The sequence below is a fragment of the Prosthecobacter sp. genome, assembly GCF_049294395.1.
Lineage (GTDB): Bacteria > Verrucomicrobiota > Verrucomicrobiia > Verrucomicrobiales > Verrucomicrobiaceae > Prosthecobacter.
In genome coordinates this window covers 1-42,117 of the sequence record NZ_JBAQCR010000339.1, presented here as the reverse complement: position 1 = coordinate 42,117, position 42,117 = coordinate 1, and the positions used below count along the sequence as shown (strand labels likewise).

The following is a 42,117-nucleotide window of genomic DNA, read 5'->3' as shown; positions in this document are numbered from 1 at the left end:
CTCCTAGCGTGTTCTTTGAGAACGCGTCCTCTTGACCATCTGCCCCAGCGGCGGAGCATGCACGGCCCGCATGAATCCGCCGCCAACCATCGCCTGCCTCGGTCCCGAGGGGAGTTTTTCGCATCTGATCACGCAGATGCGTTTTCCCGGCCTGGCGGTCAGCCTGCGCGACAATGTGGGAGATGTGTTCGAGTTCCTTGCCACGAATCCAGACGCCCTGGGCATCGTCCCCATCGAAAACTCCTCCGGCGGTTTCATCATCGACACCGTGGACCGTCTGGTGGACACCCGCAGCACTTTGTCCATTCTCGAAGAACTCACGCTGGATGTGAAGCTCGCGCTGCTCGGCAGGGCAGGGGAGCCCATCACCTCCATCCATTCCCACGCGATGCCCTTTTATCACGGCGATGACTGGCTCAAGGCCAACTATCCCGACGTAAAGCGCGTCGTGGAGCCCAGCACGGCGAAAGCCGCCGAAAAAGCCGTCGCCACACCGGGAGCCGCCGCCATCGGCCCACGCCAAAACGCAGAGCGCCATGGCCTGCAGATCCTGCACTTCCCCATTGCAGGCGAGGTGCCAAACATCACGCAGTTCTATCTCATCGGGCACGCGGCCAACACACCCGGGCTCGAGCACAACCGCACCGCCCTCATCGTCGAGCTCCCGGACCGCCCCGGCAGCCTGTGCCGTTTCCTCACGCCCTTGAGTGAAAACGACATCAACATGAAGCGTCTCGAATCACGCCCCATCCGTGGCCAGCCGAACAAGTACCGCTTCTACATCGAGATCGAAGGCTCCACCGCCGATCCCCGCGTGCAGAAGGCCCTCAATCAAACACGTGCCGATGGCGCGACGATCCGCAGCGTGGGCTCCTACTCCGCCGACCTCCGCTTCGAATCCTGAAGTAACCGGGCCATTCCTGGCCCGTCTGGAGTCACAGCCACCCACCAACCTTATGAAACACATCCTCCCCTGCCTGCTGGCCTTGTCCGTCAGCCTCAATGCCGCACCCACCATCTCCAAACGCGCCAGCGAAATCGACCCGCGCGCCAAGGAGCATCCGGAAATCGATTTCGTTTTCACCGACAAAAAGGGCAAGCCTCAGGACCTCCAAAACGCGAGTGTCGATGTGAAGGTCAAGCCCCAGGGCAAGCTCGTCATCTGGCTCATGGGCCACAGCGCTCCCTTGTTTGAGCGCCTCAACAGCTACGGCCTCCACGCCATCCAGGTGCATTACGCCAACAAATGGTTCGGTCTCATCCCTCCGGCCCGCCTGAATGACGGCAAGACCCTGGGCGACATCCGTCTCGAAGCCTCCACCGGAGAGGATCACAGCGACCTCGTCAGCATCCCGCAGCCGGACGGCATGATGGAGCGCTCGTTTCAATTCGTGAAGTGGCTCGCCAAGGAACATCCCGAAGGCAAGTGGGGTCAGTTCATCAGCGAGGACGGCAAAGGCCTGCGTTGGGAGAAAGTGATCGTCTCCGGTGCCTCACACGGCGCCACCACTTCCGCCCGCTTCGCCAAGCATCAGAAGGTGGATCGCGTGGTTTGCTTCTGCGGTCCGCGTGACAACTACGAGAGCTGGCAGTCTTTGCCCTCCGCGACGCCCGCCAACCGCATCTTCGGCTTCAGCCACGTCCTCGATGGTGGCTGGTCTGCCGACCACTACTGTCGCTCCTGGGAGATGATGGGACTGAATCAGTTCGGACCCATTGTGGATGTCGATATCAGCGCCCCACCGTTTCAAAACACCCGCCGCCTCATCACCAACGCCGATGTGAAAGGCGACGACAAACGCGCTCACAGCTCCGTGATGCCCGGTGGCGCGGCGGTGAAAGACAAGGATGGCAAATTCATCCACGAAGCCGTCTGGCAGTATCTCTTCAATCACCCGGTCGATAAAACCGGCACCCCAACACCCGCCGATCCTGACTGTGTGAAGGATCAGCGCAAATAATCCCGTTCATTCACGCCCCACTCAATCCTCCAACCCGCTCTCATATGCTGCTCTCGCTTCGCCCCCTCACCATCGCCGCCGTGTTCAGTCTCGGCACTCTTTTGCATGCCGCTGACAATCCCTTCATCGGCCGCTGGGCGCTCACCATCCCTGGCGGTGCCGCAGGCTGGCTCGGCGTGGAGTCCAAAGACGGCGCTCTCAGCTCCAGCGTGCTCTGGGGCGGCGGCAGCGTGGTGCCCACCGCCAGCACCAAGGTCGAGGGCGACACCTTGATCGTGACCCGCGAGCAGAAGAACAAGGAAGGCAAGCTGGCTGCCATCGAAACAATCACGGCCAAGGCCGAAGGCGAAGTTTTAAAGCTCACCACCTCCAAGAAAAATGCGGAAGGCAAGGAGATCGGCAAGGCCCAGGAATTCGCCGGCAAGCGCATCGCTGACGTGCCACCGGCACCTGATCTCTCCAAGGTGAAATATGGCGCCCCCATCCAGCTCCTGAACGGCAAGGACCTCACCGGCTGGCGTCTGCTCAAGGAAGGCGTCGACAATGGCTGGAGCGTCGTCGATGGCATCCTGCGAAACCGCGTGGTGAAGGCCAAGGACAAGCACTTCGGCAATCTGCGCACCGACGCTGAATTCGAAGACTTCAATCTCAAGACCGAAGTGCGCACCCAGGAAGGCAGCAACAGCGGCATCTACCTCCGCGGCATCTATGAAGTGCAGGTCATGGAAAGCTTTGGCCAGCCTCTGGATTCACACCACATGGGCGCTCTCTACAGCCGCATCACCCCAAGCGTCGCCGCTGAGAAGCCCATTGGCGAATGGCAGACCCTCGACATCACCCTCGTGGACCGCCACCTCACCGTGATCCTCAATGGCAAGACCATCATCGACAACGCTCCCGTGCTCGGCTGCACCGGCGGCGCCATGACCAGCGATGAATTCAAGCCCGGCCCGATCTACCTCCAGGGAGATCACACCAACGTGGACTACCGCAACATGGTCCTAACCCCGGTGGTGAAGTAACTCGATTGCCCGCTTTCGTGGGTGTGGGACGGATCAAGAAATTCGTTTCACACCCCCAGGCGCTCTTTCACGGTCTTGATGGCCTTGTGCCGGTTGTCCACGGCCAGCTTTTTGAAGATGTGCTCGTTGTGTCGGTTCACCGTGTGCAGCGTCACATCGAGAATCTGCGCGATTTCAGGGTTGTTCTTGCCCTCGCACACCCAGTGCATCACTTCAGCCTCACGCTCCGTCAGGCCGAGGCTCTGCAGCCGTTCGATGGAAACCTGCAGGGATTCCACACGGCCCAGCAGATAAAAACGGTTGTCCTTGCAACGTGCCAGCGAGAGCACGATGCGGTGCCCCTCCTGCTCCATTTCCAGCGGAGGAAAGATGTTCTCACTTTCGTCGGCCAGCTGCTGCAGCCATTGGCGGACGGTTGGAGGCAGAAAATAATGTGGGGCGCCAGGGGCCCGCTCCAAAGATTTGCCAAAGAACCAGTGGGCCGCTTTGTCACCTTCCAAGATTTCTCCCTGTTCCGTGACGATCAGGAGTTCGCATGCAGCGGAGGAGAGCGGCGCATCGCTCATGGTCTGAGGCGCAAGCTCCGTGGTCTTGCCCATGATGGAACTGTGGTGCGGCGCAGGCTGTGACGAGTTGGAGAAGATGAGCCGTTGGTTGGCGATGCGGATTTCATCTCCGTTCTTGAGCCGGCGCGCACAGCTGATGCGCAGTCCGTTGACGATGACGCCATTGCGGCTGCCCAGGTCATTGATCCACCAGTCGTCATTCAAATTCATCAGCACTGCGTGGCGTCGTGAAGCCTGCACATTGCTGATGGGAATGTCGTTGTCCGAACGACGGCCAATGAAGCAGGGCCCTTGGAGTGTGTATACGCCTCCACTCCATTTCAATAAGGCTGGTTGATCCTTCATCCCGGCATTCACTGGCATGCAGGATTTTGCGCAGGAGCGTGCGATGTGCAACGCGGGTGAAAAAAAGTTACGTATTGGCAGGTCTGCCAATAGCGCGTTTTTCGGTTCAGTTCGATTCGTGTGCTCGCTCACCCCCGCACTCATGAAAACCGATGTTTTGGAACCCATCAAGACACGCTCGTCGAGAGCGTGTTCTGCATCTGACAGTGCTGCCAAAAGAATCCCCTGCGCTTCCAGCGTGACCAGCACGCAGCGTCCGTTTTGCATGCTCTGCGTCCATTGCCCGAAGTGTCTGGAGAATCCACACACGGTCAGTTGTGACCTCTGCGCCGGATGCCGCGCATGCTCCATGCATGGCCGGGGTTGTTGAGTTTGGGAGAGTTTGTGTCAGAATTCAGGTGGGAGGTTCGTTTTAAATAACAACCATCAAACCTATGAACACGATCCCTGCACCTCAACGAGGACAGGCGGCCTCGTTTCAGCAAGCCGCCACCGCTCACAACGCCGAAGCGCGTTTCGTCACCCGCAATCTCCACCGCGTCTGGCAGCTCCGGCGCATGAAGGCCACCGTCCTGCGGCCCTTCCGTCAGGCCCTGCGCCCTCTGCTCGTCTGGCTCCGTCAGGAGCACATTTTTGTGGAAAGCGGCCAGCAGGGCTCCGCTCCCGTCGGGCTTCATCTGAAGCAGTTCGGCTGGGAAACCATCGCGCTGAGCCTCATCCTCGGCCCGCTCGCCTTCATCATGCTGCTTCCCCTGCTGATCCTCATCTTCCCCGTTGTCGTGCTCGTCGGCTGCGGTGCTGTCGCGGCATCTGCACTGCAAGCCGACGCTGAGGATGCAGAACATCACACCCTGAGCTGGCACGCCATGCATTGAGCCTGCCTCAGCCGTTCGTCTTCTGCTTCTTCATCACTCGATACACCAGCCATGCGGCGATGTTGATCACCGCCATGGCAGCGAGGAGTTGTGTGAGCGTCGTCGCGAGGTCGCCTTTGCCCAATCCGCTGCCCACGAGGCTGAAAGCCACATTCAGCGGCAGATAGCCCAGCAGCGTGCCCAGCAGAAAACGCGTGTGCTTCACCGGCGTCATGCCCAGCAGCACGTTCAAGACCAGCCCCGGCACCATGAGCTGCCGCACCCAGAACACCCGCAGCACAGAAGGCTTTTTCAGCAATTTTTTGAGCCACGGCCATTTTTCCGCCCGCGATTCAACCGCTCTGCGGAACCCATGACGTGATAAGACAAAGGCTCCATATGAGCCCAAAGTCGATGCGACCAACGAAAGCGCGAGTCCTTCACCAAAGCCAAACACCAGCCCGGCGGCGGCACACAGTGGCAGGCGCGGCACACCCAGCATCACCGTTCCGGCACACGCGATCATGAAGATCGCATGCGCCCCCCAGCCAAACTGGCGCACCATCTCCTTCCAGGTCTGCACATTCGTGATCCACGACTTCAGACCAGTGAAATGCGCCAGCGCCATGAACGCCGCCACCAGCAGCACCGCAAACAGCACCTGGCGCGTTTCCTTCCCCAGCGCACGCGATGTCTCCTGCTCCACCTCGCTTGTGATGGAGACATCCAGCTCTTCAGGCTCTTCGGCAGACTCGTCCTTGGTCGCCATTATTGCAGCTTCCAAAGTTTCGCATCACTGCGCACGTAGATCGCCCCGCCGGAAACCGCAGGCGTCGTCAGCACAGTTTCCTTCAGCTCAATCTCCTTCAAGACCTTGCCTTCAGGTGCCTCGGGATCAATCACCTGAAAAATACCGCGCTCGTTCACGATGTAGATGCGCTTGCCCGCCGCCACAGGAGAGCCGCTGAAAGGCCCCTTCATGCGCAGCTTCCAAGCTTCATCGCCATTCTTGACGCTCGCCTTGATCAGTACGCCTGCGCCATTCACCACATAGATGGAGTCGCCCAGCACCAGCGGACTCGCCGTGCCGGGATTCAGCTTCTCATTGCGCCACAGCTGCGTCACCGAGCCTTTCTCCGGCGCCAGCGCCGTGATGCCATGAGACACCGCATAAATCGTTTCGCCTGAGCCCACGCTCGAAGGAATCGTGCTCGCCCCGTCGCTGTAATCCCACACCGTCTTTCCCGTCGCCGGTTCCACCGCCAGGATGCCCTTGCTCGACTGCAGGGCCACCGTGTTCTTCCACACTGTCGCGCTCGTCCAGTTCGCCGCCTTCGGGCGCTCCAGCTTCCATTTGTTGCGCCCCGTCGCCACATCCAGGCCCGCCGCGAAGGACTCGCTGTCATTCTCGCTCTGCACCACCAGCGTCCCATCCATCACCACCGGACTCTGCGACATCCCCAGGCTGTTGCTCGCATTGGCATAATCAAACGTCAGCCCGCGCAGCCACAGCAGATTCCCATCAAGATCAAAGGCAAACAGGTCGTTCGAGGAAAACAGCGCAAACACCCGGTCCCCGTCACTGCACGGCGTGTTCGCCGCCACGCAGGTCTTGTTGTGCGTCATCGTGCGTCCTGTCGAGCGCATCGCACGCTCCCAGCGCTTCGTCCCATCCGCCGCGTTGAAGCAAAACACATGCAGCGTCTCCTGCCCCGGCCCGCTCGAGCACGTCACAAACACCCGGTCTCCCACCACGATCGGTGCTGACAGCCCGCGCCCCGGCAGATCCGCCGCCCACGCCACCTTCAGCTCATCCCCCGGTGCCTTGGCCTCGGTGGAAACCGCCGTCGCATTCGGCCCGCGAAACTGCAGCCAGTCCGCACGCACCACGCCCGTTGCCAGGCACATCATCAAACACATCGAAATCGTCTTCATGGTCATTATCGAGGTTAAAAATCACTTCGCAGCCAGGATCGCCGTGCCCGTCGCATCACACACCCGCAGCTGGAATTCCCACTCCACCGTCCACTGCTCCGTCTGCTCGTTCTGGCAGCACTTCACCAGGATCGTGTTCTTCCCCTTCTTCAGCTGGCACGGCAGCTTGTACTGATCCAGCTTCGCGCCGCGGTGATACTCATCACGTGCAAACAACAGCTCGCCGTTCAGCCACACCTTCCAGCCGTCCTTGCAGCCGATGCGGATCTCCGCCGGCCGGTCCTCCGTGCTGAAAAAATCCGTCGCCGCATAGCCCACCACACTCTTCTCCATCCCGAAAGGCTTGTTGAAGTCGATCTTGCCGTACTCATCCGCGCTCGTGAAGTCCACCCACTTCGCCTCCTTCGTCTTGCCTTCATAGACCGCATCAAACTTCAGCTCCTTCTCCGGCGGATACACCGTGTCGAACCCGGCGCGATCCGCATTGCTGAACGGCGCGATCATCTTCCAGCTCATCAAAAATCCAAAATGCTTCGGCAGGTCCACCTTCTGGTCCAGGCCGCGCAGCTTCTTCGCCAGCACCTTGATCTGGTCCTCATCCCGCGCTCCGCCCAATCCCTTGCCATAGGCCACGATCGCCGCTGCGTTGTCCTTCTTCTCCAGCGCCGCATCACCCGCCTCGATCAGCTTCGCCACCGGATGCCGCCGCAGGTCCGAGCTCGGATCCTCCAGCAGCGTCGGCGTCAGCTCCTCCGCCAGCTTCTCATCTGCCCGGTGGATCAGATCAAACGCCACCACCCGCGCTCCCGGGCTGTTTTGCGTGTTCTTCAAAAATGCCACCAGCGCCGGTACCGGCAGCTTCTTCGCCTTCAGCGCCTCATCCGCGATCACGCCCACCGCCGCCCGCAGCCAGTTTTCCGCCAGCGGATTCGCCCCGTTCATGCCCTTCAGCACCTCCGGCAGCGTCGCCGCATCCGCCTTCACGATCTCCCGCCACGCCTTCCCCGCCGCCTCATTGCCCTGGCCTTCTTTTCCCACCGCGCGCAGAGCTTCGATGGGTTTCGACAGATCCTCCGCCGCCTGCAAAGACACAGCGGAGAGGGCAAACAACGAGATGAGGCTCAATTTCATAGGCAGACGACCAAGCTTTCACAAAGTACGCCCCACGCCAAGCCGGAGTTTCGCTCCCAATGGCAAAGAGTTCGTTGCTTTGCCTTGAAACACCCCTGCCGTTGGGAGTCTCAGGGGCGGTCGCCCCCCCTCCGCCCTCGACACTGGCCATTTCATCGCCACAGTGCGCGCCCCCTTTCCCTCATGCTCTCCGTTTCCAATGTCAGCAAAACCTACGCCGGCCGCACTTTGTTCAGCCAGGTGTCGTTTCACATCAACCGTGGCGAAAAAATCGGCCTGATCGGCCCCAATGGCGCCGGCAAATCGACTCTCTTCTCCCTGCTGCTGCGTGACACCGTCCCGGACGATGGCCAGGTCGTCATGGAGCGCGGCATCACCTTCGGCTTCCTCCCGCAGGAAAGCGCCCCCATTGAAGACGTCACCGTTTTGGAGCTCGCCACCGGGCATGTGGATGAACATCAGCGCTGGGAAATCGAGCCCAAGGCTAAGCGCATCCTCAGCGGCCTCGCCTTTCGTGAATCCGACTTCGAGCGCAATGCCCGCACCCTCAGCGGCGGCTGGGTCATGCGCGCCCACCTTGCCCGTCTTCTCGTGCAGGAGCCCGATCTCCTCCTGCTCGACGAACCGACGAACCATCTCGACCTCGAATCCCTCATCTGGTTCCAAAACTACCTCCAGAGCTATCCGGGTGCCATCCTCATGATTTCGCATGACCGCGAATTCCTCAATGCCCTCTGCGACAGCATCCTCGAAGTCGCCCACAGCAAAATCACCCGCTACACCGGCAACTACGACGACTACACCCGCGAAAAAGCCGCCCGCATGGAGCAGCTCCAGGGCGCCTACGACAATCAGCAGCGCGAGCTCGCCAAGATGCAGGCCTGGGTCGACAAGTTCAAAGCCAAGGCCAACTTCGCCTCCCGCGCTCAGGACAAGGCCAAGATGATCGACCGCATCGAAAAAGTCGATGCACCCGTGGCCGATGCCAAGACCGTCAAGTTCCGCTTCCCGCAGCCACTGCGCAGCGGCCAGCGCGTCATCCGCATCAAGGATGTCGATTTCGCCTACGGCACCCAGCCCGTTTACACCGGTCTCGATCTCGAGATCGAGCGCGGCCAGCGCACCGTGCTCGTCGGCCCCAACGGCGCCGGCAAATCCACGCTTCTCAAACTTCTTGCCGGAGCCCTCAAGCCTCAGGCCGGAACCTACGAGCTCGGCCACAACGTCAAACTCGGCTACTTCGCCCAGTATCGCGGCGACGTCCTCAACATGCGCCACACCGTGCTGCAGTCCGCCATGGACCTGCCAAGCCGCCCCGGAGAAAACATGTGCCGCACCCTCCTCGGCTCCTTCCTCTTTCACGGAGACGATGTCTTCAAGCCCGTCGGCGTTCTCAGCGGGGGTGAAAAATCACGCCTCGTGCTCGTGCGCCTCCTGCTCGATCCACCAAACTTCCTCCTCATGGACGAGCCCACCACCCATCTCGACATGGGCAGCATCGACGCCCTCATCGGCGCGCTCGATCAATACGAAGGCACCCTCGTCTTCATCAGCCATGACGTGCACTTCATCCGTCAGATGGCCAAGCACGTCCTCCACGTCAGCGCCGGCGTCATCACCCCCTACGCCGGCGACTACCAGTACTACCTCGACAAGTCCAAGGCCGGCTCCGCCCGCGAGGCCCTCACTGCCACCCTGCACAACGCCCAGCCCACTTCTTACAACAGCGCTCCCGCTCCGAAAGAGGCCAAGAGCAAGCAGCAGCGCCGTGCCGAGGCCGATGCCCGCAATGCCTACAGCAAGGCCAAGAAGGAGCTCGATCTGCGCATCTTCAAAATCGAGCAGGAGCTCGCCACCCTCGACAAGCGCAAGCACGAGATCGTCAACCTTCTCCAGGAAGAAGCCACCTATGCCGATGCCGCCCAGTTCCGCGTCCTCAGCGCCGAACTCGAAGCCGTCGAAACCAAGATCCCCAAATTCACCACCGAGTGGGAAAAAGCCACGGAGGAGCTGGAGAAACTGGTGCCAGTGGACGCAAAGTAGTCGGCAGTCCTGTGAAAACGGTTGCGCGTAGAGGGTGGCTGTGTTTACCCGGCAGGGTGAACTCACCATCTCATGAACATTGCTTGCGTCGTGGTGCCGTGTGCTGCTGCTGGTGTCTGTCAGCCTGATGTCTTGCTCAAATGAAGTCGAAGTACGCCATCCGATTCCCGGCACGGGCGCCTTCTGGATTGAAAAAGTCCCGGTGTACAAGAGACCACGTGCACCCCGAGTAAACAAGACTCCGCAACTGCAAGCCCCAAGGCATGATGAAGGCGAGTGGCACGGCGACTCCATGAGTGGCTCTCCGAGCATGCTGATCCGTCTGGGCGAGCAGAAAATCTACTTTTACAAAGGTGGCCAGCTTGCCGGCGTCTCGCCGATTTCCTCGGGGCGGGAAGGCATGGCCACCAGGGCTGGCAGTTTCTCCGTCATGGAAAAAGACATCGATCACGCCTCCTCCTTGTTCGGAGACTACGTCAGCAAGGACGGCACCGTCCTGAAGCGCGAGATCGATGTGCGCAAAGATTCGCGCCCGCCCGGCGCATTGTTTGACCCTGCCAGAATGCCTTACTTCATGCGCATCACCGGTGCCATCGGCATGCATGAAGGCTACCTGCCGGGCTATCCCGCCTCCCACGGCTGCATCCGCCTCCCGCAGCGCATGGCGGAGATCTTCTACCGTCATTCCTCCGTGGGCACACCCGTGAAGGTCGTGCCCTGAAGTCCGGCGGCAAAGCTCAGATCGCGGTGCTGATCTGCGCGTCCTTGCTCAGCAAGGCCAGTCTCTCAAAGTCCACCTGGTGCGCCTGATCTTCGACATTCTTCCGCATCACCTCCAGTCCCGCCTTGAACGACTCGCTCAACGCGGGCACATCCAGAGTCCGGTGGTAGTGAATGTAGATCACTGCTTCACGCAAAAGGAAGAAGTGCTTGAGCTCGAATGCGTCAACGGCTGCCAGCGGGCCTGTCCTTGAGTACCCCTTCCACAGCCCCGCCCACAGCGGCGCGATGCGGTCATTCAGCCCCTCATCAGCAAACTGGTTGAGAACCCTGCAGTAGATCGAATCGTACAATATCGTCGCAAAATCCTGCACAAAGTGCCCGTGCTCGCAGTTGTCGAAGTCGAAGATCCACAGTTGGTCACCATCCAAAAAACAGTTTCCCAGGCAGGCGTCAGCATGAACGAGTCCAAAGGAGCCGGGAGCCGCCGGCAGTTTCCGCAGCTTCTGCATCAGATCCTTGAGGCTCTTCAGAAATCCCGGTGAAACGCGCCCCCGCAGCTCTGCCACATCCTCATTCAGCAGGCGTGACTCATGCCATTGCGCTCTCGTCTCTGCGGCATGGCCTTCAGGCAGCTTCAGTGCATGAGAATGCAGCTGGGCCAGCAGTCCGCCGAGCTTCTCATAGATCGGCGGTGCGATGTCAGACGGCATGATCTTGCGTCCTGGAGCATGCTCAAAGCATGTCACGATGTAAACCGTGCCCTCGGCGCTCAGAGTCACACAGGTTTCGCCATTCAGAGCTGGGATCGGCCTGCACACCCGGACGCTCTGCGCCGCAAGAAATTCGATCCAGGCCAGCTCGGCCTCCACTTGGGCGCTGCTCCGGTGCCTTCCTGTGGAGATGCGCAGAATGCACCTTCTGTCATCACGTCGGCACAGATACACATGGTTCTGGTTGCTTCGCACAAACTCCAGGTCATCGGCCGCCATTCCATAGGGTCGTGCCAGCATTGCCAGATGTTCGTATTTAATCATGCTGCGGAGGCAGGGCACTCGGTGATGGCCATTCTTTGTCAAGCTCCGCAAAGGCAGGCTGATCGGTCCGTGGGCCATCCTGCGATGCAAAACATCGTCTGATTTTGCAATGGCCCGTCCCCTCCGCCCGGGGTTAAATCCCGGCAAATGAAACCCTTTGCCGAACATGAACAAGCCTTTCGCAGCTCCGAGGAGTTCGACAGAGGCATGCATGCCTACGTCGCGGCGAAAAAGCGGTTCATCGTGCGTGGCCTCCTGCTGTCCATCTCAGTCATGGGGATTTCCATCTTGCTGCACTGGCTGTGGCCGGGTTCTGCGTGGAATGTTTCAGGAAACCTGGCCTGTACGGGACTGGGCATTTTCTTTGTGACCTGCCTCGCCGCATTCCATATGAAGCGGGTACGATGCCCCTTGTGTGGCGGGAAAACGGAACTCCGGGTCCGGTACACAGGCCAGGGAGGCGATCAGGAGGTCATCACCATCTGCCAGTCTTGCGAAGTTCAGTGTCCCACCGGCATGGTCTTTTCGGGCTGAGCTAAGCCCCCTCCGTGATCACCGCCTCGATCCGATACCCATCCGGATCCATCACAAACGCCGCAAAGTAATCCGGCCCATATTCCGCGTGCAGTCCCGCGCCGCCGTTATCCCTGCCGCCATGCACCAGCGCAGCCTCGTAAAACGCACTCACTGCCTCCCGCGTTGGTGCGGCAAAGGCCACATGAAATCCATCCCCCGGCACGCCCGCATTTTGCGGACGAAGCTTCAGGGCAAACACATCCTTCCCCGGCTCCGTCCCATAGCCCACATAGGTCTCATCCTCCCACACCCGCCCATACCCCAGCGGTGCCAGCGCGGCATCATAGAAGGCCCCGGAGCGTGCGGCAAGATGACCTTCTCGCCATCACGCCGGCCCAGGTAAACATGGTTCTGGCTGCTGCGCAGAAACTCAAGGTCGTCGGGCACAAATCCATAGGGCCGCGCCAGCAGCGCAAGGTGTGCATCTTGGATCATCGTCGTCATGCTGGGCTTTATTGAGCTGCCCGCATATCACGGTGGCGTTCCAGCGCCTGAGGTTTTGCGCCAGAGCAAAGCAGTTGTTTCAAGGTCTCGACATTCTCCGCCAGCGTATGCGTGAACGTGTTCACCACGGCATCGTAGTCCCCATACCGGTGCACCCATTCTAGCTGCATCTTAGCGAACCCAATCTGCCGGTCCCCGCGCGCGCTCTCCCTTCGTTCCAGCTCCTCCACGGGACATTCCACCTTCACAAAGTACACATCGAATCCCCGCAGCGCCTCTGCGATCTCATCCATCCAGTCACAGCGCTCGATTACATGGTCGATGATCATTGGAAAACCACAGCCCGCAATAAGCGGCAGCGAACGATGAAACGCAGACAGCAGAGGCATCAAAACTTTGGGCCGCGCCGCATCATCCTTCAGCACATGCTCCGGCGTCATAAAGATGAAATTGTCATTCGATACATACAACACCGGCTCCGGCATCGCCCGTTGCAAGGCAGTGGCGAGAGTCGTTTTGCCAGAACTGGACGTTCCATTGAGAAGGATGGCCGGGGCACGGTTCATGAGGAAGGAAAGATCGTAAACAGATCTGCACACCAGACTACTCTCCAACGAGCGCTGCCTCAATCCGATACCCATCCGGATCCATCACAAACGCTGCAAAGTAATCCGGCCCATATTCCGCGTGCAGTCCCGCGCCGCCGTTATCCCTGCCGCCATGCGCCAGCGCAGCCTCATAAAACGCACTCACCGCTTCCCGCGTTGGCGCGGCAAAGGCCACATGAAACCCATCCCCCGGCACGCCCGCATTCTCAGGCCTCAGCTTCAGCGCAAACACATCCTTCCCCGGCTCCGTCCCATACCCCACAAACGTCCCATCCTCCCATACCCGGCCATAGCCCAGCGGTGCCAGCACGGCATCATAGAAGGCCCCGGAGCGCGCAATGTCCGTGACGGCGAAGGAGAGATGATGGAGCATGGCTTGAGATGATTGATTGTCGATCTTGTGGGTCAACGGTCGATCTCAAACATCCGCCGTCACCGACCATGTCGGGATCATCAGGACAGGCTTTCAGTCAATCGGGTTGATCACTTTCGGGAAAGGGATGTCCGTGAAGTCTTTTTCATTGCGGGTGTAAAAAGTCTTCACGCCATGTTTGAGGAGCGTCATCCCCAAAACCGAATCGTGGGTGCGCTGATATGGAAAGCGAGGCTTTTCCAGCAGGGAGAGAACCTCGTTGAAAAAACCTGTTTCATAGCTGCAGCAGACCACACCGCTCTTCTCCCTGATGAACCGCACCTGTGCCGCCGCCTGCGCGGAAGTTCGCGGCTTTTGCAAAATTTTGGGATGGCGTAGCGCTTTGTAAAATTCCCACAAGACCTGGTCTGAGAGAATCCATTCACTTGGATTCGCGAGCATCAGGTTCACCACGGCAAGCGCCTTTGCATGCTCCGGCGCATCACTATTGGCCGCATAGATCAGGATGTTGGTGTCCAGGCTGTTCATGGCATTTCATCACCATGGATCAGCGCTTTCATCTCGGAAGCTTTTGCCAGCACCCTGCCTCCGCCGAAAGTGGGAAAAGCTGGCGGGCGCGCCCCGGCATTCGAACGTTTCAGCATCCCCGCACGTTGTTCCAGGTCACGGTCCACGGCACGCCTGACAATTTCACTTACCGGTCGGTCTTCAGCTCGCGCCAGATTTCGAAGCATTTCCATGAGCGGATCAGGAAAAAGAATTTGGATCTTTTGCATGGATCCATGCATCGCATGGATGTTGGGCAAATTCAAGTCGGTAAAGGCCGCTGAAACTCAAGCCAGCCCGTTCACCCCACCGTGCAGATCTGCACCCCCTGCTTCAGCGAGGCCAGCTTGTCCGCCCGCTTCGGAATGAACTCCTGCCCCAAATACCCCGCATACCCCGTCTCCTGGATCGCCTTGATGATCGCGGGGTAGTTCAGCTCCTGCGTCTCATCAATCTCCGCCCGCCCAGGCACCCCGCCCGTGTGATAATGCGCAAAGTACTCATGATCCCGCCGGATCGTCGCAATCACATCACCCTCCATGATCTGCATATGATAGATGTCATAGAGCAGCTTGAAGTGAGGCGATCCGATCTTCTTGCACAAGGCCACGCCCCAAGCGCTGTGGTCGCACATATAGTCCGGGTGGTTCACCTTGCTGTTTAAGAGTTCCATCACCAGCGTCACCCCCAGCTTCTCACACAGCGGCATCAGACGCTGCAGGCCCTTCGCGCAGTTCTCCAGTCCCTGCTCGTCGCTCATGCCATCACGGTTCCCGCTGAAGCAGATCACCTGCTTAAATCCCGCTTCCGCGCTCGTCTGCAGCAGCGGCTCATACGCCTGCACCAGCAGATCATGATGCTCCACCCGGTTCCACCCCTTCGGGATCGGCCCCAGCTTCACGCCGCCCGGAGCTTCAATCGTCGGATAGCTCACCATCGCGCAGTGCAGACCGTGCTTCTTCACCGTCACAAAATCCTCCGGATTCAGCAGCTCCACCGACTCCAGCCCGATCTCCTTCGCCGCCACACAGAAATCCTCCAGCGGGATCTGCTTGTAGCACCACTTGCACACCGAGTGCCTCACCTTGCCTGCACCAGCCGCTGCCTTGTCAGCCGCTTCAATCTGCGTCCGCAGCATCGCCGCGATGGCACTGACACTGGCAAGAGTTCCGAACTGACGACGGGAAAGGTGGTTTGGAGTCATTCCCAAATCCTACACGGATGCCGTGCAGGATTCCAAGCACAGAATGCCTCAAAACATCAGCGCACCAGACTCCAGGCGATCGAGTTGCATCATCTGGTTCATCAACTCAGCGAGATCCTCAGCTTTGAAACCATAAGTGTCGGGCAGAGCAGCTTCCCAGCCAGTCAAAGCAGTCGCCGTACGCCTGCTGCGAATTTGTTCGGAAAACTCCGGCACATAGTTCCAGCCGACCATTTTTGTGCCGCCTGTTTTCAGCACGCCAAAGCACTCCACATCATCCCAACGAACCTCGTGAGAGCGAAAGAGACTGCAAAAGAGAAAGCCATTCTTCTTGAGGGTGAGGTAGCTCGCACGCGGATGCAATTGAACGCAGAAGACCACCAGACTGAGTGCGCAAAGTGAGGTGAAACCTGCCATGATGTAATGAGTCAAATCGCGCTTCTCCATCCCAATCCAAATGCCTGCTACGACGAAGAGTGAGCTGACCGCAATCAGTAGAAGCAACTTCAGCTTCGGTATTTTGTATGTAGCCGTACAATCAGACCTGGCCCAAGGAATAGGAGCCTTGGGATTAGGGATTTGAGAAAGTCGTGGCATACGCAAATCCTACACGGAGGTCTCTCGGGATTCCAAGCAGAGAATCGTGAGGCGCACGAATCGACAGGCAGGACTGTCTATCTTACATTCACAGCCTCACCGGCACCCCGCGCTCACCAAGATACTTCTTCACATCCCCCACGGTGTACTCACCAAAGTGGAAAATGCTCGCCGCCAGCACCGCATCCGCTTTTCCATCTCTCAAGACATCCACCATGTGGTCAATGTTCCCTGCGCCACCGCTGGCGATCACCGGAATCGTCACCGCCTCGCTCACCGCTTTGGTCAGCCCGATGTCATAGCCATTCTTCGTGCCATCCGAGTCCATGCTCGTCAGCAAAATCTCACCGGCACCGCGTCGGCACACTTCTGCCGCCCACTCCACCGCGTCCAGCTCCGTCGCATTGCGACCGCCATGCGTGTAAACCGTCCATGAGCCATGGGCATTGCGCTTCGCATCAATCGCTACCACCAGGCACTGACAGCCAAACGCATTGGCCGCCTCATCAATCACCTGCGGCGTCTTCACCGCCGCCGTGTTGATCCCCACCTTGTCCGCACCCGCCAGCAGCATCTCGCGCATGTCCGCCACGGTGCGGATGCCACCACCCACGGTCAGCGGCATGAAGCAGCTCGCCGCCGTTCGTGCCACGACATCCACCATCGTTTTGCGCTCCTCATGGCTCGCGGTGATGTCCAGAAACACCAGCTCATCCGCCCCCTGCGCATTGTACACCTGTGCGCACTCCACCGGATCGCCGGCATCACGCAGTTGCAGGAACTTCGTGCCTTTGACGACACGGCCTTCCTTCACGTCCAGACAGGGGATGATGCGCTTGGTCAGCATAATGAAAATGGGATACGCCGAAGAAATCAAAAAGGGAAAAAATCAGAGAACTTCTTCTCCGATTTTTTCTCCTCGTTCCCTTCTTTCGGCTCAGTCTCAGCCCAAAGCCGAGGAAACCATCGTTTCCAGTTTCACGATGTCCTTCGCGAAGTTGCGGATGCCCTCGGCGGTCTTTTCAGTCGCCATGGCGTCTTCGTTGAACAGCCAGCGGAAAGTCTTCTCGTCGCTGCCGATCTTTTCGATCTTCAGGGACTTCGCGTTCGCAGCATTGAGCTTCGGTGTGATGGCCTCTTCGCTTGCCGCCAGTTCACCCAGCAGGCCCGGGCTGATGGTCAGCAGGTCGCAGCCGGTGAGTTCAGTGATTTCACCCTTGTTGCGGAAGCTCGCTCCCATCACCTCGGTCTTGTAGCCGAAATGCTTGTAGTAATTGTAGATCTGCGTCACGGACTGCACGCCCGGATCTTCCGCTCCTGCGAAGTCCTTGCCCGTGCTCTTCTTGTGCCAGTCAAGGATGCGGCCCACGAAAGGGGAGATCAGCTTGATGCCGCCCTCGGCGCAAACCACCGCCTGCGCCAGGCTGAAAAGCAGCGTCAGGTTGCAGTTGATGCCTTCCTTCTGCAGCACTTCCGCAGCCTTGATGCCTTCCCAGGTGGAGGCGATCTTGATCAGGATGCGCTCACGGCCGATGCCAGCCTTCTCATACATGCTGATCAAATGACGCGCCTTGTCGATGTTGGCCTGCGTGTCGAACGACAGGCGGGCGTCCACTTCCGTCGAAACACGACCCGGGACGATCTTCAGAATTTCAAGACCAAAGGCCACCACCAGGTTGTCCATCACAGCGTCCACGCCGCCGGATTTGCCATCAGCCACAGCTTTGTCGAACAGCGACTTGTACTCAGCCTTCTGCGAAGCCTGGAGGATGAGGGAAGGATTCGTCGTGGCGTCCTGGGGCTTGTAGGCCTTCATGGCTTCGAAGTCGCCGGTGTCGGCCACTACCACGGTGTGCTGCTTGAGCTGATCGAGCTGGGTCATAGTCTGGGTTTTTTTGGGGGGTATGAGAGTAAAGGCAGTGGCAGGTTAATCAAGCGCAAGGAACCGCACGCAGATGCTCCCCGGGACGTTCACCTTCGTGCCGGTGAAGGTGAGCTTGCCGCTGTCCTGGTCCACCTTGAAAAGCGCCGCCGTGGCGCTGTCCTGATGCGCGGCGATCAGCCACTTCCCAGTCGGGTCCAGGCAGATGTTCCGGGGGATCTTGCCTTCCACAGGCACGTTTTGCAGCAGCGTCAGCTTCCCGGTGGCAGGGTCACAGGCAAACACGGCGATGGTGTCGTGCGTGCGGTTGGAAACATACACCACGCGCCCATTCGGATGCGCCACCGACTCAGCCGTGCTCAGGCCCTTCATGCCACGGTCCGCTTCCGGCAGCGTGGAAACGGTTTCCACCTCGGTCAGCGCTCCCTTTTCCGCATCATAGGCAAACACCGTCTCGGACATCCCCATCTCGTTGTTCACAAACACAAACTTCCCGCTCGGGTGAAACGCCAGGTGGCGCGGCCCGCCGCCAGCCGGTGTTTTGGCAAAGGGCGGGTCATTCGGCGTCAGCTTACCGCTGGCCGTGTCCACCTTGTAGATCAGCACCTTGTCCAGCCCCAGGTCGCAGGCGAAGGCGAAGCGATTGTCCGGGCTGAAGTTCACCGAATGCGCATGCGGTCCTGCCTGCCGCTTCGGGTCGGCGCCTGAGCCCTCATGCTGAAAGAAGCTCACTTCCGGAGAGACCGAGCCGTCTTCCTTGATCGCATAGGAGCTGATGCTCCCGCTGCCGTAGTTCGCGATCGTCGCCACCTTTCCTGTCTTGTCCACGCTCACATGGCATGGGCCCGCTCCCGCCGTCGCAGCCTGATTGATCAGCGTCAGCTTCCCGCTTTTTGAGTCGATCCCAAACGCGCTGATCCCCCCCGCCTTCTTGCCATCGGCCTTCGTCACGTCCCCGCAGGCATACAGATACTTCTTCGACGGGTGGATCGCCAGGAAGCCCGGGTTGCCTGCCTCCACAGCGAGCTGGGGTTCCGTCAGTTCTCCAGTCGCGGTGTTAAACCGGGAGACGTAAACCCCCTTGCTCCCATTCTTGGCATTGGTGCTGGTACCAAAGTACACCAGGAAGTTTTCCCCGGCGATGGCGGTGGTGGTGAGGGCGGCAAAGGCAAAGGCGATGGAGGCTCGGGTCATGGTGCCCCGATGCTGACGGCGTGTGGCTGCCCGGTCAAGCCCTCACTGCGCCTGCTGCATGAACGGATTTCATCCCGTCAATTTGTTAGCTTGCTCCTTCATGATGACCGCGCATCTTCCGTGCCATGAAACCTTCCCTGTTTCTTCTCGCCGCCCTTTTGCTGATGCTCCCTGGCTGCAGCGGCTTCCAGCCCATCAAGTTGGAGCACGATACGGATAAAGAGAAGCCTCTCGACTACCGCGAAGGCGATTGGATTCCGAAGAACACCTAAAGTAGCCATTTCGCTCCGCGAGATGAACCGAGGGCTGCTTCAAGAGCCCGGGTTCTCGCTTTGAAGCGCCGGCCTCGGAGCGCGGAATTTATTCCGCAGCACTCCGCCACATGCCGAACCCCGCATTTCATGCTCCCTGCGCATCCGGGATAAGCATGACTACGCGAAGCTTTCCCTGCTCTTGCCCTCCCTCACCTCTCCGCTCGCGGGATCCTAAACCGCTCAATGCCCATAGGTCACCGCACCTCCGGCCAATTTAAAATTCTCAGTTTTCAGTTCCCAGTTTGCAATTCCCACACGCGCTGGCCACGCTCTCCGCTGCCTTGAACTAAGCGTCATTCGCATTACGCCCGCATTTGACCGCGCCCGCCGTCCTCGCCACGGTGTGCCCACCTATGCAACCCGCCTGGTTCCACGTCGAAAACGAAGCTGACATCCCATCGCCTGCGCTCCTCTTCTACCGCAAGCGCATTGAGCACAATCTGGCCCTCATGCTCCAGATCGCAGGCAATCCCAAACGCCTGCGCCCTCATGTGAAGACCCACAAGACGGCCGAGGTCATCGCCATGCAGATCCGTCTTGGCATCACCCAGTTCAAGACCTCCACCATCGCCGAGGCGGAAATGTGCGCCGCCGTGGGCGCCACGGACGTCCTCCTCGCCATGCCCTGCGTGGGCATCAATGCCCAGCGCCTCGGCGATCTCGCCGTCAAGTTCCCCGACACCCAGTTCTCCAGCATCGCCGACTCCGAAGAGGTCATCACCTTCCTCGCCTCCGCCGCCCAGCAGCACAATGTCACCCTCGGTGTTTACATCGAAATCGACTGCGGCATGGGCCGCACCGGCATCGTTCCCGGCGACGCGGCGGCCATTCTCGCCCATGTCATCAAAGACACCCCTCGTCTCCAGTTCCGCGGCATCCATTGCTATGACGGCCACATCCACGACGACAGCCTCGACGTCCGCCGCGAGCGCTGCAATGCCGCCTTTGAGTCCGTCCTCCAGTTCCGCTGCCGCCTCCAGGGGGAGGGCATCATCGTCAAAGAACTCGTCGCCGGCGGCTCCCCCACCTTCGGCATCCACGCCGGCTATGAAGACCGCACCCTCAGCCCCGGCACCACCGTCCTCTGGGACTTCGGCTACGGAGACAAATACCCCGCCGATCTCCCCTTCCTGCCCGCCGCCGTCCTTCTCGCCCGCGTCATCAGCAAGCCCGGTGTGAACCGCCTCACTCTCGACCTCGGCCACAAATCCGTCGCCCCCGAGAATCCCCACCCCCGCGTCCGCTTCGAAGAACTCCCCGACGCCGTCGCAGTCATGCAGAGCGAGGAGCACCTCGTCCTCGAAACCGAGCGCGCCCACGAATTCACCATCGGCCAGGCCCTCCACGGCATCCCCCGCCACGTCTGCCCCACCGTCTCCATGCACGGCGAAGCCTACGTCATCGACGGCTTCAAAACCACCGAACGCTGGCCCATCACCGCCCGCAACCGGCTGATCACTGTGTGAGCAGAACTCCCCAGCTCGAGTTCTACTGATCCAAACAATTTGTCGCTGTCTGCGCGTCGGTTGTCCCCATTTTGTTCTACGCGTGCTCTATAGAGACTTGCGCATAGAATGGCAATTCTGTCGCCCCACACATCAAGTTGTGTGAGCTCGGTTCTTGAAGGCCAACGGCCTTCCGTATTTCAGCCCAGGGATGCCGAGCTTTAGCGAGTGCTTCCCTGGGTTCACACACACCAACCCTTTTGTTAAAGCGCGAACCGCAACGCGGTTCCGTCACGAACGGCGGCGGGCTTCACCTCTGGCGTGAGCTTTGGATAGATCGCGCGTCCAGGATCAATTCAAAAATATATCGAAGACGCACTTGTTTCATGTGTCGGTTTCGACCTACCGTTTCTTGTGAAAATAAAGCCTCAACACGTCACGGATTGGTTGCGCACCGTCATTCCGTGGCTCCCTCGGACCATATATGCTCTAGCCTTCCTCATCTTGGCGTGGCGCATTCCCGACTCTGCTCTTACACTCAGTGGTTTCGTAGCAGCTGCTCGACATTGGATCGAACCACTGACCAGCTCCCATTGATCGGGCCATCTCTAACTTGCCTTTCCCTTTCCGTGTATTCCGTGTATTCCGTGGTTCAATTCCCATGCACCACTGGCTCCTCAAATCCGAACCCGACGTCTTCTCCTTCGACCACCTGAAGCAGCGCCCGAAGAAGACCGAGCCCTGGAACGGCGTGCGCAATTACCAGGTCCGCAACATGATGCGCGACCAGATGAACGTGGGAGACCTCGGCTTCTTCTACCACTCCAGCTGCGACGTCCCCGGCATCACCGGCATCGTGAAAATCGTCAAGGAAGCCTACCCCGATCACATCCAGTTTGACCCCTCCTCCGAATACTTCGACAAGGGCAGCAAACGCGAGGCCCCCCGCTGGCTCATGGTCGATGTGAAATGGGAGGCCGACTTCAAAACCTTCGTCACCCTCGACATGCTCCGCGCCGATCCCAAGCTCACCGACATGCTCATCCTCCGCCGCGGCAACCGCCTCTCCATCACCCCCGTGGAAACCAAACACTGGGACCGTATCTGCAAACTCGGCGGCCTGTAGATCCTGGCCCCGCAGGTTGGGCGGGCTGTCCCCAGCCCGCCGTCGCCGGCCTGTCCTTCATGGCTCGACGCAGGAGGGCGGAGAAGGAAGCCCAAAGCATCCAATCAACCGACTCTCGTTTGAGCAAATGCCAGCCCTTTGGACTGCGGTTGCACAGCGAGGAACGAGCGCAGCTACCGCTTTCCGCAAGCCTGCGAAACTAACGAATAGTCGGCGGCCCGGCGCACTCCAGCACGCTGTCGCGCCAGAGCGTTTTAAATGATTACGTGTCCGATAAATTGCAGGGCCGCCAAAGCGGCTCTCCCTCTCCCCGCCCCTGGCACACGACGACACCGTATCTTTTTCTTCGGGGAGAGGGTTGGGGTGAGGGGAGTAGCTTTGTGCCCGCACGATGGCATGAGCCAAGAGGAGTGTGCTATAAAATGATGTAAAACGCGCCAGAGCACCGCTACTTGTCCACCACCATCTCCGTCACGCTCACCGTGCCGTAGCTGAAGCCCACACTCAGATTCGTCTTCGCGCGCGCAATCGACATACGTCTTCGTAAAATCCCCGATCTTCACCATGGCCTTGCTGCCGCGCAGTTCCACACGGATCTTCGTCCACGCATCCGCCTTCAGCACTACCGCCGCCTCATTCCCCAGCGAGATCGACTTATGGTCCTTCTCCTCCGGTGGAAAAGCTCGCACACCCATGCCGGACTGGCTGAACACCAGACGAAACACATGCCCCTCCGCACCATTGGCCGTGAAGACAATCGTCTTGTTCGCCGCATCCGGCTTCACCGCGAAGTGGATGGCCGCGTCCGTGTAAGCCAGATCATAAAACAGGATCGGCCCATGATCCTTGTTCTTCTTGAACAGCGCATCATCCTGCGTGCACGTGGCGCAGCCTTCCGCAAACTTCCACTCCCCTCGCGCGGCACGGCGGGTTGCAAAGTTCGGCAGCAGAAACTCATCCTTCAGCAGCGGAGCATCTGCCGCGAAGGATGCAGTGGCGAGGAAAAGAAACAGGGCGGTCTTCATGGCAGTGTCTTGGCGATCTTATTAAAACCTTCGCGCACCGTGCCATCGGCGCTGATGAGCGGCTGCGGATGCTCCACCCGTCCCAGCTCACGCACGCCCGGCGCATCCTTCGTCTTGTCACCCAGGTCCGCCTTCATCGTCTCCGCCTGCTTCTCCAGCCGCGCCACGATGTCGGCATGCTCAGCCGCCACATTCTTCGCCTCGCCGATGTCCTCATCGAGATTGTACAGCTCCTTTTTGCCCAGGTGCAGCTTCCACGCTCCGCTGCGCACCGCCTGCAGGTTGAAGCCCGCATAGTAATAAAACACATCGTGCCCGCTCGCGCCCTTCTGGCCCAGCAGCACGGGCGAGATGTCCTTGCCGTCCAGCGTCAGCTCTCCCACGCTCTTGCAGTGCGCCAGCGTCCCAAAAGTCGGCAGCCAGTCCATGTGCGCGGTAATCTCATTCGTCTTCGAACCCGCGGCGATCTTCCCCGGCCACCACGCAATCGTGCACACGCGAATCCCACCTTCCAGCGTGCTCCCTTTGCTGCCACGCAGCGGCGTGTTGTCCGCGCCCTGATTGAGCGGCCCGCCATTATCGCTTGTGAAAATCACCAGCGTATTCGAGTCCAGCTTCAGCTCACGCAGCGTGTCCAGCAACTGCCCCACCGACCAATCCACCTCCATCGCCCAGTCCTTCTGCAGGCTGATGCCTGACTTGCCCGTGAAATCCTGATGCGGATAATGCGGGAAGTGCACCGCGTTGTGCGGCAGATAAAGGAAGAACGGCTGCTTCTGATTCTGCCGGATGAACTTCACCGCCCGCTCCGTGTAGCGCCGCGTAAAAGTATGGTGCTGCTCCGCTTTCACGCGTTCCACCACGTTGTGGTCTTCCACCAGCGGCAGCGGCGGCTGCGCATTCCCTTTCAGTCCGGTTTCAGGCTCCGCATCCCCCTTGCCAGCACTCGCTTTGCCTTTGCCCTTGGCAGGCCCCTTGGGCAATGGCTGGTCCGGATTGCTCTTCGACCCCTCAGCCACCGGCCCCATGTCGTTCGAGTACGGGATGCCAAAGTAATGTTCAAAACCCTGACTGGTCGGCAGAAACTCCGGCTGGTCACCCAGATGCCATTTGCCGATGCAGGCCGTCGCATAACCACCCGCCTTCAACACCTCCGCCACCGTGATCGCATTCGGGTTCAACCCCACCGCCGCCGCCGGAAACAGCACCCCGGGAATCGGCAGCACTCTCTTCGGATAACATCCCGTCATCATTGCCGCACGCGAAGGCGAGCACACTGGCGCCGCATAATGACTAGTGAGCTTCATCCCCTCCTTCGCCATCCGGTCCAAATTCGGTGTCGAAATCTTGGCCCCAAACGGCCCGATGTCCGCATACCCAAGATCATCAATGTTGATGAGCACGATGTTCGGCGTCGCCGCAAACGACGAATGCAAAACAATGAATGACGAAAGAAGCAACAGCAGCGGTTTCATAAGTTGTCAGCAGGGGATGAAAAGAAAGTTCAGGTCTGGAGATGATGCACTGCCTCTTCACTTCTTGGCAGCTTTGCCACCCTGAGGATCCACCAGTTCGGGCGCATACATCACATTCCCTTGGGGAATCTCCGGCGTCTTCCCGCTCGCAGGATACGTCGTCTTCACAATGCCATGCAGCTGCTCAGCCAGCTTCGCCTGCACTTCCGCCTGCTCAGGTTTCTCCGCCAGATTGGTCAGCTCCTTGGGGTCGTTGTCATGATCGTAGAGCTCCTTGCCTGCGGCTCCTTCATTCCATTCGATGTAGCGCCAGCGGTCCGTGCGCAGCGCATAGCCAAAGATCCTCTTCCCATCATCGCCCTTCGCCGCACTGGCCCCCATGCGCTTGAAGCCCCCGCCTCGCACCACCTGGCTCAGCACCCAGCCGCGACCCTTGACCGTCGGGTCCTTCAGCATCGGCACCAGGCTCTGCCCCTGAAGATTCGCGGGAGCTTTGACATCACACAGCTCGGCCAGCGTTGGGTAGAGATCGATCAAGCCCACGGGCGAATTGGCCACCACACCCTTCTTGGCCCCAGGCCCGGCGATGATCATCGGCACCCGGGCGCTCTCCTCAAAGAGGCTCTGCTTCTGCCACAGCCCGTGCTCTCCCAGATGGTACCCATGGTCGCTGGTGAATACGATGATCGTGTTTTCCGCCAGTCCCAGCCGGTCCAGCGCATCCAGCACCTTGCCCGCCTGCGCATCCATGAAGCTGATCGCTGAAAAATACGCCTGCACCGCCTGACGCCGCAGGTCATCCGTCAGCTTGTCCTGCTCCTTCTTGTAGCTCCCGAGCGCAGGCGCGGGCAGATCCGCCTGATCTTCCTTCACCCCTTGCACCACCGGCATGTCCGCCTCCGGGTAGCCCTTGAACCACTTCTCCGGCGACACATACGGCGTGTGCGGACGGAAGAACCCCAGCGCGAGAAAGAACGGCCGGTCCTTTTCCTTCGCACAGCGCTCCAGCACCCACTCCGCATCCTTCGCCTGCAGACCATCCGTGTGCTTCTCATCAGGCCGTGGCGAGGCATACCAGCTCAGCGTGCCACCAAAGTTCCCGGGCAGCAGCGAAAAAATATCCGGATGTTCCAGGAGGCGATCACAGCCAGCAGGGTTGAGTTCAAGCTCCCACGAAGTCGGATCGTCATGACCATTCGTGCCAATCGAGTTCGGCACTCCATAGTGATAAAGTTTTCCGATGCGCGCAGCGAAGTAACCCTCCCGCCGAAAAGCCTGCGGCAGACTCACCGCGTTCGGGATCGTCTGGCGGAAAAGCTGGGAGTTGGTCAGGATCCCCGTGCTGTTCGGGTAAAGACCCGTCAGTATCGAATTCCGGCTCGGGCCGCAGAGCGGAAACTGGCAGTTCGCATTCTGAAATCGCACCCCTCGTGCCGCCAGCTTGTCCAGGTTCGGCGTTTTGACCAGCGGATGCCCATAGCACCCCAGGCTGTTGTTCAGGTCGTCCGCCATCATGAACAGCACATTCGGCCGTGGCGCGGCGTGAAGCTGTGGAAAGACGATAAGTGCGGCGGTGGCGAGAAAGGTTGGGAGTCTCATGCGGCCGGGGGAAACGCCCGGGAAAGACGCATCTTGCCAAACACCAGAAATGTTGCGGCACCCATCCTGAATTTTAAATGAGGCTAAGCAGTGGGTTAGGTAATGCGATCACCGCGGGATTTGATGGACATCAACGGCCTGCGGATCTCAAACGATGTCACCGCTTGGCTGCCTTCTGCCGGGTTACGACCTTCTAAGTGATCATAACTTGCCTTGGATTGCTGACAGTAGGTTCATTGTACACGATGCAATGAAGTGTGTGCACAGTGTCGCCACAAAAAGGCGAATTCAGCGGTCAAAACTCAGGCCGAGCTTCCGCTAAAGAAACAGTCTCTAAAAAATAAAGAGAAAGGCATCATAAAACTAAAGGTTTGACCTACCTTAAACCTAAGGACCACTTTGGGCTTGTTCCAAAGAACGCAGTTCATTCAAGCTGATCGGTCTAACACAACCTGTCTGATCATTTGTGCGGTGCCTTGCACCGTTCAAAAACCGCCCAACCCAATCTGTCTCATCCCCTGCATGAAGGCCACTCATCAGCTGCTTAGCGTCCCCGCGTGGTGCCGTCTCGCTGCTTTCACTCTCTTGCTGTGTCAGTTGGAATCCACGCAGGCAGCCTCGTTCTACTGGGACACGGACACCACCACGGCTGGCAACAACGCGAATGGCACCGGCCTCGGCGGCACCGGTGCATGGGATCTGACGACCTCAAACTGGTGGAATGGTGCAGCACTCGGCCTCTGGCCCAACACCAGCGCGGACACGGCCATCTTCAGCGCACCCGTGACGCTGCTGCCCACGTTGAGCACAGTGACCCTCAGCCCCGGCATCATCGCCGGTCAGTTGTCCTTCCTTCGCAGCGGTTACACACTCACCGGCGGCAGTCTCACTCTGGCAGGTGGCTCGCCCACCTTGAGCGCGGCCTTGGGAGAAAGCGTCACCATCAACACTCAGATTCTCGGCACGGGAGGACTCACGATGCTGGGAGGAGGCACCATCCGCCTCGGCAGCAATGCCAATGCCTACACAGGCACCACCACCATCAGCAACGGTTCGCTGGTCATCACCAATCAAGGAGCACTCGGCGCTGACACCTCGGCCATTGTTGTCACGGGCTTCAATCCGGTGATCGCCTCCACCAATTTGCGCGGCTTTGGCAGCGGTTCGTTGGTGCTGGACGGCGGCGCCGGCGGCATCACCATCACACGCGATTTGTTGCTGCAGGGGCAGGGGCCCATCTCCGACCGTGGCGCCGCTCTCATCAGCACCGGCGTCAACACGCTCTCGGGCTCAGTCACCATGGGCGCCCCCTATGTCACCACCAACCTCAGCACCCGCATTATCTCCGCGGATGGCGTCCTCAATTTCACTGGCTCCCTGAACGTGCTCGGTACTGCCGCGACGACCATCAGTTCCCTCGGCGGCACCAATCAGGCCGGTGCCAGTTTTTACAACATCTCCGGCGTGCTCACGGGCTCGGGAACTCTTGAAGGCAGTGGCGGTGGTACACTCTACCTCCATCCCACCGACACTTCCGGCTTCTCCGGCACCATCCGCGTCAGCGGCAGCGCCGCCAGCGGCCAGAGCGAGGTCCGCATCGACTCATCCAATGCCCTCGGCACTCGCACCGCCGGCACCACCAGCGCGGTGCTCGACTTGAATGGCGGCGTCCTCGCCGTGCTCATGGACTCTCCGGATGTCAAAGTCTCGAACGGCACCAACGCCAATGTCTATTTCCGCGCCGCCAGCACCATTTTTGCAGACCACGCACCGAACAGTTCGGCCAAGGACCAGACGGTTTCTTTCGGCAACTTGTCCTATGAAGACGGCATCACGCTCACCTTCAACAGCCGCAACGGCTACGGCATGAGCTTCACCACCGCACCGGTCAATGGTGGCAACGGCGATACCACAATGACCAACAATCTCCAAGGTGGCGCGCTGCTCACCTTCACCGGAAATTTCTGGAGCAACACCGAGAACACCGGCAACCGCACCATGACCATCAGCGGCAATGGCAACACCCTGATCAATGGCAACGTCAATGGCGCCTCCGCCGGTTTCGCGCACAACCTCACCAAGTCCGGCACGGGAACCCTCACCATCACCGGCACAGCCTCGACTCTCGACGGCGCCGTGAGCGTGAGCGGTGGCACGCTGGCCGTCAGCGACTGGCGTGCCATCAACAACAACACCGGCACCATCAACATCGGCAGTGGTACCACCTCGGCGACATTCAGCGTCATCGGCAACAATGTCCTCCAGGCCAGTCTGACCACCAGCAAGGTCATCAATCTCGCCGGTACCACCGGCGGCGCCACCATCCTCGCCAGTCAGACCGGCACCAGCCCCGGCCTCATTCTCAATGCAGACTTTGCTGCCACGGGAGGCAGCTCGGCCAATGCGAAGACCTTGACCCTGGGCGGCACCAGCATAGCACAGAATACCATCAATGGCATCATCTCCAACAACGATGCAGGCGGTCTCGTGAATCTCACCAAGGTGGACGCAGGAACCTGGGTTCTCGCCGGCGCCAATGCGTTCACCGGCGCCACCACCATCACCAACGGGATTTTGAAGCTCAAGGCCAATGCCGCCGTCTCGACGATCATCGCCGACACCTCCGCGATCACTTTCAATCAGGTCAACCAATACGCAGGCGGCACCCTGGAGTTTGTCGGACAGGCCAGTGCCAGCAACGTGGAGACCCTGGGTGTGCTGACCCCCGCTCTCGGCTCAGGCACCATCAAGCTCACTCCCGGCAGCGGTGGCACCGCCTCGCTGGTCTTTGCTTCGCTCGGCACGGTGGGCGGCGGCAGCACCGTAAACATCGTGGCTCCCACCAGCAGTGACACCGTCTCGTTTGCCTCCACCAGCATCACCGGCAACATCGCCAATGCAGGACTCTTCTACAACGGTTCAGACTTCGCCTTCGTCCCCGGTGCCGGGCTGGCCGTGCGTGCGCCCAATTATTCCAGCGACGCAGATTTCGCCACCAGTGCCACCGCGCTGACCTCGGCCCAAAGCAATGAAATCACCGGCAGCTTCAGCAATGCAGCCGTCACCATCGACTCACTGAAGATCAATGGAGCCCAGGCCCTCAACATGACCGGCCTTCTCACCATTCGTACGGCTGGCACCACAAACGCTTCCGGCGGCATCATCCAGACGGGCGGCTCCGGCTCCATCTCCGGCACCGGCGTTACCACCGGCGGCAGCGGAGCGCTGGTCATCAATGTGGACGGCGGCGCAAACACTCTGACTCTCAATGCGCCCATCACCAGCACCACGACCGGGGGCTTCACCAAGGTCGGCGCGGGCACGCTGGTCATCGCTGGATTAAACGCGCAGACCGGCGTCAACTCGATCAACGAGGGCACCGTCCAGCTTGCCACCGGAGGTCGCTTGAGCGCAGGCGGCTCCACAGCGACTCTGTCCATCCGCCAGGGCGCCGTTTTGGATCTGAACGGAGTGAATGTCTCCCTCGGCATCGACGACTTCAACAACAACGGCACCGTCACCAACACCAATGCTGCAGCCGTGACCCTCACCATCGGCAACAGCAACGGTGCCGGCACCTCCTTCGGCATCATCGATCAGACCAATGGCGTCATCAATCTCACCAAGCTCGGCACCGGCGCCATGTCATTCAGCGGCCTCAGCACCTACACCGGCATCACCACCATCAGCTCCACCGGCATCCTCACCGTGTACAATGTGGCGGACGGCGGTTTCGCCAGCGGCATCGGCGCGGCCAGCAATGCGGCGGGCAATCTTATCTTCACCGGCACCAGCGCCACCCAAGCCTACGGCGGTCTCAGCTTCGCCGGCACCACCAATGATTCCACCGATCGTCTCTTCACCTTCAACGGCGGTGCCAGTGGCGGCGCACGCATTCAGGCCAATGGCGTCAACGGAGCCACGCTGAGCTTCACCAATACAGGTGCCTTGGCTTTCGGCGCTGCCGCCACTGGCAATGCCCAGGGCCTCGTCTTGGGCGGCGCTTCCACCGGTGACAACCGCTTCGCCCCCATCATCAATGACAACGGTTCAGCCCTGACTTCGCTCTACAAGGCGGATGCCGGTGTCTGGATTCTGGGAGCGGTAAACAACTACTCCGGCGCTACCACCATCACCGGCGGCCTCCTCTATGCCAACGACGGCACAAGTCTCCCCACAGCCTCCAATCTCGTGCTGAACGGCGGTTCTCTCGCCACCACCGGAGCCTTCGTCCGCACCCTCGGCACCGGTGCCGGTCAGGTGCAGTTCGTGGGCACGGTTGCCAGCGGTTTTTCTGCGGGCGCTGCCCCGCTCACTGTGGACCTCGGCAGCAATCCCATCTGGGGCAGCACGGCCGGCTTCCTGGATGGCGGTGCCTTGCTCTTCAATGCCATCTCACAAACCGTGAACGGCATCGCCTTGTCCGACGTGACCATGCTCAACGGATTTCAAATCACCAAAGGCACCTCCATCTCCGGCCTGTCTCTCACCACCACCGCCGGCAGCGCCACCGTGAATCTCGCCTCCGGCACCACCGCCGGACTCACCGCCGGCCAGACGATTTCCGGCAACGCCGCCATCCCCGCCGGTACGACGATTGCCAACATCATCAGCGCCACTCAGTTCACCCTCAGCAGCGGCACAGGAGTGCTTGCCGCGACCGGTGTTTCCACCAGCGTTTCTGGCGACGGCTACCGTCAGGTCAATGTGGGCGACTTCACCACCAGCGGCTCAGACTTCGCCACCATCAGCGGCGTCATCTCCGGTGCTGGCAATCTGGCCAAGGAAGGCGCGGGCATCCTCAATCTGCGCGGTGCCAACACCTACACCGGCCAGACCCTGGTGCGGCAGGGCACCCTCGCCGTGGAGACTCTGGGCAGCAGCGCCACGCCCGGCAGTTCCAGCGTCGGCGATTCCACTCTCGGCAACACCAGCACCGGCGCCATTCTCCTCGGCAACGGCACCACCACGGGCGGCATTCTGGAGTATGTCGGCCTCGGTGAAACCAGCGACCGCTACATCCGCCTCAACACCACCACCGCCAGCAATCAAATCCATGCCGATGGCGTGGGCCCTTTGATTCTCACCAACGTGGCCAACGACCTCGTGCTCGGCAGCAAGGTTCTCCTCCTGCGTGGCGTCAATGCCTCTGGCAACATGATCACCAGCGTGTTGTCCGACAACGGCGGAACCCTCGGCATTCAGGTGGACAGCTCCGCCATGTGGATCCTCACCAACAGCTCCAACAACTACACCGGCACCACCACCTTCACCGCCGGCTCCCTCGGCATCGGCGATGACAACGCTCTTGGCACCAGCACTCTCGACTGGAGCAACGGCACCTTGTTCTCCTACGGCGCAGACCGCACCATCAGCAACGCCGTCCGTCTCATCAACAACACCACCACCGCCTTCGCGGGCGATTACAGCCTCACCACCACCAGCGTCTTCCAGTTGCTCCAGTCCGCGAACAACTCCGGCCTCAACAACAACGTCGCCAGCGGCAAGGCCCTCACCTTTGCCGGACTCACCTCCGACCTCATGACCGCCAATCGCTCCTGGACCGTTGACGGCTCGGGCACGACGATCATCAACGGCGCTTTCACCACCTCCACCGCCTTCGGCGTCGTGCTCACCAAGACCGGTGACGGCGTCCTCCAGCTCAATGGCACCGGCTCCACCTACAACAAAAACAGCGCCCTCACGGACATCGATCGCGGCACCCTCCGCATGGGGGCGGACAACGCCATTCCCTCCGGCGCTGGATTCGGCGGCGTGGCCCTCAGTCCCGAACTCGCCAATGGCGACACCGCCACCTTCGATCTCAATGGCACCTCCCAGACCATCAATGGTCTCACCGCCAGCACGGATGGCACCGCAGTCATCGACAACACTTCTTCCACGGCCGCCTCCCTCACCTTTGGTGCCGCCGACTCAGCGGTCAGTTACGGCGGCGGTGTCGGCACCTACTCCATCCAAAACAGCGGCGGCGGTGCTCTCTCCATCACCAAGACCGGCACTGCTGCGGCGGTCATATCCAGCGGAGTCACGCTGACCTATACCGGCACCACGAACGTGAACGGCGGTTCGCTGACCATCGGCTCATCGCTCAATGGCACCACCGGTCTCAGCGTCACAAACGGCTCCACACTCACTCTTACCGGCGGCATCGCCGCCCCCGCTGCCGTCACCAGTGTGGTCGTTGCCAGCGCTTCCACGCTCAGTCTTCTCAACGGGGCAGGGGACAGGCTCAATCAGCTCACCATCCTCTCCCTCGGTTCCACTGGCGGAACCATGACCACCCTGAATTTGAATGTCGGTGACGGCGGCATTTCGGGAGACAACGCCACCACCGACCTTCTCGGACTTCTCGCAGGCGGCACCCTGCAGCTCTTTGCGGGAAATCAGATCAAGCTGAACCTCAGCGACACCGGCCTCAACGCATCCCAAACCTACAACCTCATCTCCTCCGCAGACGGCGGTCTCATCACCGGCCCCCTTGGCGCGGGTGATTGGATCCTCGGTTCCACCCCGGGTGGTTTCAGCTCCATCACCATCCATCAAACGGACAACCTCATATCCATCACCACCGGCACCCTCATCACCGGCACCTCCTACTGGCGCGGATTGACGGACACCACTTGGAACGGCAACGTCAACAACTGGTCCCAGGATAAAGCAGGCACCATCGCGGCGCTCTCCACTCCGGGCCAGGGCACCGATGTCATCTTTCAGTGGGATGCACCCTCCAGCGCGGCCGTCTCCACCATCTTGGAGCAAAGCTTCAAGATCAATTCCCTCACCTTCGAGGCCGCCACCATTGGCGCAAACACTCCGGCCTCCGTCACCATCGCTTCCGGCATCGATCCTTCCTTCCGCCTCAGCATCGCCCCGCAGGTCGCCACCGATGGCATCAAGATCACCGCCGGCGGTCCGGCCACGGTGAATATCACCGCTCCCCTTCGCATCGTTTCGGATCAGACTTGGAGTGTGGCGGACGCAGCCTCCGTCCTCTCCCTCGGCCCCCTGTTCGGAGAGGCCGATGTCATCAAAAGCGGCGCGGGCAAAGTGACCCTCACCACCGCTGCCGATCTCACCTTCAACACCACTGTCACCTCGGACTTCACCATCAATTCAGGCACGTTGGAAATCCTCACGGCCACCGCTTTGGGCAGCACCGCCAACAGCAACCTCGCCACCATCACCGTCAACACCGGCGGTGCCTTCTACTACAACGGCGCTGCCAATGCCGCAGCCACCGGCGTCGCCAACAAGCTCACTCTGACCGGCGGCACTCTCTCCGCAGGCGGCAATGCCGGAAACAATTACTACACCGGCACCGTGAATGTCAGCGCGGGTTCATTCATCAACATGCGCGGCTCCAATTCCGCCGTGCTCACCGCTACTCAGGGCAATGTGGTTCTCAGCGGCGTGGTCAGCGGCGCTGGCAGTCTCACCGTGGACTCCATCAGCACGCTTTCGAGTGGCAACCAGTTGACCGGCACCCTCTACTTCCAGGCGGACAACAGCGCCTGGTCCGGCGGCATCAATCTCATCCGCGGCACCGTTCAAACTCAGACCGTCACCGGCCTCGGCACCGGAAACATCACCGCCAGCGCCGGCCGCATTCAGTTCGTCACCGCCGGCGGCACCACTTACAACCTCGGCCAAAACATCACCGTGGATGGCCTCGGGGGCATTCTGGAATTGAGCGCAGACGCCTCAGGCACGCCCGTGAGCGACATGACCGTCAACCTCAGCGGCATCATCACCATCGGCAGCGCCGCCAATGCAAACAACGCCCTCCGCATCAGCCAGGCCTCGGACAACTTCAGCATCATCAACATCACCAATTCCATCGTCCTCGGCAACAACGCCAGCCTCAGTTATCAAGGCTCCTCCGTCCGGCCCTTGACCATTTCCGCCGTCATCTCCGATGGTGGTTTGGGCCGCAGCCTTGCCATCAATGACGAGCTCGGCGCCTGGGCTGTCACCAGCCAGACCATACGTCTCCTCGGAGCCAACACCTTTGGCGGCGACATCTCGCTCAAGGAGGGCACTCTCGAATACAACACCGTCACCAACAGTGGTGGCGCCGCCAGCAGCCTCGGCCAGGGCTCGGCCATCAACATCACCGGCACATCCATCCTGCGTTTCATGGGTGACACCAGTCAGTCCACCAACAGGGCGCTCACCTCCACGGCCAGCTTCACCTTGGATGCCAGCGGCACTTCGGGGTCCATCATCACCTATGCCGGCGCCATCTCTCAGGGTGTCGACAACAGCCTCACTCTCACAGGCACCGGAGAAGGTATCATCAGCGGCGGCATCTCCCAGCCCACCGGGACATCCGTGGCCGATCTCAATGTGAATTCCGGCATCTGGACCCTCCGCGACAACACAGTCACCATCGCCGATGATGTGATCGTCACAGGTGCCTCCACCGTCCTGAACCTCAACACCACCGGTGTGCTGGCCGCCGCCAATCCGGCGGGAACCAGCAGCGGCCTCTACGCTCGCACCGGTGCCATCATCAATCTCAACGCGGATGATGTGAACGGCGTCGCCAACAGCGGCGGTCTCGACTTCATCATTATCGGCGACTCTGGCGGCCCTCAGACCGCCATCCTCAACACCAACACCTTCAACATCACCACCCTGCGTTTCGACGTCGGTCAGCGCGATGTCGGCCTGGTGGGCCAGATCGACGGCACCGGTACGGTCACGGTGACCGGTGGCGACATCAATCTCTACACCGGCACCATCAACGCCAACCTTGCCAGCAACGGCACTAACGCATTGGAAAAATTCGGCCTCGGTACCATCACCCTCAAAGGAGACAACAGCGGCCTCACCTCCACCGGCAACAGCATCCTCTACGAAGGCACTCTGGTGCTCGATTACACCGTCAGCAACACCACCAAGCTCCGCACCGGCTCCGCTCTTGAAATACTCGGCGGCAATCTCGTCCTCACCGGCAGCGCCACCTCCGCTACCAGCCAGACCGTGGCCAGCACCACTTTGGACGGCAGCTCTTCCAGCGACAACAGCGGTGCCAGCACCATCACGCTCAATCCGGGAGCCGGGCAGGAAATAGTGCTAAACCTGGGGGCCATCACCCGCACATCCACCAACCGGGACGGCACCATCCGCTTCATTCTGCCTTCCGGCACACAGAGCGCCACCCATGGCTTCACCACCTCCACGCTCAACGGTACTCAGGGACTGCTCGGCACCAGTGCTTTCGCCACCGTGGATGATGGCACCGGCGTCTGGTTCGCCACCAACGCCACCAACCTCGCCGGTGGGAACATCGTCGCCCTCGTCTCCACCGTTAAAAACGATGTCTCCACCTGGGCTGTCGCTGATCACATCACCGACGACACCACCGGCTTCACCGGCACGCTTCAGGGCCTGAACATCAACAGCCTCCGCTTCAATGCCGTGACGGGTTCAGATTTGATCATCGCTCAAACAGGCGTTCTCAGCATCGCCAGCGGCGGCATCCTTGTCACCAGCAATGTCGGCGGCACTCCCAGCATCCAGGGCGGCACTCTCGCTTCGGGCGTCACCGAACTCATCATCACTCAAGACAGCGCCCAGACCTTCACCATCAGTTCGGACATCCGCATCAACCATGCAGTGACCAAGTCCGGCACGGGCACCCTCCTCCTCACCGGCAACAACGTTTACACCGACGAAACGGAAATCCTGCAGGGCACCCTCCAGGTCTCTGGCGGCAATGCCATCGGTGACAGCTCCATCGTCTCTCTCAGTGCCTATCAGGACACCACCTTGCAGCTGCTCGCTGACGAGACCATCGGCCGTCTCTCCGGCGGCCAGCGCGCCACGAATTCTGACAACGGCACCGTCGCCGTCGGCACCCACACCCTCACCATCAACGAAGTCTCCAGCACCACCTATGCAGGCTTCTTCACCGGCACCGGCGGCATCATCAAGCAGAGCGCGGGAAATCTCAATCTGACCAACCTCAGCACAGGATTCACCGGCATCTTCACCGTGGCTGGCGGTACCCTCCAGCTCAGCGGCAGCGGTCAGCTCAATGCCTCCACCATTCGCATCAGCAAGGATGGCGCCCTGCTCATCGACAACAACGGCACCACCCGCTCCGGCACCCGCATTCTCGACAACACCACCGTCACTCTTGACTCCGCAAACGGCACCTTCAGCGGCCAGACCATTGTGCGTGGCCTCGCCATCCGCACCGATCAGGGCGCGACCACCAGCGAGACAATCGGCAGCCTGAATTTTGCCTCGGGCGCAAACTATCTCAGCGGTGAAACAACCAACTCCACCGGCACGGCCCTTTCCGCGATCACTGCGGATGATTTCATCCGTCTGAACAATTCCACGGTCAATGTCCGTGGTCGTTCCCTGGGGCTCACGACTGGCAGTCGCAATCAGTTCCTCATCGGTACCGCTGCAAACCAAACCGCTTTCATCGCCACCATGGTCGGTGGCGGTGGCCTCGCCGGCAGCACCAGCATCAGCATTGTGCCCTGGGCCGTGGGCGAGACCACCAGCGGCGCCCTCACCGCTGGCAACATGGGCAACTCCCTCGTGACCTACGTCAGCGGCGCTGGTTTCCGCCCCCTCGATTTCACCACCGAATACAAAACTCTCGCTCTCTCGGGGGCGACCGACAATGTCCGTGAATCACTGTCCGCCAACCTCACCGGACTCACCGGCAGGACCATCAACGCCCTCGTCCTGAACAACGCCGCCACACCGGCTCTCAGCGTCACCGGCTCCGGCGCAGGCCAGTCGCTCGGAGTCACCAGCGGCGCGCTGCTCTTCACCGTCACCGGCGCGGTGACAAACACCGCCTACACCACCACCCTCGGCGGCTTCGACAATGGCATCACCGTGGGAAGCACCAACGAGTACGTCATCAGCGTCATCAATCCAAACTCCTCCAACAGTTTGACCACCGGCTCCACCACCTTTGGGAGTTCGATCGTCACCGTGGCCAGCACCGCAGGCTTGCAGGCTGGGATGCCGGTTTTCGGCGCGGGCATCGCATTGGGGGCCACCGTCCTGAGCGTGACGGATGCCACCCACTTCGTCATGAGCCTGCCGTCCATTTTGACCGCCAGCAGCCAGACCTACCAATACGCCACCCTTGAAAACCTCACGGCCAGCATCAGCTCCTCGCTGACCTCCACGGCGGACATCACCAAATCCGGCCGCGGCACCTTGATCCTCAGCGGCGTCAACACCGCCGGTGGTGGCACCAGGAAGACCACCCTCAATGAAGGCATTCTCGAAATCGCCTCTCTCGGTAACATCGGCGGCACCACCGGTTCACTGGTCTTCGCCGGTGGCACGCTTCGCCTCGGTGCCGGATTCACGGATGACATTTCATTGCGCACGATCCTCTTCCTCCAGGGCGGTGCCACCATTGACACCAATGGCAACGATCTCGCGCTCGCCCGCTCGGTCGGCTCCGGCGTCGGCGGACTGACCAAGACCGGTCTTGGCAAGCTGACCCTGAACGCCGCCGCCACATACACCGGAGCCACCACGATTGCCGGCGGCACGCTCACTCTCGGGGCGGACAATGCCACCGGTGTCGGCGGTGATCTCAACATCGGAGCCGGTGCCACTCTGGACATGGTCATCTACAACATCACCGCCGGTCTCGTGTCCATCTATGGCGACAGCCCGGCCATTCTCGGTTCAGGTTCCATCACGGCCAGCGCCGGCTTCTACTTTGGAAGCACCAGCAACATCGGTGTGGACACCGTGCTGGCTGGCGCTGGCGGTCTGCTGAAAACACAGGCCAGCACGCTCACCCTTTCAGGCTTGAGCACCTTCACCGGCCCTGTCGAAGTTCAGGCCGGCACTCTCAGCTTTAACTCCATCACCAGCGTGGGCGGTGGTGCTAGCTCACTGGGCAGTGCTTCCACGGCTCAAAACGGCGTCATTCACATGGGGCTTGGCTCGACTGCCACCACGCTGATCTACACTGGCGGCGGCAGTATCAGTGATCGCACCATCGGCATGCAGGGCACCACCGGCGCGGTTACTCTGGATGCATCAGGCTCCGGCGCGCTGGTGCTCGGCGGCGTCCATTTTGAAACGGCAGGCAACAAAACGCTCACCCTCAAGGGACTCTCCGACTCACTTCAGGCCAACACTCTTGGCAGCATCAACGAATACAACCTCGGCGTCCTGACCTTGGTCAAGTCGGACACGAACACCTGGGTCATCAGCGGCACCAGCTCTTACTCCGGCGCCACCAGCATCAACGACGGCACCCTCCGTTTCACCGCAGACCAGACCCTCGCGGGCGCGCTGAACTTCGGCACCGCCAACTCCATCACCACCGCAGGCACGCTGGATCTCTCCACCGCCAGCGCCACCTTCGCTGGAAACCTTCTCGTGCAGACAAACACGGCTTCTGAAACCAATGAGATCCTCATTGGTGCCGGGGAGTCCCTCACGATTGGCGGTACAGTGACACTGGGCGGTACAGCCACCAACTCAACGACCCTCTTCTCCGCCTCAGGTGCGGGCACCTTCAATGTCATCAACACCACAGGCACAGGTCTGACCTTCCTCGTGGGCAACAACGGCTCCACCAACACCACCACCGCCGACTTCAGTGCGCTGGCCGCCCTGAATGTCTCCCTCAATACCACCAGCGGCATTCTTCAGGTCAGCAGTTCCACGGGAACCAACAGCACGGGATTCGCCACTCTGATCCTGGCGCAAAACACCACCATCACCGCAAGCGCTCTCACCGTCGGCGGCGGCGGTGCCTACAATGGCAACGCCGGGCAGATCAACTCGCTGAAACTCGGCACCGGCACCAACGTCATCAATGTCGATGCCATCAACATCGGCACCGGCTCGCGTGATTTGGGTTCCATCACATTCCTGAATTCCACGGGCACTCTAGTCGTTCGCGCTGCCGATGGCATGGCCGCCGCCGCCTTCAACATGGGTGCTGGTACCAGCGTCACCGCTGCGCTGCTGCCTGTGGGCAATCGGAACACCTTTGATGTCTCCGGTCATACGGTGGACCTTCTCTTTGGCGCTGTGTCCATTGGCACGCAAAACACCAGAACCGGACCCATGGAAAACCTCTTTGTCTTCGACACCGGCACCCTGACCACCGGCAATCTCACCATGGGCTCCAAGACGGCCGCTGGCAACAGCACCAACGTCATGAATCTCGGCAGTGGCGTCGTCACCATCGGTTCCGGCACCGGCACAGCCGCCACTCTCGCCAGCAACACCAGCACCGGAGCGGTAAGCTCCACCATCAACGTCACAGGCGGCACAGTCACCATCGGCTCTGGCGCAGGTCAGGCGCTCATCATGGGCAACAGCAACACCAACGCCACCGGTACTACCACCACCGCTCTCAATGTCTCCGGTGGCTCTGTCACTCTGGCCACCACGGGTGCCACCGCCGTCACCATGGCCACCGCCAATGCTGGCAGTGCCACCGCCACCATCTCCATCACCGGCGGCATTCTCACCGTTCAGGGAGACATCCTTCGCGGCACCGGCTCCGGCACCCGCAACGCCACCATCACCCTCAATGGCGGCACGCTCGACATGACCGGCAAATCCATCGGCGCTTCGACCAATGCCATCACCTTGAATGCCCAGTCCGGCACTCTGACAAATCTCGCTGAATTCAATGGCGGTGGCGCCTTCACCAAGACCACCACCGGCACCCTTTACATGGATGGTGTGAACTCCTACACCGGCACCACCACGGTCACCGACGGCACCCTCCAGTTCCTCCGTGAGACAGCTCTTTACAACAACACCTCCTCAAGCTGGACCGCCGCCAACATTACGGTCAGCAGCGCTGCCACCGCCGCCTTCAACGTCGGTGGCACCGGCGAGTTCACCGCTTCAGACGTGGACATCCTCAAGTCCCTTGGTACCTCCACCGGCGGCTTCACCAATGGCTCTTTCATGGGCCTCGACACCACCAACGCCTCCGGCGGCAGCTTCACCTATGGCGGCAGCATTGCCGACACCAACAGCGGCGCAAACAGCGTGGGCCTCAAAAAACTGGGTGCCAACACCCTCGTTCTCACCCAGACCAGCACCTACTCCGGCACCACCTCCGTCGCCGCAGGCACCTTGCAGGTGGGCGATGGCTCAACCGGCGCTCTCGCCGGCTCCGGCATCGTCACCGTCAGCACCGCCGCCACACTCTCCGGCTCCGGCAGCATCGCCGGCGCCACCGTCATCACCAGCGGTGCCGTCCTCGCCCCCGGCGTGGGTGCCACGAGCACCAGCAATCAAACCCTCACCTTCACCGCAGCTGCCACGGCGGTGAACGTCAACGATGGTGGTCAGATCCAGCTCAGCCTCACCTCCAGTTCCCAAGTCGATTCTGCCTTTGATCTCTCGGGCAGCGCTCTCACCTACTTGAACACCCACGGCGGTGCAACCGGCACCCCCTACACCACCATTTGGAACCAGTCAGGAAATTACGACAGCGTCAGATTGACCAACGGCACCTTCACTCTGGGCACCACCGCAGGCGGCACCCTCAAGCTCCTCAACAACAGCGCCACCCTCGGGGCTGGCAGCATCTTCAAACTCCTCGACTGGACCACCGTGGGCACCGCAGATTCACTCGCCGGCTCCGGCTCCTTCACCCTGGCAGATCTGGACCTCTCAGGTGTGGCTCTCGGCTCCGGCCTCTCTTGGGACACCAGCGCCCTCACCACCTATGGCGTCATCGTCGTCGTCCCCGAACCCTCCCGCATCCTCCTTCTCCTCCTCGGCCTCTCCGCTTTCACACTCCGTCGCCGCCGCACAGTTACCTGATCAGCTTGGCCGGAGCATTGGAAATGACTTCATGGCCCTTTTAGCTCCATGACATTATGCGGTCACAAAGCGATTCCCCTCTCCCCATCGATGACATGACAATGTCTAGGACGTCTTTGGGGAACCGTAGCGAAGCGGAGATGGACGAAGTCAAAGGTCAGGGTGAGGGGACACTCCATGCTGGCGAAGGCTGCCCACAGTTCTTTCATCTCGTCCACTTCCCGAAGGAATAGATACAGTCCCGGCTTCCCTGTCCTCCGTAGCTTTAGAGCATATTAAATAATACTATAGCCACAAGAGGCAAACCAACCCTTGGCGTCTTTTTCTGTGATTTTTGAGAATGCCAGGCTGATGGCCGCATCGAGTTCTGCTGGTGTGCGTGCCTCCGCAGTGCGCAGCAGCGCCTTGATCTTGCTCCACATCTTCTCGATCGGGTTGAGGTCGGGCGAGTAGGCTGGCAGGAACCTCACCTCCGCTCCTGCCTCTGCCACCAAGCGCAGCACTTCCGGGCTCTTGTGCACCGCAAGATTGTCCATCACGACGATGTCGTCCTTTTTCAGCGTGGGACAGAGCACCTGGCCGATGTAGGCCACAAAGGCGTCGGTGTCAGCTGCTCCTGAGAGGTGCATGCAGGCCGTGGTGCCATCCAGCCGGATGGAGGAGATCATCGTCGTGCTCTGCCAGCGGCCGCAGGGAGCTGCGGCATGCAGCCGCTTGCCGCGTGGCGCTCTGCCACGCAGGCGGGTCATGTTTGTCTTGGCTCCGCTCTCATCGATAAAGACCAGCCGCCAGGGTTCTAGTCCGCCTTGCTTGCGCTTCCAGCGGCGGCGTGCTTTGCGGACGTCCTCCCGGTCCTGCTCGGCGGCGCGGAGTGTCTTTTTATATATGTCAGCCCCATGTCCGCAAGCACGTAATGGATCGCCGGCAGCGTGCACTCCAGGCCGAGTGCCTCGCGCAGCTCGGCCAGCGTCATGTCAGGCTTGCGCTTGAGGTGCTGCCGCATGGCAATGCGGTGCTCTGCCACGATGGTCTTCTTGCGTCCTGCAAGATGATGCCGGGACTTGATGCAGCCGGTCTTGCTGCGCTGCTGGAGCAGCTTTTTGACCATGCCCAAGGAGACGCGAAAGCGCCGTGCGATCTCGTCACGCGTGCCTTCACCTTTGTCATAGGCGCTGACAATGCGTTCACGTAAATCCAGAGAGAGTGTTGCCATACCACTTTATAGCAGGCCTCTACCCGGATGGCTATATAATTATTTAAAATGCTCTA

Annotated in this window: 31 protein-coding genes; 11 read left to right on the top strand and 20 right to left on the bottom strand. The window is 60.4% G+C overall.

The features are described 5' to 3' along the window. The first annotated feature begins 70 nt into the window (after positions 1-70). From WAW39_RS22550 to WAW39_RS22540, 3 genes are read left to right on the top strand one after another with little or no spacing between them, the layout of a single operon-like run. Positions 71-904, top strand: coding sequence for a prephenate dehydratase (locus WAW39_RS22550; protein WP_397381162.1), 834 nt, complete (start codon positions 71-73; stop codon positions 902-904). 52 nt (positions 905-956) lie between these two features. Then, complete coding sequence (locus tag WAW39_RS22545; protein WP_422321415.1) at positions 957-1,961, top strand: BPSS1187 family protein; 1,005 nt, start codon at positions 957-959, stop codon at positions 1,959-1,961. A gap of 44 nt (positions 1,962-2,005) precedes the next feature. Further along, positions 2,006-2,983: a 3-keto-disaccharide hydrolase gene (locus WAW39_RS22540; RefSeq protein ID WP_422321414.1), complete on the top strand. Its 978-nt coding sequence runs from the start codon at positions 2,006-2,008 to the stop codon at positions 2,981-2,983. A 47-nt stretch (positions 2,984-3,030) separates the two neighbouring features. Here the strand turns inward: WAW39_RS22540 and WAW39_RS22535 are convergent, their stop codons facing one another. Then, on the bottom strand, positions 3,031-3,912 hold the full coding sequence (locus tag WAW39_RS22535) for an FHA domain-containing protein (RefSeq protein WP_422321413.1): 882 nt from the start codon (positions 3,910-3,912) through the stop codon (positions 3,031-3,033). 416 nt (positions 3,913-4,328) lie between these two features. Between WAW39_RS22535 and WAW39_RS22530 the strand changes: the two genes are divergently transcribed. Next, positions 4,329-4,769 (top strand): hypothetical protein, encoded by a 441-nt coding sequence (locus WAW39_RS22530; RefSeq protein WP_422321412.1) that lies wholly within the window; start codon positions 4,329-4,331, stop codon positions 4,767-4,769. Positions 4,770-4,776: 7 nt separating this feature from the next. On the opposite strand, the gene WAW39_RS22525 is transcribed toward WAW39_RS22530, so the two are convergent. From WAW39_RS22525 to WAW39_RS22515, 3 genes are read right to left on the bottom strand one after another with little or no spacing between them, the layout of a single operon-like run. Continuing rightward, a complete protein-coding gene (locus tag WAW39_RS22525; protein ID WP_422321411.1) occupies positions 4,777-5,517 on the bottom strand; it encodes a TVP38/TMEM64 family protein in 741 nt (246 codons plus the stop codon). Then, complete coding sequence (locus tag WAW39_RS22520) at positions 5,517-6,683, bottom strand: PQQ-binding-like beta-propeller repeat protein (protein ID WP_422321410.1); 1,167 nt, start codon at positions 6,681-6,683, stop codon at positions 5,517-5,519. Before WAW39_RS22520 ends, WAW39_RS22525 begins: the two co-directional genes overlap by 1 nt. A 21-nt stretch (positions 6,684-6,704) precedes the next feature. Beyond that, positions 6,705-7,814, bottom strand: coding sequence for a hypothetical protein (locus WAW39_RS22515; RefSeq protein WP_422321409.1), 1,110 nt, complete (start codon positions 7,812-7,814; stop codon positions 6,705-6,707). Positions 7,815-7,997: 183 nt separating this feature from the next. Here WAW39_RS22515 and WAW39_RS22510 point away from each other — a divergent pair, with 183 nt between their 5' ends. Then, complete coding sequence (locus tag WAW39_RS22510) at positions 7,998-9,857, top strand: ABC-F family ATP-binding cassette domain-containing protein (protein ID WP_422321408.1); 1,860 nt, start codon at positions 7,998-8,000, stop codon at positions 9,855-9,857. 127 nt (positions 9,858-9,984) lie between these two features. Further along, positions 9,985-10,578, top strand: coding sequence for a L,D-transpeptidase family protein (locus WAW39_RS22505; protein ID WP_422321407.1), 594 nt, complete (start codon positions 9,985-9,987; stop codon positions 10,576-10,578). Positions 10,579-10,594: 16 nt separating this feature from the next. Here the strand turns inward: WAW39_RS22505 and WAW39_RS22500 are convergent, their stop codons facing one another. Beyond that, positions 10,595-11,614: a phosphotransferase enzyme family protein gene (locus tag WAW39_RS22500; RefSeq protein ID WP_422321406.1), complete on the bottom strand. Its 1,020-nt coding sequence runs from the start codon at positions 11,612-11,614 to the stop codon at positions 10,595-10,597. 147 nt (positions 11,615-11,761) lie between these two features. On the opposite strand from WAW39_RS22500, the gene WAW39_RS22495 reads away from it, so the two are divergent. Beyond that, complete coding sequence (locus WAW39_RS22495) at positions 11,762-12,148, top strand: hypothetical protein (RefSeq protein ID WP_422321405.1); 387 nt, start codon at positions 11,762-11,764, stop codon at positions 12,146-12,148. A gap of 1 nt (position 12,149) precedes the next feature. On the opposite strand, the gene WAW39_RS22490 is transcribed toward WAW39_RS22495, so the two are convergent. The 10 genes from WAW39_RS22490 to WAW39_RS22445 all read right to left on the bottom strand — a co-directional run bounded on the left by WAW39_RS22490 (position 12,150) and on the right by WAW39_RS22445 (position 19,038). Continuing rightward, positions 12,150-12,440: a VOC family protein gene (locus WAW39_RS22490; protein WP_422321404.1), complete on the bottom strand. Its 291-nt coding sequence runs from the start codon at positions 12,438-12,440 to the stop codon at positions 12,150-12,152. Positions 12,441-12,642: 202 nt separating this feature from the next. Next, positions 12,643-13,200 (bottom strand): chloramphenicol phosphotransferase CPT family protein, encoded by a 558-nt coding sequence (locus WAW39_RS22485; protein WP_422321403.1) that lies wholly within the window; start codon positions 13,198-13,200, stop codon positions 12,643-12,645. 37 nt (positions 13,201-13,237) lie between these two features. Beyond that, positions 13,238-13,615, bottom strand: coding sequence for a VOC family protein (locus tag WAW39_RS22480; protein ID WP_422321402.1), 378 nt, complete (start codon positions 13,613-13,615; stop codon positions 13,238-13,240). A gap of 93 nt (positions 13,616-13,708) precedes the next feature. Beyond that, positions 13,709-14,143 carry a type II toxin-antitoxin system VapC family toxin gene (locus WAW39_RS22475; protein WP_422321401.1) on the bottom strand — a complete coding sequence of 145 codons (435 nt, stop codon included), beginning with the start codon at positions 14,141-14,143 and terminating at the stop codon, positions 13,709-13,711. After that, on the bottom strand, positions 14,140-14,391 hold the full coding sequence (locus WAW39_RS22470; RefSeq protein ID WP_422321400.1) for a ribbon-helix-helix protein, CopG family: 252 nt from the start codon (positions 14,389-14,391) through the stop codon (positions 14,140-14,142). The genes WAW39_RS22475 and WAW39_RS22470 overlap by 4 nt, the downstream gene beginning before the upstream one ends. 71 nt (positions 14,392-14,462) lie before the next feature. Further along, positions 14,463-15,365: a hydroxypyruvate isomerase family protein gene (locus tag WAW39_RS22465; RefSeq protein ID WP_422321399.1), complete on the bottom strand. Its 903-nt coding sequence runs from the start codon at positions 15,363-15,365 to the stop codon at positions 14,463-14,465. Positions 15,366-15,413: 48 nt separating this feature from the next. Beyond that, positions 15,414-15,962, bottom strand: a complete 549-nt coding sequence (locus WAW39_RS22460) for a hypothetical protein (RefSeq protein ID WP_422321398.1) — start codon at positions 15,960-15,962, stop codon at positions 15,414-15,416. 88 nt (positions 15,963-16,050) lie between these two features. Further along, entirely contained in the window at positions 16,051-16,809 is a 759-nt protein-coding gene (hisF, locus tag WAW39_RS22455; protein ID WP_422321397.1) for an imidazole glycerol phosphate synthase subunit HisF, read from the bottom strand. Positions 16,810-16,905: 96 nt separating this feature from the next. Then, a complete protein-coding gene (tal, locus tag WAW39_RS22450; RefSeq protein WP_422321396.1) occupies positions 16,906-17,844 on the bottom strand; it encodes a transaldolase in 939 nt (312 codons plus the stop codon). Between the two features lie 45 nt (positions 17,845-17,889). After that, positions 17,890-19,038, bottom strand: coding sequence for a lactonase family protein (locus tag WAW39_RS22445; RefSeq protein ID WP_422321395.1), 1,149 nt, complete (start codon positions 19,036-19,038; stop codon positions 17,890-17,892). A 125-nt stretch (positions 19,039-19,163) separates the two neighbouring features. Between WAW39_RS22445 and WAW39_RS22440 the strand changes: the two genes are divergently transcribed. From WAW39_RS22440 to WAW39_RS22430, 3 genes are all read left to right on the top strand, one after another. After that, positions 19,164-19,310, top strand: coding sequence for a hypothetical protein (locus WAW39_RS22440; protein ID WP_422321394.1), 147 nt, complete (start codon positions 19,164-19,166; stop codon positions 19,308-19,310). Positions 19,311-19,705: 395 nt separating this feature from the next. Next, positions 19,706-20,818 (top strand): D-TA family PLP-dependent enzyme, encoded by a 1,113-nt coding sequence (locus tag WAW39_RS22435; RefSeq protein WP_422321393.1) that lies wholly within the window; start codon positions 19,706-19,708, stop codon positions 20,816-20,818. A 640-nt stretch (positions 20,819-21,458) separates the two neighbouring features. Next, positions 21,459-21,923, top strand: a complete 465-nt coding sequence (locus tag WAW39_RS22430; RefSeq protein WP_422321392.1) for an EVE domain-containing protein — start codon at positions 21,459-21,461, stop codon at positions 21,921-21,923. 254 nt (positions 21,924-22,177) lie between these two features. Here the strand turns inward: WAW39_RS22430 and WAW39_RS22425 are convergent, their stop codons facing one another. Genes WAW39_RS22425 through WAW39_RS22415 form a run of 3 tightly spaced genes read right to left on the bottom strand, consistent with a single transcriptional unit; the run spans position 22,178 to position 26,022 of the window. Further along, a complete protein-coding gene (locus WAW39_RS22425) occupies positions 22,178-22,948 on the bottom strand; it encodes a hypothetical protein (RefSeq protein WP_422321391.1) in 771 nt (256 codons plus the stop codon). Then, positions 22,945-24,423, bottom strand: coding sequence for a sulfatase (locus tag WAW39_RS22420; protein ID WP_422321390.1), 1,479 nt, complete (start codon positions 24,421-24,423; stop codon positions 22,945-22,947). Before WAW39_RS22420 ends, WAW39_RS22425 begins: the two co-directional genes overlap by 4 nt. 57 nt (positions 24,424-24,480) lie before the next feature. After that, a complete protein-coding gene (locus tag WAW39_RS22415) occupies positions 24,481-26,022 on the bottom strand; it encodes a sulfatase (protein WP_422321389.1) in 1,542 nt (513 codons plus the stop codon). A 522-nt stretch (positions 26,023-26,544) separates the two neighbouring features. Here WAW39_RS22415 and WAW39_RS22410 point away from each other — a divergent pair. Beyond that, positions 26,545-40,848, top strand: coding sequence for a beta strand repeat-containing protein (locus WAW39_RS22410; protein ID WP_422321388.1), 14,304 nt, complete (start codon positions 26,545-26,547; stop codon positions 40,846-40,848). Positions 40,849-41,123: 275 nt separating this feature from the next. Here WAW39_RS22410 and WAW39_RS22405 read toward each other — a convergent pair whose 3' ends face one another. Both WAW39_RS22405 and WAW39_RS22400 read right to left on the bottom strand, forming a co-directional pair. Next, positions 41,124-41,735: an IS630 family transposase gene (locus tag WAW39_RS22405; protein WP_422321416.1), complete on the bottom strand. Its 612-nt coding sequence runs from the start codon at positions 41,733-41,735 to the stop codon at positions 41,124-41,126. Continuing rightward, positions 41,645-42,061: a hypothetical protein gene (locus WAW39_RS22400; RefSeq protein WP_422321387.1), complete on the bottom strand. Its 417-nt coding sequence runs from the start codon at positions 42,059-42,061 to the stop codon at positions 41,645-41,647. The genes WAW39_RS22405 and WAW39_RS22400 overlap by 91 nt, the downstream gene beginning before the upstream one ends. Between the last annotated feature and the right edge of the window lie 56 nt (positions 42,062-42,117).

Coding starts and splice junctions, on each gene's coding strand:
- WAW39_RS22550 (WP_397381162.1), top strand. CDS start 71: ATGAATCCGCCGCCAACCATCGCCTGCCTCGGTCCCGAGGGGAGTTTT.
- WAW39_RS22545 (WP_422321415.1), top strand. CDS start 957: ATGAAACACATCCTCCCCTGCCTGCTGGCCTTGTCCGTCAGCCTCAAT.
- WAW39_RS22540 (WP_422321414.1), top strand. CDS start 2,006: ATGCTGCTCTCGCTTCGCCCCCTCACCATCGCCGCCGTGTTCAGTCTC.
- WAW39_RS22535 (WP_422321413.1), bottom strand. CDS start 3,912: ATGCCAGTGAATGCCGGGATGAAGGATCAACCAGCCTTATTGAAATGG.
- WAW39_RS22530 (WP_422321412.1), top strand. CDS start 4,329: ATGAACACGATCCCTGCACCTCAACGAGGACAGGCGGCCTCGTTTCAG.
- WAW39_RS22525 (WP_422321411.1), bottom strand. CDS start 5,517: ATGGCGACCAAGGACGAGTCTGCCGAAGAGCCTGAAGAGCTGGATGTC.
- WAW39_RS22520 (WP_422321410.1), bottom strand. CDS start 6,683: ATGAAGACGATTTCGATGTGTTTGATGATGTGCCTGGCAACGGGCGTG.
- WAW39_RS22515 (WP_422321409.1), bottom strand. CDS start 7,814: ATGAAATTGAGCCTCATCTCGTTGTTTGCCCTCTCCGCTGTGTCTTTG.
- WAW39_RS22510 (WP_422321408.1), top strand. CDS start 7,998: ATGCTCTCCGTTTCCAATGTCAGCAAAACCTACGCCGGCCGCACTTTG.
- WAW39_RS22505 (WP_422321407.1), top strand. CDS start 9,985: ATGTCTTGCTCAAATGAAGTCGAAGTACGCCATCCGATTCCCGGCACG.
- WAW39_RS22500 (WP_422321406.1), bottom strand. CDS start 11,614: ATGATTAAATACGAACATCTGGCAATGCTGGCACGACCCTATGGAATG.
- WAW39_RS22495 (WP_422321405.1), top strand. CDS start 11,762: ATGAAACCCTTTGCCGAACATGAACAAGCCTTTCGCAGCTCCGAGGAG.
- WAW39_RS22485 (WP_422321403.1), bottom strand. CDS start 13,200: ATGAACCGTGCCCCGGCCATCCTTCTCAATGGAACGTCCAGTTCTGGC.
- WAW39_RS22480 (WP_422321402.1), bottom strand. CDS start 13,615: ATGCTCCATCATCTCTCCTTCGCCGTCACGGACATTGCGCGCTCCGGG.
- WAW39_RS22475 (WP_422321401.1), bottom strand. CDS start 14,143: ATGAACAGCCTGGACACCAACATCCTGATCTATGCGGCCAATAGTGAT.
- WAW39_RS22470 (WP_422321400.1), bottom strand. CDS start 14,391: ATGCAAAAGATCCAAATTCTTTTTCCTGATCCGCTCATGGAAATGCTT.
- WAW39_RS22465 (WP_422321399.1), bottom strand. CDS start 15,365: ATGACTCCAAACCACCTTTCCCGTCGTCAGTTCGGAACTCTTGCCAGT.
- WAW39_RS22460 (WP_422321398.1), bottom strand. CDS start 15,962: ATGCCACGACTTTCTCAAATCCCTAATCCCAAGGCTCCTATTCCTTGG.
- hisF (WP_422321397.1), bottom strand. CDS start 16,809: ATGCTGACCAAGCGCATCATCCCCTGTCTGGACGTGAAGGAAGGCCGT.
- tal (WP_422321396.1), bottom strand. CDS start 17,844: ATGACCCAGCTCGATCAGCTCAAGCAGCACACCGTGGTAGTGGCCGAC.
- WAW39_RS22445 (WP_422321395.1), bottom strand. CDS start 19,038: ATGACCCGAGCCTCCATCGCCTTTGCCTTTGCCGCCCTCACCACCACC.
- WAW39_RS22440 (WP_422321394.1), top strand. CDS start 19,164: ATGAAACCTTCCCTGTTTCTTCTCGCCGCCCTTTTGCTGATGCTCCCT.
- WAW39_RS22435 (WP_422321393.1), top strand. CDS start 19,706: ATGCAACCCGCCTGGTTCCACGTCGAAAACGAAGCTGACATCCCATCG.
- WAW39_RS22430 (WP_422321392.1), top strand. CDS start 21,459: ATGCACCACTGGCTCCTCAAATCCGAACCCGACGTCTTCTCCTTCGAC.
- WAW39_RS22425 (WP_422321391.1), bottom strand. CDS start 22,948: ATGAAGACCGCCCTGTTTCTTTTCCTCGCCACTGCATCCTTCGCGGCA.
- WAW39_RS22420 (WP_422321390.1), bottom strand. CDS start 24,423: ATGAAACCGCTGCTGTTGCTTCTTTCGTCATTCATTGTTTTGCATTCG.
- WAW39_RS22415 (WP_422321389.1), bottom strand. CDS start 26,022: ATGAGACTCCCAACCTTTCTCGCCACCGCCGCACTTATCGTCTTTCCA.
- WAW39_RS22410 (WP_422321388.1), top strand. CDS start 26,545: ATGAAGGCCACTCATCAGCTGCTTAGCGTCCCCGCGTGGTGCCGTCTC.
- WAW39_RS22400 (WP_422321387.1), bottom strand. CDS start 42,061: ATGGCAACACTCTCTCTGGATTTACGTGAACGCATTGTCAGCGCCTAT.